Origin of the sequence: Mycobacterium sp. UM_WGJ (assembly GCF_000455125.1) — a bacterium.
Classification (GTDB): domain Bacteria; phylum Actinomycetota; class Actinomycetes; order Mycobacteriales; family Mycobacteriaceae; genus Mycobacterium.
Genome location: NZ_AUWR01000019.1, coordinates 1 through 54,952, shown reverse-complemented (window position 1 = coordinate 54,952; position 54,952 = coordinate 1). Strand labels below are relative to the sequence as shown.

Below are 54,952 nucleotides of genomic sequence, written 5' to 3'. Positions count from 1 at the left end.
TTGCCCTACCTCACTGTTGCATCAAAAACTTCGCGCGACGAGTCTACGTGTCAGTCCTGATCGCGTGCTGGGGGCTGCTCGGGCGGGAAGAATCCCGGCGCCCATCGTTCGATCAGCGCGGCGTACTCGACGTGGGCGTCCAACTGCACGGCGACGCCCAGCAAACCGCCCAGTGTGCGCAGCAACATGACGTAACCAGCGGGGATGGTCAGCCGGCGTGCCATCTTGAAGCGGTCGGCGAACCCCTCCGCCATCGGATCGGTGGTGACCAGCGCAGACTTCTGGAACCACTCGCGGGTGAAGTGGAACTCCCCCGAACGCAGCGGGTCGATGTAGGGCCACAGCGGCTGGATGTACTCCACCAGCTGCTCGGCACTCAAGTCGTAGTCGGCCGGCATGAACCCGAGTTGCTTGAGCAGGCGGATTGCCTCGTCCCATTGCTCGTCACGGGCCCAGCACAGCAGTTCGGCGAATCCCGGCGGGATGCCCTCGGGATGTTCTGCCACCGCACCGAAGTCGATGACGCCCAGCCGGCCGTCGGGCAACATCATGAAGTTGCCCGGGTGCGGGTCGGCATGCACCAGCCCGGCCCGCGCCGGCGAGCTCAAGGTGAACTCCAGCAGCAACGCGCAGGCCGAGTCGCGCTCTTCCTTGGTGCCACTTTTGATGATCTCCGACAGCCGCCGACCGTCGATCCACTCCGAGACGATCACTTTCGGCGCGCTGGCGATCACCGCCGGGACGAAGAACTTCGGGTCGTCGGCATAGGCCTTGGCGAAGGCCCGCTGATTATCGGCCTCCTGGCGGTATTCGAGTTCGGCTTCCAGGGTGTCGTTGATCTCCGAGACCAGCCGGTCCACGTCAGCGCCGGGAACGACTTGCTTGGCGACCCAGTTGAACCGCTGAATCAACTTGAGGTCGGCGCGCAGCGCCTCGTCGGCGCCGGGATATTGGATCTTCACGGCGACCTCACGGCCGTCCTTCCAGACCGCCCGGTGAACCTGCCCGATGCTCGCCGAGGCAGCGGGGGTGTCGTCGAAGGACGCGAAACGCTCGCGCCACTTGGTGCCGAGCTGCGCGTCGAGCACCCGGTGAACCTTGGCGGCCGGCAGCGGCGGTGCTTCGCTCTGGAGCTTGACCAACGCCTCGCGGAACGGCTCGGCGAACTGCGGAGGAATCGCAGCCTCCATCACCGACAGCGCCTGGCCGACCTTCATCGCGCCGCCCTTGAGCTCGCCGAGCACCTTGAACATCTCGTCGGCGGCCTTCTCCAGCAGCTCGGCGTTGACCTCGTCTTTGGTCTTGCCGGTCATCCGTTTGCCCACACCGAGCGCTGCGCGGCCTGCCACTCCGGCCGGGAGGCTCGCCAGTTTTACTGCGCGGCGAAATCCGCCCCGCGCAAGATCTGCCATGCGGACATCATGCCTGGCCGATCCCGACGACGGTACCCCGGTCACCCAACGGACGGCCAGCCACGGGCGCGCTGGTCAGGCCCGCCCCTCGACGATGTCGACGAAGAGCCGGTGAATACGGCGGTCTCCGGTCACCTCCGGGTGAAACGAGGTGGCCAGCACGCGCCCTTGCCGCACCGCAACAGGATGGCCGGCGGCCTCGGCGAGCACCTGAACGCCCTCGCCGATCCGCTCCACCCAGGGTGCCCGGATGAACACCGCGTGCACTGGCTCATCCAAACCGTCGAAGTCGATATCACCCTCGAAAGAATCGACTTGACGACCGAAAGCATTGCGCCGCACAGCCATATCGATGCCTGACAACGGAATTGCGGCGCGCCCCTGCGCGCCGGCATCGAGGATCTCGCTGGCCAGCAGGATCATTCCCGCGCAGGAGCCGTACGCCGGCATCCCCTCTGCCAGCCGGTCTCGCAGCGGGTCCGCCAGCTCCAGCTCGCGCAGCAGGTGACTGATCGTGGTCGACTCCCCGCCGGGAATCAGCAACGCGTCCACCGCGTCCAGCTCGGAGCGGCGGCGTACCGGCACCGGATCGGCACCGACAGCGTTCAGGGCGGCGAGGTGTTCACGGACGTCGCCCTGCAATGCGAGGACACCGATGTGCGAGCCGCTCACTGGCCCGTCGGCTGAAATCCGGACGGATAGCGGGTCAGCCCCTCCTGCATGACCGCGGCCACCATGTCCCCGGATCGGTTGTAGATCTTGCCCTGGGTCAGCGCCCGGCCGGCGCCCGCCGAAGGCGATGACTGGTCATAGAGCAGCCATTCGTCGGCTCGGAAGGGGCGCATGAACCACATCGCGTGATCGAGCGACGCCACCTGCAAGTGGTCCCGCTCACTCGGGTGGATCGCCCAGGAGGTGCCCAGCAGGGTCAGGTCACTCATGTAGGCCAGCGCGCAGATGTGCAGCACCGGATCGTCGGGCAGCCGGTCGCGGTGGCGGAACCAGACCTGCTGCTCGGCAACCTTGCCCGGCATGTGCGGCAACTGCTCACGCGGCACCCGGCGCAGATCCCACTCGGCGAACGCTTTGAAGCCTTCGTCGTCGAAGGCCTTCATCGCAGCGATGTCGGGCAGGTCCTTGGGGTCGGGGGCATCGGGCATCACATCTTGGTGCTCAATGCCCTGTTGCTCGGTCTGGAACGAGGCCGACATGTTGAAGATGGTTTCGCCGTGCTGAACGGCGTTGACACGCCGCGTGCAGAACGAGCCGCCGTCGCGGACCCGCTCCACGGTGAACACCGTGGGCGCCTTGGCATCTCCGGGACGCAGAAAGTATCCGTGCAGCGAATGGACCCGGTAACGCGGATCCACGGTGCGCACCGCGGACACCAATGCCTGGCCGGCGACGTGTCCGCCGAAGGTGCGCTGGTTGTCCGCAGAGAGCGGGCTGAACACACTCCCGCGGTAGATGTTGACCTCGAGTTGTTCCAGATCGAGGATCTCTTCGATCGCCACGAAGAAGCTCTACCAGCCGCGTTCGGCAAGCGGCGCTAAGGAAGAGGTGCCAAGCATTCCGCCAGAATATCGGTGTCGATGTCTGACAAAGGTAGTACACTGGGCGCGTGCCGACAGTTACCAAACGAGAGCTCAATCAGCGGACCGCTGCGGTGCTCGATCAAGTCACAGAAACGGACGACCTCGTGGTGACCGAGCGGGGTAGGCCGCGCTGGCGGGTGAGCGCTGTCCGCGCTCAAGATTCCACGCTGGCGCGCCTGGAGCGCGAGGGTCGCTACACCCCACCCGCCGCCAAACCCGCACCCTGGCCGAGTGCCCCGGGCGGACCGTCCTACAGCGGCGGTCAGGTCGACGCGTTACTCGATGAGATGCGCGGGGATCACTGAATCGTGGCGCCAACCCTGGTCTACCTAGACACCTCGGTGGCGCTGCGCACCATCCTCGCCGTTCCCGAACGCGAGCACCTCCAATCCTGGATGCGGACGCCAGCGACGACGTTTCTGTCCTCCAGACTCCTTCGCACCGAGGTGGTTCGCACGCTGCGCCGCGACGACCGTCCGCTCTCCGACGCGGCACCGCTGCTGGACCGTGTCGGGATGCTGGACATCACCCGGGAGACACACACCGTCGCTGAGTCGATCGAACGCCACATCAGAACCCCCGACGCCCTGCACCTGGCGACCGCCCTACTGATCGGCGAGGTTGTCACCGTGGCGACGCACGACACCACCATGAAAGAGGTTGCCGAGCACCTGGGCTTGCGGGTGACCGATCCCGTCGAACAGCCATAATGAGCCGTGGTGTCAGCGGCTTCTGGTGAGCTTGCCTTCGTGAAGGCGAGACTGCGCGGGTGAGACTCAATCTGAAGGCGGTTGAGGAGCGGGTCGCACCGCTTGGGGGCCGGGAATCCTACGACCGCGAGTTCATCTTCGACCTGCTGCTGGCATACGGGAAGCCGCAGGGCAATGTCACCCGGCTGCGCAACGGCTCGCTCAATGTCGCCGACAATCCGGAAACCGAAGTGGCGCAGAAGAACGTCGTCTACTTCAAAGAGACGACCGGCGATCCGCTGGCGGTGATCGACGCGCTGAGGACCTCACCGACGGTGGTGCGCTACAACACACGGTTCGTTATCGTCACCGACTACACCGAGTTGCTCGCCATCGACACCAAGACCGGCGAGAACCTGATCATCCCGATCCGCGACATCGACCAGCACTTCACCTTCTTCCTGCCCTGGGCCGGGATGGAGAAGGCGCAGTACGTCGCCGAGGCGCACGCCGACGTCAAGGCCGCCGAGCGGATGGGCAAGCTGTTCGACGAGTTGCTCGGCGCGAACCCCGGCCTGCTGCACCAACCGAACGGGCGCCACGCGCTCAATCTCTTCTTCACCCGGCTGTTGTTCTGCTTCTTTGCCGAAGACACCGGCATATTCGCTGAGAACCAGTTCACCAACGCCGTCGGCTCTCACACTCAGGTTGATGGCTCCGATGTGGCGGATTTCCTCACCGATCTCTTCGCCGCACTCGACACCGAAGATCCCGCGCACAAGCCCACGCACCTGGCCGGGTTCCCGTACGTCAACGGCCGGTTGTTCGCCGTCTCGGCCGAGCATGCGGTACCGACGTTCACCAAGAAGGCCCGCGAACTGCTCATCGAATCCGGGACGTTGATCTGGCGGGAGATCAACCCCGACATCTTCGGTTCGATGTTTCAGGCGATCGTCACCCCCGGCGCGCGATCAGACCTGGGCCAGCACTACACCTCGGTGCCCAACATCCTCAAGACCATCGAGCCGCTGTTCCTCGATCGCCTCAAAGAGGAACTCGATGCCGGCTTTGACAGCGAGAAGAAATTGGAGGGGCTGCTGTCGCGGATCGCCGCGATCAAGGTGTTCGACCCGGCCTGTGGCTCGGGCAATTTCCTGGTCATCGCCTACAAAGAGTTGCGCAAGCTCGAGCACGCCATCCTGGAGCGCCTCGCCGAGCTGCGAGGCTCGCACCAGGGCCACCTACTGGGCTCCCGGATCAACATCGAGAACTTCTACGGCATCGAGATCGACGACTTCGCTGTCGAGGTGGCGATCCTCTCGCTGTGGATCGCCAAGCACCAGATGAATGTGGAGTTCAAAGCCAAGTTCGGCGAGGACATCCCGCTGATCCCACTCAAGGAGACCGGGCAGATCCGCCAGGGTAACGCCACCCGGATCGACTGGAATACCGTGTGCCCCAACGACGGTGGTGAGATCTATCTGATTGGGAATCCGCCCTACTATGGCGCCAAGCGGCAGACACCTGAGCAGAAGGAAGATTACGCCTTTGCATTCGGGGCGAGGCCGCACTCGAAAAACCTCAACTACATCGCACTGTGGTTTATCAAGGGGGCCGACTACATCGAAGGAACGCAAGCTGAGCTTGCATTCGTTACCACTAAGACGGTGACTCAAGGTGAACACGTGGGGTTGATGTTCCCCATGATCTTCTCCAAGGAAATCGAAATTGGGTTCGCATACCCCGGATTCCAGTGGGACAACAACGCGAAGAAAAATGCTGACGTGACCGTTGCTGTCATTGGGTTGCGGGTAACGCGATCGAGCCCAAAATATTTATACTCAAACGACCTTCAAATCACGGCAAGCAACATCAACGGCTACCTTGCCGACGGTGCCAATATAATAATCGAGCGACGCAAGACCCCCCTTGGGGCACCGCGCCCAGAGATGGTATTCGGCTCGATGCCTCGCGATGGTGGCTGGCTTACCCTGACGCCGGCCGAGCGCCACCAGATGATTCGGGAGGATCAACGCAGCAGCGAATTCATCAAGCGCTACATGGGATCAGCCGAGGCAATCAATGATGGCGAGCGGTATTGTCTCTGGATACCCGACGACTCCGCAACGCTCGCACGTTCGATTCCCTCGATCTCATCCAGGTTGGATCGAGTAGCTGCCGAACGGGCTATGAGCAAAGCGGAAAGCACAGCGGCGTATGCCGCAGAACCCCACCGGTTTGTCCAAATCAGCTACAAGCCGACGGATTCGATCATCGTCCCGAGCATCTCGTCTGGCCTGCGAAAATACATTCCGATTGACTACCTTGGCCCCGACACCGTGATCTCCAACAAGGGATTCGCGATCTACGGGGCCGATCCCTGGTTATTTTCCCTGCTGACTTCAAATATGCATATGGTGTGGGTCAAAGCAGTTTCTGGACGAATGCGTATCAACTATCAATACTCCAACACGATCGTCTACAACAACTTCCCAGTCCCTCCACTCTCCGACGACACCAAGGAGAAGCTCGCCGTCACCGCGCTGCGGGTGCTGGACGTGCGCGAATACCACTGCGAAAAGACGCTGGCCGAGCTGTACGACCCCGACCTGATGCCCGACGATCTGCGCCGGGCCCACGCGGAAGTGGACGCTCTGGTCGACTCCATCTACTCCAAGCGCGGCTACGAGACCGACGAACAGCGCCTGTCGGACTTGTTCGCCATGTATGAGGCGATGACGGCGGCCGAAGCCAAAGGATGATCCATCTACGGTTCTCCAGCCTCAGCCATCAACGAGGTAAGCACCTCGATCAACCCAGGAACATCCGCGACGGCGGTGTCATAGATGCGCTCGTCAACAATCTCGGCATATCCGTGGATCAGCACGTTCCGCAACCCCACCGCGTTGGCCAGGCCAGGCACGCGCCCGGTTGTCTCCGGATCGATCTGACGCAGCTTTCCGAGCGCTTCACCGACGATCTCGAATCCCCGCTCCACCGCGCGGCGGCGCAGCAAGTCGCTCCGGTACGCGTCCAGCGATATGCCCTCAATGAAGCTGCTTATCGACTTGGCGGCATCGAGCGCGTCCCAGATGAGGGCCGCGGACTCAGGCCGCATACACGTCCACAGCCTCGCCGAACGCACGCCGGGCGAAGAACGGGTTCCGGACGGCATTTGCCTCGACCAGGTCCACGTTGCGGCCGAAGATGCGCCGCAGCTCCTCTTGCAGCGCGAGGAACGGGGCAATTCCCTTCGGCGCATCGGCGGCAAAGTCCACCAGGAAGTCGATATCGCTTGTCTCAGGATCGAATTCACTCGTCACCGCCGAGCCAAACACACGTAGCCGCGCGACACCGCACTGCCGGCACGCACGCACCAGCGCTTCGTGGTCTGCCCCAGCTAAGTCGATCACGACCTCCAGACTACCGGCGACCGCACGTGCGGCAACGAACCTTGGGACGGCTGACCTGGTCGGTCGGTCGCGAACCACCCAACCCGTCGATCTGCCCTGGACACAATGACCCGAGACAGAAACTGGTGTCTGCCCCATCCGGTAGAAATGAGCCACCAGCAGCCACCGACGCCCAGGGGTCCGCAACGTGAACGCCCAACCGAACATCGTCGACGTCACCTACGCCCGCACCGGCGATTCGGTGCACACCGACGCGATGGGCATGCGGGAGATGCAGCGGAGGGTGTTCGCCAAGCGGAATGCCCAGCACCTGCTGGTCAAAGCCCCGCCGGCTTCCGGCAAGTCGCGCGCGCTGATGTTCGTGGCACTCGACAAGCTCTACAACCAGGGCCGCAAGAAGGTGATCGTCGCCGTTCCCGAGCGGTCGATCGGTGCGTCGTTCTCCTCGACGGACCTGACCAAGTTCGGGTTCTTCGCCGACTGGGACGTCAAGCCGGAGCTCAACCTGTGTGATCCCGGCTCTTCGGCGGGCAAGGTCGGCGTTTTCATCGAGTTCCTCAACGGCCCGGACGCGATCCTGATCTGCACGCATGCCACGCTGCGGTTCGCTTTCGAGAGGCTCTCCCCCGATGCGTTCAACGGCACGGCGCTCGCAATCGACGAGTTCCACCACGTCTCCGCCGATACCGAAGCCAGCCGGCTCGGCGCATTGCTCCGCGATGTGATGAACGGCTCTGACGTGCACATCGTTGCCATGACCGGCTCGTACTTCCGGGGCGACTCGGTGCCGGTGCTCTCCGCCGAGGACGAAGCGCGGTTTACCCCGGTCACCTTCAACTATTACGACCAGCTCAACGGCTACGAGCATCTGCGCTCACTCGGCATCGGCCACCACTTCTATCAGGGCCGCTACACCGACGCGATCGGTGAGGTGTTCGACCTGGACAAGAAAACGATCATCCACATCCCGAACGTGAACTCCGGTGAGTCCACCAAAGACAAGATCGAAGAGGTCGGGTTCATCATCGACTCGATCGGTCACGTGGAATCCACCGATCCCGACACCGGAATCATTGGCATCCGCCGTGCCGACACCGGCAAGATCGTCCACGTCGCAGACCTGGTCGATGACACCGACCAGAAGAAACGCGCCGATACCCTGCACTACCTGTCGTCCATCGCCTCGAAAGACCGCGACGCCGTGGATGTGATCATCGCGCTCGGAATGGCCAAGGAGGGCTTCGACTGGCCGTTCGCCGAACACGCGTTGACGGTCGGCTACCGCGCCTCGCTGACCGAGGTCATCCAGATCATCGGCCGCGTCACCCGCGACAGCCCCGACAAGGAGCACGCCCAGTTCACCAACCTGATCGCCGAGCCCGACGCCTCCCAGAGCGAGGTGAAGGTGTCGGTGAACAACATGCTCAAGGCCATCACCGCGTCGCTGCTGATGGAGCAGGTGCTGGCGCAGAACTTCACGTTCAAAACCAAACGCAGCGGCGACGCGGACCCGACCCCTCCGGGTGTCATCAAGATCAAGGGCTTCAAAGAACCGTCGTCGGAGCGGGTCAAGCAGATCGTCGAGACCGATCTCAACGATCTGAAGGCCACCATCTTGCAGGACGACACCTTCGCCAAGGCCGCAGCCGGTTCGGTCGATCCGGAGACCACCAACAAGGTTCTGATCCCAAAAATCATCCGCGAGCGTTACCCCGACCTGGACGAATCTCAGGTCGAGGAACTGCGTCAGCAGGTCGTGGTGGATTCGGTGATCAAGAATGGCGAGGTCCGCGAGGTCGGCGATAAGCGGTTCATCCGGATGTCGGAGAAGTTCGTCAACATCGATGACATCAACATCAATCTGATCGACTCGGTCAACCCGTTCCAGCGCGCCTTCGAGGTGATGTCCAAATCGGTCACGCCGCCGGTGCTGCGGATCATCTCCGACGCGATCACCGCAACCCGCGTCGAGGTCACCGAGGAAGAGGCGCTGGCGGCCTGGCCGAAGATCCAGCAGTGGGCCAAGGTCAACGGACGCAAGCCCGACGTGCGCGCCGATGACCCGACGGAGAAGCGCCACGCCGAGATCCTGCTGTACTTGCAGCGGCAGAAGCAGCAGCGGGCAGTCGCTCAGCGCGCCGCACAACGGGACGACGAATCATGAGCGACGACAACGACAATCAGTCCGCCGGCTTCGCCACTCCAGCCAGTATCGACGCGCTGCTCGCCTCCGATGTCGGTGGCTTGTTGGATGCGCCCGAGAAGCCGGCGCGGGTGACCTCTGCCGATCGGCTGGAGCGGGCGTTCCACGAAATCGTGGAGTTCCGGCGCATCCACGGCCGGGCTCCCAGCTCAACGACCCGCGAGATCGCTGAGCGCAAACTCGGCGCACGTCTGGACGGGATCCTCGCCAACGAGGACAAGACCGCCGCCCTCCGACCACTCGACGAGTTCCGTCTCCTGACGATTCCAGAGGCCCCGATGACGATCGATGACCTCCTTGACGGCGATCAGTTCGAACTCCTGGGCGACGAGTCCGGCCTGCTCGACATATCGGATCTGCCTGCGCGGAAAAACCCGGATGCCGCGGAGTCGGTTGCCAAACGCAAGAAGTGCCACGACTTCGATCAATTCGCGAACCTATTCAAGATGAAGCACGCCGAGCTCGCGGACGGCACAGTCACACTTGCACCGTTCAAGGGCCTGAGCACGGTCGCCGAGGGCCGCTTCTTCGTTCTGGCCGGTGTGATGTTGTTCGTCGCCGAGGTCGGCGAGACGAGGGAGATGATCGTCGGCGGAAAGCCGGAGCAGAAGCAACGCCTGCGGGTGATCTTCGAGAACGGCACCGAGTCGTCGATGTATCGCCAATCGCTCTCGATCCGCCTCTTCGAGCAAGACGGACAGGCCATCGTCCGAACCGGACTCTCCGAGGACGAGGTGCTCGACGCCGATGTCGAGAGCGGATACATCTATGTGCTCCGGTCCCTCAGCGACGACCCGCAGATTGCCGCGATGACGGACCTGCACAAGATCGGCTTCTCCCGCGGACCGGTGGAAAGGCGTATCAACAACGCCGAGAAGTCACCGACGTATCTGATGGCTCCGGTCGAGGTGGTTGCCAGCTACCGCACCTACAACCTCAAAACCTCGGCACTGGAGAATCTGCTGCACCGTGTCTTCGCCGAGGTCCGCCTCGATCTGACCCAAATCGACCGCAAGGGCCACCCCTACGACCCCTCCGAGTGGTTCGTGGTTCCTCGCAACGTCATCAACCAGGCCATCGAGCTGATCGTCTCCGGCGATATCGTCAACTACGCCTATGACACGCATCAGCGGAGGTTCATCGAACGCACGTGAGGTCCATGGACTTGGCCCCGCGGCGTCTACCAACCGCGTTCGGCAAGCCGGTGCGGTTGCGCGATGTCCTCCACATTGATGCCGACCATCGCTTCGCCCAGCCCGCGCGATACCCGGGCCAACACGTCGGGGTCGTCGTAGAATGTGGTGGCCTTGACGATGGCCGCCGCACGCGCGGCGGGGTCACCGGACTTGAAGATGCCGGAACCGACGAACACGCCCTCCGCGCCAAGCTGCATCATCATCGCGGCATCCGCCGGGGTGGCGATGCCGCCCGCGGTGAACAGCGTCACCGGCAGCTTCCCGGCCTTGGCCACCTCTGCGACTAGCTCGTAGGGCGCCTGCAGTTCCTTTGCGGCGACGAACAATTCGTCTTCGGAGAGCGACGTGAGCCGGCGAATCTCGCCACCGATGGACCGCATGTGGGTGGTGGCGTTGGAGACGTCACCGGTGCCGGCCTCACCCTTGGAGCGAATCATGGCCGCACCCTCGGTGATCCGGCGCAGCGCCTCGCCCAGGTTGGTCGCTCCACACACGAATGGCACGGTGTACTGCCACTTGTCGATGTGGTGGGTGTAGTCGGCCGGAGTCAGCACCTCGGACTCGTCGATGTAGTCCACTCCGAGGCTCTGCAGGATCTGCGCCTCGACGAAGTGCCCGATTCGCACTTTGGCCATCACCGGAATGGTGACCGCGGCGATGATGCCCTCGATCATGTCCGGGTCGCTCATTCGCGAAACCCCGCCCTGGGCACGGATGTCGGCGGGCACCCGCTCCAGTGCCATCACCGCGACGGCGCCGGCGGCCTCAGCGATGCGGGCCTGGTCCGGGGTGACGACGTCCATGATGACGCCGCCCTTGAGCATCTCGGCCATGCCTCGCTTTACTCGCGCAGTACCCGTTTGTCCGTCGGGTGCCGAACCGTTCTGCGCCGCGCTGTCCACTGAATGCTTCTCCTTGCTGGCCTGCGATACCCGCTCAGTGTAGTGGGCCGACGCCAACCGTTTTCCCGCTCATTACCGCGACACCGTGAACACCGGCCCCGCCGGCGGCGGATCGGCGAGCAGCGCAGGCAATACGAACACCCGGACATAGCGGCGGACCTGGTCGGCGTCCGGAACGGGAATGACACCGGGGATGAGGCCCAGCAGCAATCCCAGTGCGGTCGACAGCACGAACCGGGCCGCATCGCCCGAATGCAGGCCGGCCCGCAGTTGCGGGCCGGCCTGCCGGAATCCCGCTTCATAGAGCCCGGCCAGCAGCTCACCCAGCGTCGCCGACCGGGCGATCAGCGCTGCGACGTTGCCCTCATCGGTGTGCTCGGAGATCACCCGCAGCAGTGGGTCCTGGGCAACCTCGGTCGCCACGATGACCAGGGACTCCGTCACCAGGTGGCCCGCGTCATGGGGCGGTCCCAGCCGCGCGGTTATCTCGGCGATCTTGCGTGCGGCCACCCGCACCACCAATGCGTCCAGCAGTTCGTCCCGGGTGGCGAAGTGGCGGTAGATCACCGCACGGGTGTATCCGGCTTCCCGCGCTATCACCTGCATGGTCGAGGCCCGATATCCGCGCAGAGCGAAGGATCGCTCTGCGGCGTCCAACAGTAGCTCTCGGGAGTGCTCGGGCGGGTTCCCGCCGCCGCGCGGTCGCCCCCGGCCGCGAAGCGTCACGTCTCGCCCGGCCGAGTTATATGGACATTCCAAGGCATATGTCTATTATTAACCGCACTGCATCACCCCGCGTTTCCGACGGAAGGCTCGTCGTATGGCGGCAACGACTACCGGCGTTCCCGAGCAACGAGACTGGCGGGCCGTGGCCGGCTCCTGGCGCCTGCTGGCCGATCCGGGCCGCAACGGAGGATCCGCCTTCGAGTTGATCGTCGGCTTGGCGGCTCCGATTCTGGCCCGCAGTTATCACCAACTGCGCGCGCATCCCAACGGCCGGCGCCTGTTCGCCGAGAAGCCCGATCTGTTAGCGCTGCTCGGCGACGACGACTATCTGGCCTCGTTGCCGCACGGCTCGCTCGGCCACGCCTACCGCTCGTTTCTGCGCACCAATCGCTTGGACGCCGGGGTGTTCGACGTGGACACGGTGATCCGGCCGATCGCGGAGCGTCGCGGCTGGGACGACGATTTCTTCTACATGATGCGGCGCGGCACCGCCCTACACGACATGTTCCACACCCTGGGCGGCTACGGTCCGGACATGGGCGGCGAGTTCGGCAATCTGGGGTTTCACTGCGGCCAGATGGAACCGTCCGGCGCACTCAAGGCGCTGACCCTCGGGCTGCTCGGACCCCTCATCCCGGCCTCGCCAGTGCGCAAACTCCGTTACTTCCGCGAAGCGGTCCGCCGCGGCCAACGCGCCGACAACCTGATGGCAGCGCCCTATGAGGAGCTGCTGGACCAGCCGATCACCGAGGTTCGCGCGGCGTTGGGCGTGATGCCGACGCCTAGCGCCCACCCGGCCGGTCATATGTTCATCAGCTGGATGCCGCCGGGCATGAGACCGCCGACCCGCTGGGATTACGACGCGACGTTGCCGGCCGCCTGAATCCGGCCGTCGGTCAGACGGTCAAGACCATGCGGTAGCGGGCCCGCCCCTCTGCCATGGCGGCATAGGCTTCGGCGGCCTGGGCCAGCGGACGCTCCTCGACATGGGCCCGAACCCCGGACAGCACCGCGAAGGCCATGGTCTCCTCGATATCGCGGGCGGTGCCCGACGGGTGGCCGGTGACGCTGAGCCCGGGGGTGATCAGCTGTACGGGGGCGATCGGCAGTGGCTCGCCGGTGACCCCGATGATCACCAGTTCCCCGCGCGGCGCCAGCCCGCCGAGAGTGTCGGCCATCGCTCGCGAATTGGCCGCCGTGGCCAGCACCACCGACGCACCGCCCAGCGCGGCCATCGCCGCAGCGACGTCGCCGGCGGTCGAGTCGATGTAGTGGTGGGCACCGAGCGCAAGCGCGTCGGCTTCCTTGGCTGCTCCACGTGCGATCGCGATGGTCTCGAAGCCCATCGCCCGGGCGAACTGCACGCCCAGGTGCCCCAAACCACCCAGGCCGAGCACCGCGACCCGATCCCCCGGACGCGCCCGGGTAGACCGCAGCGCGTGGTAGGTGGTGACACCGGCGCAGCCCATGGGCGCGGCTTCGACGAAGGACAGCTCGTCGGGGATTCGGGCCAACGCGTTGGCCGGAACCGTCACCGATTCGGCGTAACCTCCCGGGTAGTGCCAGCTGGGCACCGAGGCGTTGACGCAGTGAATGAAATCGCCTTTGCGGCAAGGAATGCAGTGGTTGCAGTGTCCGCCGAACCAGCCGACCGCGACCCGTTCGCCGAGCTGCCAATCCGTCACGCCCGACCCCAATTCGACGATCGTGCCGGCGATCTCGTGGCCCAGGGTCAGCGGCCAGGTCATGGCGGGGAAGCCACCGCTGACGAAGGCGTGATCGGTGCCGCAGACACCGCAGGCGGCGACGGCGATACGGACCTGACCGGGCCCGGGCGCGGCGGTCTCGACATCGACAAGCGTCAGCGGCGCATCGACAGCGGCTACGTGAACAGCGCGATGTGTTGGCATGGCGGCTCCCTGGGTAGCGAGGATGACGGGCCAAGGCCAGTTCAGCCTAAGCCGCGTAGGTCAGGAAATCCGCCGAAGATCGGCATCGGCTCCGGCGACGCCGTCGGCCGCGCGAGCCGCCTCGGCCAGACGGTCACCCAGTTGCAGCGGGTAAACCTTTTGACCGCCGGCGGCCAGGGACGCGATCTCTGCGGGATCACACCAGCGGTGACCGTGCAGGTAGCGCTGCTCCAGCCCGGTCCGGCCCACCCCAGACGGCTCGAACCGCGCAGTGCGGTGGACGAAGAAGAACTCCTGGCTGTCGAGGCGCTCGCCGTTGAACTCGAACACCGCGTCGCGCCGCCAGATCGGTCCGACCAGCGCACCGGGTTCGACCCGCAGACCGGTCTCCTCGGCCAGTTCGCGGGCCGCCGCCTCGGCCAGTGACTCGTCCGGCAGCACCTGCCCGCCGACGGTGAACCACCACCGTGGCGCCGGGTTGGCCGCATCATCGGCCAGCGCCGGATCGTGACCGCACAACAACAGCACCGATCCGCCCTCGTCGAGCAGCACCACCCGCGCCGAGACGCGCGGGTCCAGCACTCCGAGACCGCCGTGGGCGACCATGCCTGCGCGCTCCACAATCTCGAAATACGTTGGCATCGGCGCCGTTCCGCCCAAGTGCAGGACCCGAACCAGCGGTCGTTCCCGCAGTGCCACCGTGTCACGGACCGCGTCATTGTGGAACCGGCGGGCCAACAGCACTCGCGCTTCGGCGTCCGCCAATTCGGCGACCATCACATGCGGCAGCGACTGGGCATCGACCATCGCCAACTCGGCCGACAGCGCGTTCTCGGCGGCCTCCCGCGCGTGGCGCGGCGCCCGCTCGGCGACATCGGCAACGGCCGCCAGTCGCCGGCCGGCCACCTGGTCCCCGTAGGCGTCGATCGCGACCGCCCGGGCCACCACCGCGCGGCGCGCCAGCGCCCCGTCCAGCGCCTGCCAGGACAGGTCACAGCGCACATGCAGCCGGTTGAGCCGGTTGGCGGTCTGGTACGCCCAGGCCACCGCGGCGGCCAGCACCGCCACCACGACCAGCACCAGCACGGTTGCCACGATGGTCAGCTCCATCAGTCGCCCACCGTCACCTTGCTGCCGACCCCGGCGACCGTCTCGTAGACCCGGATGATCTGGTCGGCGACCACCGGCCAGTCGAAGCGGCGGACCGCCTCCGCGCCGGCCGCCACATACGACGCCCGCAGCACATCATCGTCGAGCACTTCGATCAGGGCGGCGGCCAACGCCGCGGAGTCGTCAACCGGGACCAACCGACCGGCTTCTCCGTCGCCCAGCACCCGGCGAAAGGCGTCCAGGTCGCTGGCGACCACCGCGGTTCCGGCGGCCATCGCCTCGGCCAGGACGATCCCGAAGCTCTCCCCACCGGTGTTGGGAGCGCAGTACACATCGGCGCTGCGCAGGGCCGAGGCCTTCTCGGCATCGTCGACCTGACCCAAGAAACGCAGGTGGCTCGCCAATTCCCCTGCGTTGCGGCGTAAGTCGTCCTCGTCGCCTCGCCCGACGATCAACACCTGCACGTCGGCGTGTTGCTCGACCAGAGCCGGCAGCGCTCCCAGTAGTACCGACATCCCCTTGCGCGGTTCGTCGTAGCGGCCGAGAAACAGCACCGTGCGGCCCGCCCGCGGATAACCCGGCAGGGGCTGCGCCGTCGCGAACGCAGCCACGTCGACCCCGTTGGGTATCTCGACCGCATCAGAGCCCAGGGCCTCCATCTGCCAGCGCCGGGCCAGATCGGAAACCGCGATGCGGCCGATGATCTTCTCGTGCATCGGCCGCAGCAGGCCCTGCACCACACTCAATGTCAGCGATTTTGTGGTCGAGGTGTGAAACGTCGCCACGATCGGGCCCTCGGCCACGTTCAGCGCCAGCATCGACAGGCTGGGGGCGTTCGGCTCGTGCAGGTGCAGCACATCAAAGTCGCCCTTCATGAGCCACCGTTTGACCTTGCGATAGGCAGCCGGGCTGAACTGAAGTCGGGCCACCGAACCGTTGTACGGGATCGCGACGGCCTTGCCGGCAGACACCACATAGTCGGGCAGCACGACATCGGGCGACGCCGGCGCCAACACGCTGACGTGGTGTCCGCGGGCGCGCAGCACCTCCGCCAGCTGCAACACATGAGCCTGCACCCCGCCCGGCACATCGAACGAGTAGGGGCAGACCATGCCGATCCGCATCAGGTCTCCCCCAAGCGCGCCCGTCGCGATTCGGGAAGGTCGGCGATCCACTGCGGCTGCATCATGTGCCAGTCCTGCGGGTACGTCGCGATGCCCTCGGCGAACTTGTCGGCCAGCGCCTGGGTGATCAGGCCGACCTCCCCGCTGCTGCAGTCCAGCGGGGCCTGGATATCGATGCCCCAGCCCGCTCCGTCGAACCAGCAGTGCACCGGGAGCAGCGGTGCGCCGGTCTCGATCGCGAGTCTCGCCGAACCGGCCGGCATCCGCGTGACGTCGCCGAAGAAGTTGACCGCCACTCCGTTGCGGGTCAGGTCGCGGTCAGCCATAAGACACACCAGGCCGTTGCCGGAGAGTCGCTCGGCGAGAACCTCGAACGGTGGCCGGGGGCCGCCGGACAACGGCAGCACCTCGAAACCCAGGCTCTCCCGAAACGCCAGGAACCTCCGGTAGAGCGATTCGGGTTTGAGGCGCTCGGCGACAGTGGTGAATCCGCCGTGGGTCTGGGCCAGCCATACCCCGGCCATGTCCCAGTTGCCGCTGTGCGGCAACGCCAACACCGCCCCACGTCCGGCCGCCAGCGCCGCGGTGACGTGGTCGCGGCCCCGCACCGTTTCGTGCAGCTGCGCCGCCAGCGCCGCGTGGTCCATGGCGGGCAGGCGGAACGCCTCACGCCAGTAGCGCGCATAGGACGTCAGCGAGGCCCGCATCAGCTCCGCCGAGACCTCCTGCGGCGCCACCCCGACGACGCGGGCCAAGTTCTTGCGCAACTGCTCGGGTCCCCCGCCGCGCGAGGCGAACAGGGCGCCGGCGTCGAATGCGTTGCGAGCGAAGAATTCCGGCATCGCACGCACCAGCATCCAACCCGCCGCGAATCCGGCGTCGGTGGCCCAGGCATCCAGCTGGCTGAGCCCGGGAACTCGCAGGCCGCTCGGAATGAAGGTCACGGTCCCGCGGTTTCCTCACCGTCGGAACTGTCGGACATCTGCGGCAACGGCTCCACCGCGCCCGGCGAGGTCCGCACGGTGTGCAGGCGCTGGGCGCAGGTGATCAGGCTGGCCACTGCCAGCAGCCACATCGCCACCGGCAACGCCCACGGCAGCGGAAATACCGGCAGGCCGGACAATCCGGCGCCCACCAGCACGATGATCAGCCGTTCGGGCCGCTCGATGTAGCCGCCGTCACCGCGCAGTCCGCTGGCCTCCGCGCGGGCCTTGATGTAGGAGATCACCTGCGAGGTGACCAGGCAGATCAAAGTGGCCACCACCAGTGGCGGGTTGTCCAGACCGAACGCCGCCCACCAGGCCAGCCCGCAGAACACCGCGCCGTCACTGATCCGGTCGCAGGTGGCGTCCAGGACCGCACCGAACGCGCTGCCGCCGCCGCTTTGCCGAGCCATCGCTCCGTCGACCATGTCGAAATGCACGAAGAACCAGACGATCAGGGTGCCGGCGAACAGCTGACCGGTCGGGAACAGTGTCAGCGCCGCCAACACCGCGCCGGCGGTGCCCACCATCGTGACGATGTCGGCGGTGAGTCCGGCTCGCAGCAGGACCCGCGCCACCGGCGTGGTGATGCCGGCGAACGTTGCCCGCGACAGAAACGGCAGCCTGCTCATTACTGCTTGGCCCACTCGTCGGCGAGCAATCGGCGGGTGTCGCGCAGCAGTTGCGGGATCACCTTGGAGCCGCCGACGATCGTGATGAAGTTCGCGTCACCGCCCCAGCGCGGCACCACATGCACGTGCAGGTGCTCGGCCAGTGACCCGCCGGCCGACTCGCCGAGGTTCATCCCGACATTGAATCCGTGCGGACGTGACACGGCCTTGATGACGCGGATCGCCTTCTGGATGAACGCCATCAGCTCGCTGCCCTCGTCATCGGTGAGGTCTTCGAACTCCGAGAACCGCCGGTAGGGCACCACCATCAGATGGCCCGGGTTGTACGGATAGAGATTGAGCACCGCATAGACGTGATCACCGCGCGCCACCACCAGCCCGTCCTCATCGGAGAGCGTGGGGATGTCGGTGAACGGTTGGGTGGATCGCGCCGACCCGGAGTCCGCACGCTTCAGCGGCGCCTCGGCCAGATAGTTCATCCGGTAGGGCGTCCACAGTCGCTCCAGTCGGTCGGGATCACCGGCGCCGGTGTCGACGATCGCCTCCTCGCCGGTCTGCTCGCCGCTCACTTCGCCTCACTCGCCTCGGAGCCCGCCTCGAGGCCCACCTTGACCGTCTCCGCGGTCGGCACGGTGTTGGCGCGTGCGGCGATCCAGCCGACGATGGCCGCCACCGCCTCATCGCGCGGCACCCCGTTGATCTGCGTGCGGTCGGCGAACCGGAAGCTGACCGCGCCCGCCTCGACATCGCGGTCGCCGGCCAGCAGCATGAACGGCACCTTCTGGTTGGTGTGGTTGACGATCTTCTTCGGCATCCGGTCGTCGCTGGCGTCGACCTCGACCCGCACCCCGTGGCGACGCAGTTGCCCGGCGAGGTCGTCCAGGTAGGCCACGTGCTGGTCGGCGACCGGGATGCCGACCACCTGGACCGGCGCCAGCCAGGCCGGGAAGGCGCCGGCGTAGTGCTCGGTCAGCACACCGAAGAAGCGCTCGATCGAACCGAACAGCGCCCGGTGGATGAGCACGGGCCGCTGCCGGGTCCCGTCGGAGGCGGTGTACTCCAGCTCGAAGCGGTCGGGCATGTTGAAGTCGAGCTGGATGGTCGACATCTGCCAGCTGCGCCCGAGCGCATCTTTGACCTGCACCGAGATCTTCGGTCCGTAGAAGGCGGCACCGCCCGGGTCCGGTACCAGGGTCAGTCCGGACGCCTCGGCGACCTCACGCAGGGTGTCGGTCGCCTCCTCCCACACCTCGTCGGAGCCGACATATTTCTCCGGGTCCTTGGTGGACAGCTCCAGGAAGTAGTCGTCCAGGCCGTAGTCGGCGAGCAGGTCCAACACGAAGCGCAGCAACGAGGTCAGCTCGTCACGCATGCTTTCGCGGGTGCAGTAGATGTGCGCGTCGTCCTGAGTCATCCCGCGCACCCGGGTCAGCCCGTGCACCACGCCGGAACGCTCGTAGCGGTAGACGCTGCCGAACTCGAAGAGCCGCAACGGAAGTTCCCGGTAGGAGCGTCCCCGCGACCGGAAGATCAGGTGGTGCATCGGGCAGTTCATCGGCTTGAGGTAGTAGTCCTGGCCCGGCTTGCGCAGCGTGCCGTCCTCGGCGAACTCCGCGTCGATGTGCATCGCCGGGTACATGCCCTCGCGGTACCACTCCAGGTGTCCGGAGGTCTCGTAGAGTTCGGACTTGGTGATGTGCGGGGTGTTGACGAACTGGTAACCGGCCTCGATGTGCTTGCGCCGCGAGTATTCCTCCAGCTCCCGACGGATGATTCCGCCCTTGGGGTGGAAAACCGGTAGCCCCGAACCGATTTCGTCGGGAAAGCTGAACAGGTCCAGCTCGACCCCGAGTTTGCGGTGATCGCGGCGCAGCGCCTCCTCGATCAGTTCGAGATGACTGTCCAGTGCCTCCTGCGATTCCCATGCGGTGCCGTAGACGCGCTGCAGGCTGGCGTTGTTCTGGTCACCGCGCCAATAGGCGGCCGAGGATCGGGTGAGCTTGAAAGCCGGGATGAACCGGGTGGTCGGGATGTGCGGGCCGCGGCACAGATCACCCCAAACCCGTTCCCGGGTGCGGGGATTCAAGTTGTCGTAGGCGGTGAGTTCGTCGCCGCCGACTTCCATGATGTCGCTGTCACCAGACTTGTCGTCGACCAGCTCGAGCTTGTAGGGCTCGCCGGCCAATTCAGCGCGTGCGGCATCCTTGGATTCGTAGACGCGCCGAGAGAACAGCTGCCCGTCCTTGATGATGGCGCGCATCCGCTTCTCCAGCTTGGCCAGATCCTCGGGGGTGAACGCCTCGGGTACGTCGAAGTCGTAGTAGAAGCCGTCGGTGATCGGCGGGCCGATGCCGAGTTTGGCGGCCGGAAACAGGTCCTGCACCGCCTGGGCCAGCACGTGGGCGCACGAGTGCCGGATCACGCTGCGGCCGTCGTCGGTGTCGGCGGCCACCGGGGTCACCTCGGCGTCGACCTCGGGAGTCCAGCTCAGGTCGCGCAGTCGGCCCTCGGCGTCGCGCACCACCACAACGGCGTTCGGGGCTCCCCGGTCGGGCAGGCCCGCTGCGCGCACCGCCGCGGCCGCGGTGGTCCCGGCAGCCACCCGGATCGGGCTTGCCGGGGCGGGGATGGCGGGCGCGGTCATGACGTGGTCTCCAAGGGGGTAGCTAGGGGCTAGAAACGTCCGCGACCATGCTATCGGGGCGCTGGTGGCCAGCCGTTCGCGAGTACGCCGGGTTCATGGTTGGCCGGGTTTGAGCACCACGAACAACGCCTCGCCGTCGGTCAGCACGGTGTCGCCGTCGCAGAGTCTGGTCTCGACGAAGATCTTGCGTCCCTCCGTCCGGCTGATCCACGCTTCGACCTGCAACTCCTTGTCGATCGGGACGATCTGGCGGTAGTTGAGGTGCAGGTAGGCGGTGCGTTGATAGGGCCCACCGGTCAGCAGCCAGGACGCGGTTCCCAGCACCGAGTCGAACAGCAACCCGATGGCCCCGCCGTGCGCCGCGCCGTTGCGCCCCAGGTGGAATCGCCGGAACCGGGCCCAGCCGCGCAACCGCCCGTCGTCGCCCTTCTTGAGCTTCATCGGCACTGCCAGCAGGTTGCCGCGCATCGGCAGGTCCAGCCGTCGCCCGGACGGTGAGGACCATTCATCGGTGTCGAACGGCGCCAGCAGCGCGCACACCTCTGCCAGTGCGTCGGCGGCGCGGCTGATCACCTCGGCGGGGGCGTCGGCGGCACGGGCGTGGTCCTGCAGGGCGCGCACGTTCTCCAAGAACCGGCCGTAGTCCGGCCCGCCCTTTTCGGTCGGTTCGGGCGGGTTGAAGCCGCCGCCGGCATGTGGGGCACTCACTCCCCTATTTAACGTTCCGGCAATTGGGGTGCCGGCGGCGCTCCCGCGATGGCAAGGTTGGGCCGTGGACTTGAGCACGCTGCGCGGGTTGCCGCTCACCTACGCCGAAGTGGGCGCTACCGCCGCAACGCTGCCCGACGGGTATCACCACCTCGACCTGAGCGCACCGATCGGCAAGGGTCGCCGGCGTTTCGAGGAGGCCGGCGATGCGGTGCTGCGCTGGGGCATGTTGCGCGGCGCTGGGCTGGGGGTTCGGGTGCACGCCGACAGCGACATCGCCGCGGTGGACGCGGTGGCGCGCGTACGTCTGGGCGTGCTGAGCGCGCCGTGCCGGGTGGTCTACGTCGTCAACGAGCTCAACCGGCGCGGTTTCGCCTACGGCACGCTGGCCGGGCATCCCGAATCCGGTGAGGAACTGTTCTCGGTGCGCTACGACCCGGCCGACGAGACGGTGTACGCGCAGGTGCGGGCGTTCTCCCGGCCCGCCACCTGGTGGACCAGGGCAGCCGGTCCGATCGGGCGGCTGGCGCAGCGCACCATCGCCAAGCGCTATCTGCGGGCGGTGTGACGCTGCCGCGGGTCAGCTCCAGCGCGCCAGCAGGCGCTGCGCCCCGGTGCACAGCTCGTTGAGGACCGTTGCCGCCGGGCGGCTGTCGGTGAGCATGCCCACGCCCTGACCGGCATCGACCGGGGCGATGCGCTGATCGTCGGCGGCAATCCCGGCGGCCAGTTCCGCGCCCGCCTCCCGGTCGCCGGCCAGATCGTCCTCGCGGCCGATCCAGCGGCCGGTGAAGTCATTGCGCAGCACCCGCGACGGAAACCGTGCCGGCCAGTCCAGGCGCTGCCCGACGTCGAAGACGCGGGTGGTGATCGTGTCGGTGCCGGCGGCCGAGATCAGTGTGCGGCGGGCAGCCTCGCCGGTCAGGGCCTCGGGGCACGCCGAGAAGACCGTGCCCAGCCACGCCCCGGCCGCACCGGCGGCCAACACGGCGGCCAGGCTGCGCGGCCCGGAGATGCCGCCCGCGGCCAGCACCGGAACCTCGACGCTGTCCAGGACGGTGTCGAGCAGTGGCAAGGTGGCCAGCCGGATCTCGCCGTGGCCGCCGCCCTCGGCGCCGCGCGCCACCAGCACGTCCAGCCCGGCGTCTTCGGCACGTCGGGCGGTGTCGGTGTCATAGACCTGGGTGGCAGCCAGAATCCCGGCCGCGTGGGCGCGCCGCACCCACGACAGGTCAGCTCCGAAGCTGACCGACAGTAACGCCGGGCCGGCAGCCAGCGCGGCATCCAGCAGGTCCGGCTGATCGCGGATCACCCAGTCCACCAAGCCGATCCCGAACCGCGGTGCGGCCCCGAGCGCGGCCAACTCGGTGGCCAGCGAGGCCGCCGTGGCGGTACTGCCCATTCCGATCATTCCCAGCCCGCCCGCGGCGGTGACGGCGGCGGCCAGCCGCCCACCGGCCACCCCACCCATCGGGGCGTTGAGGATGGGCACCCGCAGACCGGCCCCCTGCGACCAGGGTGTGCTCAGCGGCACGCTCAGTGCGAGGCGCTCTTGGCGACGGTCAGCAGCACCACGGCGTCTTCCAGCGACTCCAGGGCGTGGCGGGTGCGCGGCAGCGTGACGAGGTCGCCGGCCGCCCCCTCCCAGCTGTCGTCACCGGCGGTCAAGCGCACCCGGCCGCGCAGCACCTGCAGGGTCGACTCTCCCGGGCTGTCATGCTCGGCCAGCGACTGGCCGGCCTGCAGTGCGACCAAGGTCTGGCGCAGGTGATGCACCGATCCGCCGTAGACGGTGTGGGCCGCCCGGCCGCTGTGATGTTGGGTGGCCTCGGCGAGCTTCTCGTCGGCCAACACATTCAGCGAGGTCGATTCCATCGGGTTCTCCTTCACACTCGGTGGGACGGTTCAGCGGGACAGCAGCAGGACGCCCAGCGGCACCAGCGCGGCGACCTTGACCAGCTCGAATGCGACGTAGGCGTAGTGCGCCCGCGAGCGGGGCGCCTCCAGCCCGGACAGCACCTGATCAGCGCGTCGACCTAATGCCGGGCGCACCGCGACCACCTGCGCCAGCAGCATCCCCAGGGCAACCGCGTAGGTCACCACGACGCCCATGGTCGGCCGCTCGATCGCGAAGGTGACCGCGATAACGGCGGCCAGCAGGAATTCGGCGGAGTTGAGGGCCCGAAAGACCAACCGGCCGATGCCGAGACAGATCGGGATGGTCGCGTTGGGCGCCCGAAACTTCAGCGGCGCCTCCATGAACGAAATCGCGGTCACCATCCCCAGCCAGATGAATGTCGCAGCGATCGCGACCGAGGCGCCGGCACTCACCCGGTGGGCCCTTCCGCACGTACCGCGGTGGGGGGCGAGAGATCGACCGGGCTTCCGTTGCGGGTGGCCGACTTCAGGTGCGCCACGCACAGATCGGGTTTGGCGAACGGATCGAGTCGGTCGACGGTCACCGGCGAGTCCCAGGCCTCCAGGGCTCCCTGCATCAGCCCGAGATGGATCGGGCAGACCACTTGAGTGGAGGTTTCAGCGAGCTCCAGAAACGGGCAGTGTCGCAGACCGAGTTGCTCGTCTCCCGGGTCATTGGATTCCAGGCGTTCGGGTTCGAAGCCCAGCTCGTCGAGCATCTCGAGCAGGTGGTCGGTGGATTCTTCGGCGTCGACGGGACCGGATGGCTGGTGCAGCGGCCGCAGCCGATGCCCCCACGCCCGGCCGGCAGCCAGTGCTTTGCCGCTGGGGTCGGCGTCGGCGGCCAGCCCGATGGTGAGGATCTCGGCGAGCAGCCGGAACCGGCGGGTTCCGCCCCGGTCCATCTGGCGGATGGCCTGGAACATCAGCGCGGGGCGTCCGCGTCCTTTGTGATCGGGCTCGGTGTGCTCGACGCGACCTTCTTCAACCAGGGTGTCCAGGTGAAAACGCACCGTGTTGGGGTGCACCCCCAGCTCGTCGGCGATCTGGGCGATGCTCAGCGGTTCGTCGGCGGCCTGTACCAGCCGCAGAACGTCGAGGCGACGTCCTCCAGGTGGTACAGGCGGCTTGGCGATGTCGCTCACTCCCCCTGGGGTGGGTAACTGGCCACCAGCGGGGTGTCGATGCCCAGCGGGCCGATCTTGGCGGCGCCGCCGGGCGAGCCGAGCGCCTCATCGCGCCCGGGCAGCGCCTCGGTGAAGAACTCCGCGTTGTCGGCCAGGTGCGGCTGGAGCTCGTCCGGGAGGTCATCTTCGTAGTAGATGGCCTCGACCGGGCACACCGGCTCGCAGGCTCCGCAGTCCACACACTCGTCCGGGTGGATGTAAAGGGCTCGTCCGCCTTCGTAGATGCAGTCAACCGGGCACTCCTCCACGCAGGCCCGGTCCATCACGTCAACGCACGGCTTCCCGATCACATATGCCATGGGCAGAGAGTTTACACAAGGGATTTTGTAGAAACTAGAAAGGCAGACCTAAATCTCGGGAGGCCGAATGCGGGGTCTCGGCACTCCCCCGCGGCGGCCACCCGACTGACCCGAGAACGCTTGTGCTCGTTGCGGATTCACTCAGAACAGCAGTCCACTGCGGGGCGGTTTCACGGACGTGCCAGTGGGAGGCCGCAGTGTCGCGGCGTGGGGCCGTCGAGTAGAAACGAATGATGACTGACGCCCCGCGTTACCGTGCCTCCGCCGACTTCCCCAGCCTTCGGTTGGAGCCCGGCGACAACGGCGTGCTGGAGCTGGTGCTGGACGCGCCGGGATTGAACTCGGTGGGCCCGCAGATGCACCGTGATCTCGCCGACGTGTGGCCGGCTCTCGACCGCGATGACGACGTGCGGGCGGTGCTGGTGCGAGGTGAGGGCAGGGCCTTCTCTGCCGGCGGCAGCTTCGAGCTGATCGAAAAGATCGTCGGTGATCACGCCGGACGGATGCAGGTGCTGCGCGAGGCCCGCGATCTGGTGCTGAACATGGTCAACTTCTCCAAGCCGGTGATCTCGGCGATCAATGGCCCGGCCGTCGGCGCAGGACTGGTGGTGGCACTCCTCGCGGACATCTCGGTGGCGGGGCGCACCGCCCGACTGATCGACGGCCACACCAAGCTCGGGGTGGCCGCGGGGGATCACGCGGCGATCTGCTGGCCGCTGCTGGTAGGCATGGCCAAGGCCAAGTACTACCTGCTGACCTGCGAAACGCTGCACGGCGAGGAGGCCGAGCGAATCGGACTGGTCTCCAAGTGCGTCGACGACGACGAGGTGCTGGCCACCGCGACCCGCATCGCCGACGACCTGGCGCACGGCGCCCAAGACGCGATCCGCTTCACCAAGCACAGCCTCAACTACTGGTATCGGCAGTTCGCGCCGGCCTTCGAGACCGCGTTGGGGCTGGAGTTCCTCGGTTTCTCCGGTCCCGACGTGCACGAGGGGTTGGCCGCCATCCGGGAGAAGCGCAAGCCGCAGTTCGGCTGAGCCGGCGGCCGCTCAGACCCGTTGCGCGCCGAGCGCCTGTTCCTTGGCCCAGCGGTAGTCGGCCTTGCCCGACGGTGAACGCTGCAGCTGGGCGCAGAACACCACGTCCTTGGGCAGCTTGTAACGCGCGATGTAGTTGGCGGCCTCGGTGACGATGTCCTGCGCCCCGGCGTCGGCGCCCGGCGCCAGCTGAACCACCGCGACCACCTCGTTGCCCCACCGCTCGCTGGGCCGGCCCACCACCACAACGTCGTAGACCGCGGGATGATGCGCGATCGCGGCTTCGACCTCCTCGGCGAAGATCTTCTCGCCGCCGGAGTTGATCGTCACCGAGTCTCGGCCCAGCAGCTCGATGCCACCGTCGGCGTCCCAGCGGGCCCGGTCGCCGGGGACCGAATGCCGGATCCCCTCGATGACCGGGAAGGTGCGCGCGGACTTCTCCGGGTCGCCGAGATAACCCAGCGGCACATATCCCTGCTGTGCCAGCCAGCCGATCTCGTCGTCGCCGGGCCGCAGAATGCGGGCCATGTCCTCGCTGACCACGACCGCGCCCGGGTTCGGGGTGAAGCGGCCGGTGGAGGCCTGAGCCCGGCTGGTGGTCTGCCCCATCTGCGCCCCGGTCTCCGAGGAGCCGCCGGCGTCGAGGATCGACAGCTGCGGCAGCAGATCCAAGAGGCGTTGCTTGATCGGCACGGTGAGCGGCGCTCCGCCGCTGGCCAGCACCAACAGTCCCGACAGATCGTCCGCCAGCGCGGCGCCTCCGGCTTCCAGTGCGTCGGCGAGCGGGCGCGCGAAGGCATCGCCGACGATCGAGAGCGATATGACCCGCTCTTTGGCCGCCAGTTCCCAGGCCCCGACCGGGTCGAACCGGTCGGTGGTCGCCGACATCACGAAGGGCCGCCCGCCCAGCAGGGTGATGAAGGCGGCCCACTGGGCTGCGCCGTGCATCAACGGCGCCACCGTCATCGAGCCGGCGGCCGCTGCCGTTCGGGCGCGTTCGACGATCTCTTCCACGGTGGTGGGCACGGCGCCGGTGCCGAACTGACGGCCGCCCATGGCGCCAACGAAGATGTCGTGCTGACGCCACAACACGCCTTTGGGCATGCCGGTGGTGCCACCGGTGTAAAGCAGGTATAGATCGTCCGGGGACAGCGCCAGGCCCAACGGTTCGGCGGAGGTGGTGGCCAGCAGCTCCTCGTAGCGCACCGCACCGGGCAGCGGCGCATTCCCCGAGGCGTCATCGACGTGGATCAGCGGCATCGCGGGCAGCAGGTCACCGGCCTGCTGCAGCGCTTCGGCCAAGGTGGGGGCGTACCGGGCGTGGTACATGATCGCCTCGGTGGAGGCGTTGGCCAGCAGGTAGACCAATTCGTCCGCGACGTAGCGGTAGTTGACGTTGAACGGCGCGACCCGGGCGTTGTAGGCACCGAGCATGCCTTCCAGATATTCGTTGCCGTTGGCCAGGTACAGCGCGAGGTGACTCTGACCGGATTCATCGGGGGCCAGCTCGGACCGCTCGCGGCGTGCGCCCAAGCCGCGCTCATGCAGCGCCCGCGCCAACCGGCGGGATCGGTCCTCGATCAGCTGATAGCTGAATCGCCGGTCGCCGAAGACGATGCAGTCCCGATCGCCGATGGCCGCCGCAACTGCTGAGAACACTTGGGCGAGGTTGAATTCCACTACCCCTCCTCGATCGATCGCAACGCCTGGGCAACGCTACTAGGTGACACATCTCCGGGCCGCCGACGGTCGTGACGGGCTTTCCTGGGCAACGTCAGGCATGCTTGGCCGCATGTCGGTGGATGTCCTTCTGTACTCGATCCCGCCCGTCTTGATCTATCTGCTCGTCGGCGCGGTCATCGGGGTAGAGAGCCTGGGCGTCCCGTTGCCGGGCGAACTCATGCTGGTCGGCGCCGCGCTGTTGTCATCGCGGCACGAGTTGGGGGTCGATCCGGTCGGTGTCGCGGTGGCGGCGGTGATCGGTGCGGTGATCGGTGACTCAATCGGCTATTCGATCGGCCGGCGATTCGGTATGCCGCTCTTCGACCGCCTGGGCCGTCGATTTCCGAATCACTTCGGCCCCGGCCATGTCGCCTTCGCCGAACGGTCCTTCGGCCGTTGGGGCGCCAGCGCGGTGTTCTTCGGTCGATTCGTGGCACTGCTGCGTATCCTGGCCGGCCCGCTGGCCGGGGCTCTGAAGATGCACTACCCGCACTTTCTGATAGCGAACGTGACCGGCGCGATTTTCTGGGCCGGCGGGACTACCGCCCTGGTGTATTACGCCGGCGTCGCAGCCGAACACTGGCTGTCCCGGTTCTCCTGGGTGGCGCTGCTGATCGCGCTGCTCGCCGGGCTGATCGCTGCCCTCGCACTGAAGGGCCGCGTCGGTGCCCAGATCGCGGAGCTAGATGCCCAACATCGAGCCCAGCGGGACCCCGTCACCGAATAGCCAGCGAATTGGTGGGCGAATAAGGGTTGTCCCCGCACCCAAGCGAGAGCATGGTGGAAGGGACCGGCGGCGCCGCCGGGGCGTCGCCCGATCACCCGGAGGCCCTTATGTTCGCGCGCGCAACCACCATTCACGCCCATCCGTCCTTCCTTGATGAGGGGATCACCCACGTCCGCGGCGTAGTGATGCCGACCCTGGCCGACATGGACGGCTGTGCGGGGATGTCAATGCTGGTCGACCGCGACGCCGGCCGGTGCATCGTCACCTCGTCCTGGCTGGATGAGGACACCTTGCGAGCAAGCGAGGCCGGCGCTCAGCAGATGTGCGACCGTGCCGCGGAGATCTTCCACGCCACTGCCGAGATCACCCGCTGGGAGATCGCCGCGGTGCGCCGTGATCACCGGTCTCGGCGGCACGCGGGTGTGCGCGTCACCTGGCTGCGGACCGACCCGGCGGGCTGCGAGCGGATGATCGACACCTACAAGCTGGCGCTGATCCCTGAGTTGGAGGATCTGCACGGTTTCTGCAGCACCACCTTGCTGGTGGATCGGCACTCGGGACGCGCGGTGTCGTCGGTCAGCTTCGACGACCGAGCGGCGCTGGTGGCCAGTCGCGCCAGCGAGCAGGCGATCTGGGCCCGCGCCGTCAATGACGCGGGTGCCGAGGTGCTCGAAGTCGCGGAATTCGATCTGGCGATAGCCCATCTCAACGTGCCCGAGATGGCCTGAGCTCCCGGCGGAGTTTGCTCTGGCCTAGCCGGGGCTGAAATTGCCGTGAAACCCCTGCGGGATGTGGTGGGTCAGCTGGGCGGTGGCAACGGGGCCGCGGTCGAGATCGCGCGCGTCGAAGATCACCAATCGTGACCTGTGCTGCGCGGCATGGTATTCCACGGTGAGCAGCCAACCGTCGTCCTCCGCGGTGGCGTTGGGCCGCGGGGTGAAGACGGGCTCGCAGAAGCTGTCGCCGGTCCCCTGGGCGGTGTAGGTGGTTTCGGTGCGCTCGATCAAGTCGAGCTTGGTGATCGAGTCGTAGAACGAGCCCAGTCGCCTGCGGCTGCTGACATAGGCGTATCGGTGCGGCCGTCCCTCGTAGCCGCCGTGGTGGCGGGGAAACTCGCAAGGCGTGTCACTCAACGGTTCACGGGTGACACGACCCGATGCGGTGATGCGGAATCGGGTGAACTCCGACCGGGCATCCACCAGGGTGCTGGTGTGAAATCGTGCGATGCGCTCCAGCAGCCGGCCGTCGGCGTAGGTGATCGAGTCGACGACCACATCGCTGCCGTCGTCGTAGGCATTGCTCAGATGGAACTGGAGCACGGGGTCGCACCCGACCTGGCGGATGTCACCGCCGTCGCGCGGGACCAGGATGAACGCGCTGCCACGCTCGGGTCGATAGTGCATGGCGTCGCCGAGCGGCTTGAGCCCTAAGGCGATCGGCACCGCGTCGGGAATGATCGGCGACACCAGGAACACCAGGTAGCGCTCCGTGAGCGCGAAATCGTGCACCATGGCGACGTAAGGCAGCCCCGCCGAGCGAAAGTGCGTCAGGCGTCCACGCACATCGGTGCGGTAGATGCGCAGGTGCGGCCGCGGGATGAATTCGACCCCGAAGTTGAACATCTCCCCGCTGCGAGGGCAGAAGCTCGGGTGCGCCGAGTAGGAACCCATCCATCGCAGCCGCCCGCCGAATCGGCGAACGCCCCGCGTCTCCAAGGTGACGGGGTCGATCTCGTGTGGCGGACCGCCCTCCCACAGTGCATAAAGGTGGCCGGCATGCTCAACAATGTTGGTGTTGGCCAGATTTGGCGGGATCCTGCCGATGTTGGTCCGCCAGCCGCCGGCCGCGGCGGTGCCCAAGTGTCGGGTTCCCGTTTTGCCGAGGTAGTGGCGCGTGCGGACGTAGCGATTGCGGTAGTGCACGTTCCCGTCGCCGATGGTGAACGCCGAGACCATGCCGTCGCCGTCGAAGAGGTGATGCAGCGGCCGCCCGGTGTGGTCCTCCCACCGTCCGGGGCCATTGCGATAGAGCGTCCCAGCTAAGTCGGCGGGCAGCGATCCCTCGATCTCGGTGACGCGGTAGTCGTACTCGACGGGTTGCGGTTCACTGACTCCGAGGCTGCAGTGGTCGGCGTCGGCGAGGCCGGCGAGCCGTGCTGCCGCACAGTGCCGCTCGCCGGTCGTCAACGTCGCCAGATATCGCTCCAGGCCCGGGTGCGCGGCGGAGGCTGCATTCGGCGTCGGACTGTAGGACGTCACGGGAACTCCTCACCTAGCGGCGCTCGCCAACGAACCAAACTGAAGACGCAGCTGCAGATTAGTCTCAGTTTGAGCGCCGGAGCATCGACACCGTCGTTGACACGGTCTGGCTTGCCACAGAACGAGAAAAGCCACCTGTCACCAGGTGGCTTTCTTGTGGTCCCGGCTGGGATCGAACCAGCGACCTTCCGCGTGTGAGGCGGACGCTCTCCCCCTGAGCTACGAGACCGGATGAACGAGGACGAACACTAGCACGCCGAACCCGCTAAGCATCAATGCGCAGGCCGCCTTTCGGGCGACTCGCCGCTCTGACATGCAAAGTTGTGTTGTCTCACATCAGTCGGCTAATGTTCTGCATCGCACCGGGCGACGATCTCGCCCGAGGCACGCGGATGTAGCGCAGTTGGTAGCGCATCACCTTGCCAAGGTGAGGGTCGCGGGTTCGAATCCCGTCATCCGCTCGAGGGTGTCAAGTGGCATCAACCCCTTGCGGTGGAGTGGCCGAGTGGTGAGGCAACGGCCTGCAAAGCCGTGCACACGGGTTCGATTCCCGTCTCCACCTCCGTCCCAAGGCTCTAAGCGCGGTTAGCTCAGCGGGAGAGCGCTTCCCTGACACGGAAGAGGTCGCTGGTTCAATCCCAGTACCGCGCACCAGACTCAACACTGTGAAGACCCCTGCCGCCACCGCGTGACGACAGGGGTTTTTCCGTTTCGAACAACTAGGCCTTGTTCGCCTTTGAGCGCCATGCCGACGAGCGCGGTCACGATGGTGCCCAACACGCTGCCACCGACCAGCCCCCCGAGGCCGCAACCGAGCAGACTCCCAATCCCGCCCGGACGCGGACCTTTGCCGAGGTGTCGATTCTGTTGCTCCCGTGCGGGCCGCCGGTAGCACCTGCGAGCAGCGATTCGACCATCGCCCGGTCCATCGCGGACGTTGCGCGGCTTTGTTAGCTGCATCCACAGACCGGATCACGCTGCACAAAGTCGCATTAGCGGAGATCGAGCGGAATCCCGGGCCGGGACGAAGCCACCGGCTGGTAAGCACCACAATCGTTAGCAATGCACGAAGCGGGAATTGCGAAACGTGGCCCCATGAATCGACCCATCGTCGCCCTGTCGGTATTGGCCCTGGCCGCCGCCATGTCAGCGGCGTGTTCGAGCCACACCGACTCGACGAGTGCGCCACCCGCGGCCGGCACCCTCAGCGGATCGAGCCCGGCCACCCCGAAACCTGCGGGGCACACCGGCGACACTCTGTCCCTGACCCGAGTCGATGGCAGCACCGTCACCGTCACCTTGGACAAGGTGTTCGACCCCGCGACCATCACGCCCGGCCCCGGCGACCCGGGCATCAGTTACATCGCAACGCAGTTCACGATCGCCAACCCGGGAACCGCAACCATGAACGGCGACGTCAACACCAACGTCTGGGCGTTCGGTTCCGACGGGCAGCGCTACGCGCCGAATCTCAAAGATGTCGGCGAGTGCACGAACTTCGACGCCGGCATGTTCCACATCGCCCCCGGCGAGTCCGCGACCGGCTGCGTGGTGTTCGCCTTGCCTGCGGGTGTCAGCCCGGCGAAAGTCAGGTATGCCCCGTCATCCGGGTTCGCCGACGGCTTCGGGGAATGGCTGTTGCCCTCCCCCAGCCGTGCCGTCCCGTCCCCGGTCGTCAACTAACCGTTGACGATTCTCTAGCGTCAACCTAACGTTGACGGCATGGCCGATCCGACGCCGCTCGTGCCCTCCGTCCGCCTCGACGACCTGATCAACGCCATCACCGGCGTGCACGACGACGCCCTGAAGCGGTTGACCGATGCCGTACTGGCCGCCGAGCACCTCGGCGAAGTCGCCGACCATCTGATCGGGCACTTCGTCGACCAGGCGCGCCGATCAGGGGCTTCGTGGACCGATATCGGAAAGTGCATGGGCGTCACCAAGCAGGCGGCGCAGCAGAAGTTCGTCCCGCGTCCCGAGGTCGCCACGCTCGATCCCGAACAGGGCTTCGCCCGCTTCACCCCGCGGGCGCGCAGTGCTGTGGTTGCGGCCCAGAACGCCGCCCACCGAGCACGCAACACCGAGATCACCCCCGATCATCTGGTCTTGGGACTCCTGCACGATCCCGGCGCGCTGGCCACCGCATTGCTCACCGCGCAGCAGATCGACCCGCAATCCCTTGCCGCCGCCGTCACCCTTGAGCCCGGCGACACCGAACCGCCCGCACTGATCCCGTTCAACGGCCCGGCCCGCAAGGCACTGGAGCTGACCTTCCGCACCGCACTGCGCCTCGGTCACAACTACATCGGGACCGAACACCTGCTGCTGGCGCTGCTGGAAGCCGAGGATGGCACCGGCCCCTTACACCGTGCCGGCGTCGACCGGGGCCGGGCCGAAGCCGATCTGGCTCGAGCACTGGAGGCGATCACCGTGAACCCGGCCTCCCCCGGTCCTGAAACCGCGAACTGACCCGTCAAACCCCAAGGCCGCTGCACCCGCGATCTCGATGTGCCATCATGCCCAGATGCACCGCTGGATTCTGGCCCTGGTCACTTCCGTCGTCACCGCGTTGACTGCCCTGATAGCGCCGGCCGCCGGGTACGCCACGCCGACCACCACCCCGGAAGCGCCGATCGGTCGCCTCGGCGACACCCTGCGCATCTCCTACCACGATGAGGCATTCGGCCCGATCGTCGCCGACGTCACGGTGCATGACGTGGTGCCCAGCGAGATCCCCCCGGGCTGGGGCGCGAACGGCTCGCCGCGCTGGCGCAACCAGGGCGGGCCGTGGCGGGCGAACGTGACCGTGCACCCGATCTCGGTACCCAACCCCTACATCATGGCGGCCTCAGTCACCTTCGACGGTGTCACGCCCGGCGGCGACGCATACGTGGCCAAGCACACCGATGACCCGACCACCCTGGACGCGGTGCTTACCAACGCTCCCGCGGGCTCCACCGTCGACGGTGGCGTGTACTGGGACGTCTACCGCGGCTTGGTCACCCACGTGGTGATGCTGTCGCGCAATACCGGCCTGCGCCTGGCGCAGTGGAATCTGTGAGTCCAGCGTCGCCTCTCCTACGTCGAGGCTCGCTAACCCCCGCTGCTGAGCGCAAGCAGCCGGGAGGTGGCCCGCAGGTACTTCTTGCGATAACCGCCCGCCAGCATCTCGGCGCTGAAGATCTGGTCGAGTTTGGCCCCGGACGCCACCACCGGAATGCCCGCGTCGTACAGACGGTCGGTGAGAGCGACCAACCGCAGTGCCACATTCTGATCGTCAATGGGGTGCGCACCGGTGAGAAACACCGCGGTGACCCCCTCGATCAGAGTCAGGTAGCGCGACGGATGCATGGTGGCCAGGTGGACACACAGCCCGTCGAAGTCGTCCAGTGTCGCCCCGGGGCTCGCCGCTGCGCGCTGCGTGACCTGTTCCGCTGAGGGCGGTTCGGGCGCCGGCGGCAGATCCCGGTGCCGATAGTCCGGACCGTCCACGCGTACCGGGGTGAAAATACTTGCCAGCGCACTGATCTCGCGTAAAAAGTCCTGCACCGCGAAACGACCTTCGCCGAGCTGCTCAGGCAACGTATTCGAGGTCGCGGCAATCGAGACCCCGCGCGCCACCAGCTCCGACAACAACCGGGACACCAGGGTGGTGTTGCCCGGATCGTCGAGTTCGAACTCGTCGATGCACACCACGGTATAGCCGCCGAGCAACTCGATGCACTCGGTGAAACCGAACACCCCGGCCAACTGGGTCAGCTCCATAAACGTCGCAAATGCCGTGCCAGGCGCCTGCCCAGCGCCATCCCCGGCGCCGGTGATCGTGTGATAGATCGAGGCCAGCAGGTGCGTCTTGCCGACACCGAAACCGCCGTCGAGGTAGATACCCACGCCCGGCAACACCTCACGCTTGCCCAGCAGCTTGCGCCGTCCGGCGCGCCGGGTCACGGCCTGCGCGCAGAACGCGGTGCACGCGGTCACCGCGGCCGCCTGGCTGGGTTGCGCCGGGTCTGGCCGGTAGCTGGCGAAGCTGGCACCCGCGAACGTCGGCGGCGGCTTGAGCTGCGCGATCAACCGTTCTGGGGATACCGCCGGATGCCGGTCCACCAGATGGTCTATCGACTCGGCGGCTGGATTGGGCACGCACGAACTGTAGTCACATGGTGCAATCGAGGCCATGTCCGACCTCACCGCAGACCCCGGATTCACCCTGCTGGGCTCCACGGCGCCCGTCGACGACGCCGAACTGGGCCGGCTGTACGCCTATCCCGAAACCGACGCGCCACGCGTGTGGCTGCGCGCCAATTTCATCGGCAGCATCGACGGCGGCGCAACGGTGGCCGGCACCTCCGGCGGGCTGGCCGGAGCCGGTGATCGATCCCTGTTCATGCTGCTGCGGGCGCTGGCCGACATCGTGCTGGTCGGCGCGGGCACGGTCCGAGTCGAGAACTACGGCGGAGCGCGGCTCGGTGTTGCCCAACGCCAGGGCCGCCGTGACCGCGGACAGTCCGAGCTACCCCGGCTGGCGATCGTCACCCAGTCCGGGCAACTGGACCGAGACCTGCGGGTGTTCAACGACACTGAGCTGGCACCGCTGGTGTTGACCTGTTCCGCGGTCGCCGACGACACCCGGCGGCGGTTGGCCGGCTACGCCGAAGTACTGGACTGTTCGGGCGATGACCCCGGACGGGTCGATGAAGCCGTAGTGCTGGCCGAGCTGGCGCAGCGCGAGCAGTTCCGGGTCCTCACCGAAGGCGGCCCGACCCTGCTGGGATCGTTCATCGAGCGAGAGCTGCTCGACGAGCTGTGCCTGACCATGGCCCCCTATCTGGTCGGTGGCCTGGCCCGCCGGATCGCCACCGGCCCGGGTGAGCTGACGACGCCGATGCGATGTGCGCATCTGCTCTCCGACGAATCCGGCTACCTCTACGGCCGCTACGTCAAAAGCGCGCGCCTATAAGGTGAACGGCATGACCAGCTCTTCGAGGTTCGCCCGGATCGCGGTGGTGACGGCTGCCGTCGTGCTGGCCGGGTCCGCGCCCCTGCTGGCCGGTTGCGCGCCCGGGCTGGCCGCCGACCCGCGTTTCGCAACCAACTCCGGCGCGGGACCCCAGGGGCAACCGGAATCCACCTCGGATCACGCCGGGCCGCCGCCGGTGGAGGTGCCCAAGAACGACCTGCCGTGGCATGACTGCACCGCCCGGGTCTTCGGCGACGCCGCGGTTCCAGCCACACCCGGGGTGCGGCTGGACTGCGCCAGTTACGACGCCGACGTCGACCCACTCGGCGGCGGCTCCGGGTCGATCGGCATCGGGGTGGTGCGGGCGCGCTCCGTGCAGACCCCGGGCGATGCCGGTCCCGTCGTGTTCACCACCGGCTGGGACCTGCCGTCGTCGCTGCAGCTGCCGATCTGGCTGGCGCGGGCCGGCGCGGACGTGCTCAAGAGCCACCCGATCGTCGCCGTGGACCGGCGCGGCATCGGGATGTCCAGCCCGGTGGATTGCCGTGATCGCAGCCAGCGCGACGAAATGTGGAATCAGGCGCAATTCGCCCCGGGCGACGACCCGGTGGCCAGTCTCGGCACGGTCACCATGGAAGCCACCACCGACTGCACCGACTCCATCTCGCCGGGTGAATCCTCCTACGACAACACCCACGCCGCCACCGATCTCGAACGGCTACGCAGCATTTGGGACATCCCCGCGCTCGCGCTGGTCGGCATCGGCAACGGCGCTCAGATCGCCCTGGCCTACGCCGGTTCGCATCCCGGGAAGGTGGCCCGGCTGGCACTGGACTCCCCCATCCCGCTCGGAGTCGCCGCCGAGGCCGCGGCCGAGGAACGGGTCAAGGGCCAGCAGGCGGCCTTCGAGGCGTTCGCCGCGCAGTGCGTCGCGGTGAGCTGTGCACTGGGTCCGGATCCGAAGGGTGCGGTCAACGCGGTGCTGGACTCCGCCCGCTCCGGGCAGGGTCCCGGCGGCGCCTCGGTGGCCGCGGTGACCAATGCGATCGTGACGGCCCTGGGTTATCCCACCGGCGATCGCGTCAACACCACCAACGAGTTGGCCAAGGCGCTGGCCTCGGCCAATTCCGGCGACGCCAACCTGTTGAACAACCTGATCAACCGGGCCCAAGGCACCACCGGCAGTGACGGCCACTTCATCAACTCATGCGCCGACGCGCTCAACCGGCCTACGCCAGACCGGGTCCGGGAACTGGTGGTCGCCTGGGGCAAGGAATACCCGCAGTTCGGCACGGTCGGCGCGCTGGACATGGCGCAATGCCTGAGCTGGCCCAGCAGCAGCACCCCGGACCTGCCCAAGGAACTCAAAATCGATGTGCTGCTGCTGGGAGTGCAGAACGATCCGATCGTCGGGGAGGAAGGTGTGGCGGCCACCGCCGCGGCCGTCATCAACGCCGGATCGGCCAGCAAGCGGGTGATGTGGCAGGGCATCGGCCATGGCGCCGCGGTGTATTCGGCGTGCACGCTGCCGCCCCTGATCGGCTACCTCGACAGCGGCAAGTTGCCCGACACCGACGTCTACTGCCCGGCCTGACCCGGACTCCCGGGACCGGTCCGGGGTACGGTTCGCTGGTGACGGCAGCCGACTCCTTGACACACCGGGCGGGCAGCGCCCTACAGGCCGCGTTCCGGCCCCCCACGTCCCCGCCGAGCACCGCCACCGTACTGCGTTCGGTGCTGTGGCCGGTGGCCATCATGTCGTTGATCCATCGGGCCATCATCCTGCCGCTGAACGGCAACATCACCGATGACTTCAAACCGGTGTACCGGGCCGTGCTGAACTTCCGGCACGGCCTGGACATCTACAACGAGCACTTCGACTACGTCGATCCGCACTACCTGTACTCCCCCGGCGGCACCCTGCTGATGTCACCGTTCGGGTATCTGCCGGAGACCCTGTCGCGCTACACGTTCATCGCCACCAACACGATTGCGATCGTGCTCGCCGCCTACCTGCTGTTGCGGATGTTCGGATTCGGATTGAGCTCGGTGGCCGCGCCGGCCCTGCTGGCCGCGATGTTCCTCACCGAAAGCGTGAGCAGCACACTGGTGTTCACCAACATCAACGGCGTGATTCTGCTGGCCGAAGTGTTGTTCCTGCGTTGGCTGCTGGACGGCCGGGAGAGCCGCCAGTGGTGGGCCGGTGTCGCCATCGGGCTGACCATCGTGGTCAAACCGGTGCTGATACCGCTGCTGCTACTGCCGCTGCTGAGCCGGCAGTGGCGGCCGTTCGTCGGGGCGATAGCGGTGCCGGTGTTGTTCAACGTGGTGGCGTTCCCGCTGGCCAGCGATCCGAAAAGCTACTTCACCCAGACGGTGCCCTACATCATGGGCACCCGCGACTACTTCAACTCCTCGATCCTGGGTAACGGCGTGTTCTTCGGGCTGCCGTCGGGTCTGATCCTGTTCCTGCGGGTGCTGTTCACTGTGTTGGCCGCCGTCAGCCTGTGGTTGCTCTACCGCTACTACCGCACCCGCGACCCCCGGTTCTGGATGCTGACCTCGTCGGGTGTGCTGCTGACCGCGTCGTTCCTGGTGCTGTCACTGGGGCAGGGCTACTACTCGATCGTGCTGTTCCCGTTCCTGATGACCGTGGTGCTGCCGAACTCTGTGCTGCGCAACTGGCCGGCGTGGCTGGGGGTCTACGGCTTCATGACCCTGGACAAGTGGCTGATCTTCCGGTGGATGAACGTCGGACGACCGCTGGACTACCTCAAGATCACCTACGGCTGGTCACTGCTGCTGATCGTGATCTGCACGGTGCTGTGTTACCGCTACCTGGACGCCAAGGAGCAGGGCCGCCTGGATGACGGGATCGATCCGGCGTGGCTGACGGCGGAGCCGGGCGCAGCGGGTCACCGCGAACGCTAACGTGGAGGCATGACCTCTCCCAAGGTGTCGCTCACCGACGACGAGTGGCGCGCGAAACTGACCCCCGAAGAGTTCGCGGTGCTGCGCCGCGCCGGTACCGAACCGCCCAACACCGGCGAATACACCGACACCACCGCCGAAGGCGTCTATGAATGCCGGGCGTGCGGTGCCGAACTGTTCCGCAGCACAGAGAAATTCCCTTCTCACTGCGGTTGGCCCTCGTTCTTCGACCCGGCCGATTCCGACGCGGTGATACTTCGCTCTGATGACTCACTGGGGATGCGGCGCACCGAGGTGCTGTGCGCGTCCTGCCACAGCCATTTGGGCCACGTGTTCACCGGCGAGGGTTACCCCACCCCCACCGACCAGCGCTACTGCATCAACTCGATTTGTCTGCGGTTGGTGCCGCCGTCCTGACGAACGCGTCGCGTCCTGAACACCGAGCCTGTTGTTACCGTGGCCACCACCTAGCACTTTCCCGCGCTAACTACAGCTTCGAGGGCCGCTACGGCAGCGACGCCACCAGTTGGTCTACCTCGACCCGGGGGCCGGTGAAGAACGGGGTTTCCTCCCGGGCATGCAACCGGGCCTCGGTGTTGCGCAGATCGCGCATCAGGTCGACGATCCGGTCGAGTTCGGGCGCCTCGAACGCCAGAATCCACTCGTAGTCCCCCAGGGCGAACGCGGGCACGGTGTTGGCCCGCACATCCTTGTACTCCCGGGCCGCCATGCCGTGCTCGGCCAGCATCCTGCGGCGGTCCTCTTCGGGCAGGACGTACCACTCGAGCGACCGCACGAAGGGGTACACGCAAACGTACGCACCTGCCGGTTCACCGGCGATGAAGGCCGGGACATGACTGCGGTTGAACTCGGCCGGCCGGTGCAACGCCACGCTGCTCCACACCGGCGCGCAGGCCCGGCCCAGTGCGGTGCGGCGGAACCCGGCGTAGGTGGCCTGCAGATCCTCGATGCGCTCGGCGTGCGTCCAGATCATGAAGTCGGCGTCGGCGCGCAGACCGGCGACGTCATACACCCCACGGACCACCACGCCGCGCTCTTCCTGCTGCTTCAAGAAGGTGGCGACCTGGTCGGCGATCGCCTCTCGGGTCTGCGAACCCGCGTCGAGTCCACTCGGATTCACCGAGAACACCGAGAACATCACGTAGCGGAGAGTGGAGTTCAGCTTGTCGTAGTCGAGGTGCGCCATGGCCCATATGCTGCCACGATGCGCTGTGAAGTTCGCTAGGGCGCCGGGGTGGCGCTGATCACGGCCGCTACGGCCCGGTCGGCCGCGGCGATGCAAGCCGGCACCCCGATGCCGTCGAGGTAGTTGCCGGCCACTGCCACGGTCGGTGGCAGCGCGGCGCGCAGTCCGGTGACCAAAGCGGCATGGCCGGATCGATATTGCGGCATCGCCGCAGGCCAGCGTTGCACGCGCACGTCGATAGGGTCCACCGTGAGGCCGAAGACGGCTTCCAGGTCCTGCACCGACCACGCCACCAGTTCCGCATCCGAGGCGCTGGTGCGGGGGTCGCCGAACCGACCGAAGGACAACCGCAGCACCTCGACCCTGCCGCCGTATCCCCGGTCGCCCCATTTGCGCGATGTCAGAGTGATCGCCTTGGCGTGCAGTCGTTCCCCGGTGGCAACCAGCACTCCGGAGTTGTTCGGGAACGCCGCACCGGCGGGTACCGCCATCGCCACCACCACCGAGGACGCGTTGCCGATCCGGCTGGCCGCTGCCGATGCACGCGGCGCGAAGCCGGTGGCCAACCGGGCCAGCACGGGGGCGGGCACCGCGACCACCACCCGGTCGGCGCGATGATGCCCGCCGCTGGCGTCTCGTAACAGCCAGCCATCGCCGGTCGGGTCGATCTGGGTCACCGCCGACTGCACCCAGCGCGGCCTGGCGCTGCGCACCAGCGCGTTGACCAGCACTTGATACCCGCCGGTGATCGCCCCGAACACCGGCCCACCCGTGGTCGTGGGCAGTGCTCGCCGCACGGCCTCGGTCAGGCTGGACGCACCCTCATCGAGCAGGGTGGCCAGGCCCGGAACCGCCGAGCGCAGCCCGATGGTCGCCGCCGAACCCGCATACACCCCGCCGATCAGCGGATCCACCGAGCAGGCGACCACCTGTGCCCCGAACCGGTCGGCCACCAGCGCTCCCAGAGCCGGATCACTGCCCGGTTCGAACGCCAACGGCCGGGTGGGCTCGCTTGCGATCCGGGCGAGAGTTCCGTTGTCGACCAGCCCAGCCATCGACTCCGGCGACGACGGAATCCCGCTCAGGGTGTCCGGCGGCAACCGATGCAGCAGCCGGCGGCTGTAGAGCAACGGCCGCACTCCGGTGGTACTGCGCTGCCGATCGGCCAAACCCAGCTCGGCCAGCAGTACCGGTACTTCGGGCCGGCGGGCGATGAATGCCTCGGCACCCACGTCCACGGCCATCCCGCCCAGGGTCTCGGTGCGCAACAGCCCCCCGAGCCGGTCGGCCGGATCGAAAATGGTGATGTCGACTGCGTCGCCGAGTGTCGCCCGCAGGCGGTGGGCGGCGGCCAGACCGGAGATTCCGCCCCCGACGACGCAGTACGACGTGGTCACAATGAATGAACCAGCGAGACCAAGTCGGTCAGCACCCCCGGGTCGATCTCCGGCAGCACGCCGTGGCCGAGGTTGAACACGTGCCCCGACGCCCCGGCCGCGACAGCGGCACGCCCGTCGGCGACGACGGCCTTGGCGGCACGCTCCACGGCGGGCCAGCCCGCCAGCAGCACCGCCGGATCCAGGTTGCCCTGCAAAGCCCGACCGGCGCCCACTCGGGCGGCGGCGTCGGTCAGCGAAGTACGCCAGTCCACACCGACGACCGTGGCGCCGGCGGCGGCCATCTCACCCAAGAGCTCACCGGTCTGCACGCCGAAGTGCGTCATCGGCACCTCCCGGTCGGCGAGGGTGGCGAACACCCGGGCACTGTGTGGCGCCACGAAGCGCCGGTAGTCGGCCAGGCACAGCGTTCCGGCCCAAGAGTCGAACAACTGGATGGCGTCCACGCCGTGGTCGAGCTGCACCGTCAGAAACGCGATAGTCAAGTCCGTGAGCCGGGTCATCAACTCATGCCAGGTGTCCGGATCGGCCAGCATCATCGCCTTGGTGCGGGCATGGGTGCGGCTGGGGCCGCCCTCGACCAGATAGGAGGCCATGGTGAACGGCGCGCCGGCGAAGCCGATCAGCGGCACCGTTCCGAGCGCGTCCACCAGCAGCGATACCGCCGCCGCGACGGCTGTCACCTGCTGTGGTTCCAACGGCCGCAGGGCGGCGACGTCGGCCGCGGTGCGCACCGGGTTGGCGATCACCGGGCCGACATTGGGCACGATGTCCAGATCCACCCCGGCGCCGCGCAGCGGCACCACGATGTCGGAGAACAGAATCGCCGCATCGACGTCGTGGCGACGGACCGGCTGCAGCGTGATCTCGCAGACCAGTTCGGGGTCAAAACAGGCCGCCAGCATGCTGTGCTGGGCGCGCAGCTGACGATATTCCGGCAGGGATCGGCCGGCCTGGCGCATGAACCAGACCGGTATCCGGTCGGGTTGCCGGCCGGTAGCGGCGGCCAGGTACGGGGAATCAGGCAGTTCACGACGGGCACTCATCGAGCTCAATGCTGCCACGCCGGGTTGCCGCAGGCCGAACCGTGCCGTTTCCTGCGGCGGTCCCGGCTTCCCCTCGCCTCCGCCGAGCCTCGCCGAACCGTACCGTTTCCTGCGACGGTCCCGGCTTCGCCTCGTGCCGTTTCGGCGCGCCTGTCTGCGCCGATCGGCGACGGGGGTTAGCGTGAGATTCGGTGACCCGCGTCGCGGCGGTGCGCAACAGAGTCCTGTGTGCCGGCCGCCGGCGGCGTGGCGCACGGCAATCAGTTAAGGAGCGGCACCAGTGACATCAGCCGAGCCTGCACCCTTTCGGGAAGCGGTGGCAACGATGCACGCCGCGACCGTTCGGTCGGAAATCGAGCTGGGCCCGATCCGGCCGCCGCAGCGCCTGGCACCCTACAGCTACGCGCTGGGTGCCGAGGTCAAACATCCCGAGACCGACTTCGTCCCGGAAGACTCCGACGGCGACGCCTTCGGCCGGTTGATCCTGCTGTACGACCCCGACGGCACCGACGCTTGGGACGGCACCATGCGGATGGTGGCCTTCATCCAGGCTGACCTGGACCCGCACGAGGCAATCGACCCGTTACTGCCCGAGGTCGCCTGGAGTTGGCTGGTCGAGGCGCTGGGCGCCCGCACCGAGCACGTGACCGCATTGGGTGGCACCGTGACCGCCACTACGTCGGTTCGGTACGGCGACATCTCCGGCCCGCCGCGGGGTCATCAGTTGGAGCTGCGCGCGTCGTGGACCGCCACCACCCCGGAGCTGGGCACCCATGTCCAGGCGTTCTGTGAGGTGCTGGAACACGCCGCGGGGCTACCGCCGGTCGGGATCACCGATCTGAGCTCGCGAACCCGCGTCTGAGATGTCCGACCAGACCACCGAACCGGCCGTCACCGAAGAGCCCGAGCTGACACCACTGCCGCATCCTGCCGATGGGGTGCCGGAGGTGTCGGTCACCCGCAGGCAGATCGATGCCGCCGCCGGCCTGCTGGCAGGCGGCCACGGTCCGTTCGCCGTGGACGCCGAGCGGGCGTCGGGTTTCCGCTATTCCAACCGGGCCTACCTCATCCAGATACGCCGAGCGGGAGCCGGAACGGTGCTGATCGATCCGGTCGGCGCCGGCGAGGACCCCGCTGCCCTGCTGCGGCCGGTGGCCGAGGTGCTCGACGACGACGAGTGGATTCTGCACGCCGCCGACCAGGACCTGGCCTGCCTGGCGGAGGTCGGCATGTGGCCCAAGGCGCTCTACGACACCGAACTGGCGGGACGGCTGGCCGGCTTCGACCGGGTCAACCTGGCCGCGATGGTGCAGCGACTGTTGGGACTGGGCCTGGCCAAGGGCCACGGCGCCGCCGACTGGTCGAAACGACCGCTGCCGGCCGATTGGCTCAACTATGCGGCTCTCGACGTCGAGGTGCTCATCGAACTGCGCCAGGCGGTCGCGGAGGTACTGTCCGAGCAGGGCAAAACCGATTGGGCGGCACAGGAATTCAATCACGTCCGGGTAACCGACTTCACCACGACCACGCGCCGGGACCGCTGGCGGCGGACGTCGGGTATCCACAAGGTGCGCGATCGGCGCGGCTTGGCCGCCGTCCGAGAGCTCTGGACGGTCCGCGACCAGATCGCAGCGCGCCGTGACATCGCGCCCGGACGCATCCTGCCCGACTCGGCGATCATCGCCGCTGCCGTCGCCAACCCCACCACCGTCGAAGAGCTGCTCGCCCTGCCGGTCTTCGGCGGACCCAAACAGCGGCGCAGCGCATCGACCTGGCTGGCAGCGCTGGCCGCGGCGCGTGACAACCCCGAGCCGCCGGAAGCCGGCGAGTCCACCAGCGGCCCACCGCCGCCAACGCGCTGGGCGCGACGCAAGCCCGAGGCCGCCGCACGACTGGAGGCCGTCCGCGCCGCGCTGGGTGCGCTATCCGAGCAGGTGCACGTGCCGACCGAGAACCTGCTCACCCCGGACCTGGTGCGCCGGTTGTGCTGGGATTGGAAACCGGCGGCGCCGAACGCGGCAGCGGTGATCGAGGAGTTCTTGGCCGCTGGCGGCGCGCGCCCCTGGCAGCGCGAGCTGACGGTGCCGGTGCTGGCACAGGCTCTCGGCACCTAGCCGGGCCGAACTCTCGGCAGCCGTGGCCCGGCGCAGCGGTTGCTAGACTTGTCTGTGGAGCAAGCCGTATTCACGTTTCGGCCAGTGCTTCTCACGTCACGCTGACCGTGGACGCGAACCGTCAAGGACTTCCCATGGTTGATTTTCCTGGGAGGACCTCGTGTCACCAATTTTTCGTCGCATCGTCTACGTCAGCAGCTACGAGCTTGTCGCTGTTGCGCTGACCACCTTGGGATTGACCCTGCTGGGGTTCGGCAGCGGCGGTTCAGGTGCCGTCGCGGTGGCGGCATCAACAGTCGCGGTGGTGTGGAACTACGTCTGGACCACCCTCTTCGAGGCATGGGAGCGCCGGCAGGACTCCGCGACCCGCACGGTGGGCCGCCGGATCGTGCACGCCATCGGCTTCGAAGGTGGCCTGGTGGTGCTGTTGTTGCCGATCGTGGCCGCGCTGTTGAAGGTCTCGCTGGCGCAGGCGTTCGGTCTTGAGATCGGCCTGCTGGTGTTCTTCCTGGCCTACACGTTCGTGTTCGCCTGGTTGTTCGACGCGGTGTGGCCGCCGGTCAGGGCAGCTAGTCCAGCCGCTCGCTGACCTCGGCGACGCAGTTGGTGGCGCCCATCGCCGCCACCCAACCGGTGATCTGGCGGGCCACATCCTGAGCGGTCAGGCCGACCTCGGCCAGCAGCTCACCGCGCGAGGCGTGCTCGTAGAAACGCTGCGGCAGCCCTACGTCACGGCAGGGCACGTCGATGTCGGCACGCCGCAGGGCCGCCGAGACCGCCGAGCCGATACCACCGGCCACGCCATTGTCCTCGCAGGTCACCACCAGCTTGTGTGCGCCGGCCAGCTCGACGAGCACCTCCGGCACCGGAAGCACCCAACGCGGGTCGATCACCGTCACCCCGATGCCCTGGTTGTGCAGCCGGTCGGCCACCGCCAACGCCATGGGCGCGAACGCGCCGACCGCGACCAGCAGGACGTCTTGGGGCAATCCGTCGGCCGGCAGCGCTAGGACGTCCACCCCCGAGCGTCGCTCGATGGCGGGAATGTCTTCGCCCACATCGCCCTTCGGGAATCGCAAGGCAGTGGGCCCGTCATTGACGTCGAGCGCTTCGCCGAGGGCTTCGCGCAGCCGGATGCCGTCGCGGGGTGCGGCCACTCGGATACCGGGCACGATCCCCAAGATCGACAGATCCCACATGCCGTTGTGACTGGCACCGTCTGGCCCGGTGATCCCGGACCGGTCCAACACCAGCGTGACCGGCAGCTGGTGCAGTGCGACATCCATCACAAGCTGGTCGAAGGCACGGTTGAGGAACGTCGAATACACCGCCACCACCGGGTGCAAGCCGCCCATTGCCAGCCCGGCCGCGGACGTCATCGCGTGTTGCTCGGCGATCCCGACGTCGAACATCCGGTCCGGAAAGCGCTGTCCGAACGGCGCGAGCCCGGTGGGACCCGGCATCGCGGCGGTGATGGCGACGACGTCGCGGCGCTTGGTGCCGTACTCGATCAGCGCGTCGGAGAACACCGCCGTCCAGCCGCGCCCCGCGGTTTCAGTTGCGTAACCGGTCAGCGGATCGATCACCCCGCAGGCGTGCATCTGCTCGGCCTCGTCGTTCTCGGCCGGGCCGTAGCCCTTGCCCTTTTGCGTGACCACGTGAACGATCACCGGCCCGCCGAACCCCCGCGCGCGGCGTAGCGCGGATTCCACCGCGGCCTCGTCATGACCGTCGATCGGCCCCAGGTATTTCAGGCCCAGATCGGTGAAGAGTGCCTGCGGCGCCAGCGCATCTTTGAGACCCGCTTTGAAGCTGTGGATCACCTGGTAGCCGAGTTCTCCGACGACCGGCACCCCGCGGATCGCGGTGCGGCCCCGCTCCAGTAGTCGCTCGTAGGCGGGCTGCAACCGCAGCGCGGCCAGATGGTCGGCGAAGCCACCAATGGTGGGCGCGTAGCTCCGACCGTTGTCGTTGACCACGACCACCACCGGTCGGTTGCCTGCGGCGATGTTGTTGAGCGCCTCCCAGCACATCCCGCCGGTCAGGGCGCCGTCACCGACAACGGCCACCACATGCCGGTTGCGGTGCCCGGTCAGCTCGAAGGCTTTGGCCAGGCCGTCGGCGTAGGACAGCGCCGAGCTGGCGTGACTGGACTCCACCCAGTCGTGCTCGCTCTCGGCACGCGACGGGTAGCCCGACAGCCCGCCCCTTTTGCGCAGGGTGTCGAAGTCGCGGCTACGCCCGGTCAGCATCTTGTGCACGTAGGACTGATGCCCGGTGTCGAAGATGATCGGGTCATGTGGGGAGTCGAACACCCGGTGCAGCGCCAAGGTCAGCTCCACCACACCCAGGTTGGGGCCCAGATGCCCACCGGTCGCGGCGACCTTGTGGATCAGGAACTCACGGATCTCCGCCGCCAGATCGGTCAGTTGAGCCTGCGAGAGGTGCTGCAGATCGGCGGGGCCGCGGATCCCTTCAAGCATCCGGCCAGTCTACGCATGGCTGCGGGCACCCCCCGTATGGTCGTCGTATGCGCGCCCAGGAGATCACCGAAGACTTCCCAGTGGTGACCATCGACTCCAATGCGTTGGAGGCCGCCAAATTATTGGCCGAGCACCGGCTACCCGGGATCGTCGTCACCGACTCGGCCGGCAAACCGTATGCGGTGCTGCCGGCCTCTCAGGTGGTGCGCTTTATCGTGCCGGGCTACATCCAAGATGACCCATCTCTGGCGGGAGTCCTCAGCGAGACCATGGCCGACCGTGCCGCCGAGAAGCTACGCGGCAAGACCGTGCGCGACGTGCTCCCCGAGCACCTCCATGACTTCCCGACCGCCGATGCCAACGAAACCATCATCGAAGTCGCCACTACGATGGCCAGAATGCGCAGTCCACTAATTGCCGTCGTCAAGGGCGGCGAATTGCACGGGGTGATTACCGCGTCGCGGCTGCTGGCCGCGGCGCTGAAGGTCTGATCCCGCGGATGGCCTTTATCGCGGTAGCGGTGTTTCTGACCGCCTACGCGTTCATCGCCGCCGATCGGATCAACAAAACGGTGGTAGCGCTGACCGGCGCGGCGGCAGTCGTCATCTTGCCGGTCATTTCCTCCGATGACATCTTCTATTCCCGCGAGACCGGCATCGACTGGGATGTCATCTTCCTGCTGCTGGGCATGATGATCATCGTCAGCGTGTTGCGCCAGACCGGCGTCTTCGAGTACATCGCCATCTGGGCGGCCAAGCGCGCCAAGGGTTCTCCGCTGCGGATCATGATCCTGCTGGTGCTGGTGACCGCGGTGGCCTCAGCGCTGTTGGACAACGTCACCACGGTGTTGTTGATCGCCCCGGTGACGCTGCTGGTCTGCGACCGGCTCGAAATCAGCCCCGCGCCTTTCCTCATGGCCGAGGTGTTCGCATCCAATATCGGCGGCGCCGCAACCCTGGTCGGTGATCCACCCAACATCATCATCGCCAGCCGAGCGGGATTGTCGTTCAACTCCTTTCTGCTTCACCTGGCACCGATCGTCGCGATTGTCATGGTGGTGTTCATCGCCATGCTGCCCCGGCTGTTTCCCGGATCGTTTTCCGTCGAGGCCGAACGGGTCGCCGACGTGATGGCCTTGGAAGAAGGTGAGGCGATCCGAGACCGCGGCCTGTTGATCAAATGCGGTCTGGTGCTCGCCGCGGTGTTTTCCGCGTTCATCGGGCATTCGGCGATGCATCTGGAGCCCTCGGTGGTGGCGCTGCTGGGTGCCGGCGTGCTGATCGTGATCTCTCGCTTGGAGCGCTCGGAGTACCTGTCCGGAGTCGAGTGGGAGACGCTGTTGTTCTTCGCCGGGCTGTTCGTGATGGTCGGCGCCCTGGTAGACACCGGCGCGATCGCCGCCCTGGCCAAGGCCGCCACCGAGGTGACCGGCGGTAATGCGCTGCTGACCACGATGGGGATCCTCGGAGTGTCCGCACCGGTGTCCGGAATCATCGACAACATCCCCTATGTCGCGACCATGACGCCGATCGTGGCGGAGCTGAGCACCACCCTCCCGAACGATCTGCATCCCGATTCCCTGTGGTGGGCCCTGGCGCTGGGCGCCGACTTCGGGGGCAACCTGACCGCAGTCGGCGCGAGCGCCAATGTGGTGATGCTCGGAATCGCCCGTCGGGCAGGAAGTCCCATCTCGTTCTGGGAGTTCACCCGCAAGGGAATTGTGGTCACACTGGTGTCGGTGACGTTGTCGGCGCTGTACCTGTGGTTGCGCTACTTCGTATTCGGCTGACAGCGGCCGCCCCCGGATCGCGACCCCAGACCCACCCGCGCTACGCGGCCGCTGGCACCGGGAGTCAGCGGGTTAGCAGCGCCACGCACTCCACGTGATGGGTCAACGGGAACGCATCAAACACCCGGATCTGCTCCACGGCATACCCCTGGGCACGGTACAGACCGATATCCCGAGCGAAAGACGCTGCCTCACAACCGATGTGCACAATTCGCGGTACACCCGCGGCGGCCAGCGCCTCGATCACCTCCCGCCCGGCACCAGCGCGCGGCGGGTCCAGCACCGCGACGTCGGCGCCGGAGTGCGCATCACTCAACACCCTGCGCACCGAATCGGTACGCACCGAAACCTGCGGCAGGTCGGCCAACGCGGCCCGCGCGGCCCCGGTCGCGGCCCGCGACGTGTCGGCACTGATCACCCGGCCCGACTCCCCCACCGTCTCGGCCAGCGCCGCGGCGAAGATCCCGGCGCCGCCGTAAAGATCCCAGGCCGTCATCCCGGTGTCGGCCTGCGCCCACTGGCCGACCAGCGCGCTGTAGAGCGCGGCCGCCCGGCGATGCGCCTGCCAGAACGAGGTCACCGGAATCTGCCAACGCCGCCGGCCCACCCACTGAGTGGCGTGGTAGTCACCCTCCAGGACCTGCGGACGGTGACCGCGCCCGGTGCTGACCACATGCCGGACACCGTCGTCGTCGGCCACCACGTGCAGGTGATCGCCGGGCCGCCAGCTCTGCTCGGCCAGTCCTTTGATCATTCCGGCTGGAAGCTGCCCACACCGCAGGTCGGTGACCAGCTCATCACTGTGATACCGGTGAAATCCGGCCCGGCCGTCGGCACCGACGTCCAACCGGACCCGGGTGCGCCAGCCGGTCGGACCGTCCTCACCGACGGGTTCGACAGATCCCTCCCAGTCGTAGCCGCCCAGCCTCGCCAGTTGGTTGGCCACCACCTCCCCCTTGAGGGAACGCACCGTGGCCGGCTCGGCGAACGCCAGATCACAGCAGCCGGCACCGTCCACCCCCGCGATCGGGCACAGCGAGTCGATCCGGCCCGCCGCGGGTTCGAGCACCTCGACACATTCACCGTGCCAATACGATCCCCGCTCAGCGGTGATCCGAACCCGAACCTGCTCACCGGGCAACGCGTAGCGCACGAAAACAACTCGGCCGTCGTAGCGGGCCACACAACTGCCGCCGTTCGCCGGTGCGCCGGTCGTCAAAACCAACTGCTGGTCGATCACTCCAAGAAGCCTCTCCGGGTGTCGCCGGGCGCGTGATGCGGCTCCAAGACGTTGCGCCGCTCCGAAGAGTTCAGCTGCCAGGGCACCGAGGTGACCATGACCTGCGGCATGAACAACAGCCGGGTCTTGAGCCGCAGCGCACTCTGGTTGTGGAGCAACTGCTCCCACCAGTGGCCCACCACGTATTCGGGGATGTAGACGGTCACCACGGTGCGCGGCGACTCCTTGCTGATGCGTTTGACGTAATCGAGCACCGGCCGGGTGACCTCGCGGTACGGCGATGCGATCACCTTGAGCGGGACGGTGACCTCGCTATCCTCCCACTCGCGCACCAGCGCGCGGGTTTCGGTGTCATCGACATTGACCGTGATCGCCTCCAGTGCGTCGGGTCGCGTCGCGCGCGCGTAGGCCAGCGCGCGGCGAGTCGGCAGATGCAGCTTGGACACCAGGACCAGAGCGTGGTTGCGACTGGGCAGCACCGCCTGGTCGTCCAGGGCGGCCGACTGCTCGGCCAACTCCTGACTGACGGTGTCGTAGTGCCGGCGGATCATTTTCATCAAGAGGAACAGCACCGACATCGCGACGATCGCGATCCACGCACCGGCCACGAACTTAGTGGCGATCACCACGATCAATACCACCCCGGTAGCGAGGAATCCGATCGTGTTCACCACCCGGGAACGCATCATCTTGACTCGGGCGGCATGGTCGGTTTCATTGCGCAACAACCTGTTCCAGTGCCGAACCATACCGATCTGACTCAGCGTGAAGGAGACGAAGACCCCGACGATGTAGAGCTGGATCAGCGCGGTCACCTCCGCCCCGAACGCCACGATGAAGGCGACGGCCACCACCGCGAGGAACACGATGCCGTTGGAGAACGCCAGCCGGTCGCCGCGGGTGTGCAGCTGGCGGGGCAGGTAGCGGTCCTGCGCCAAGATCGAACCCAGAACCGGGAAGCCGTTGAACGCGGTGTTGGCGGCCAGCGCCAGGATCAGCGCCGTGACTCCGGCGATGATCCACAAACCGGGCGGAAAGCCCCGGAACACCGTTTCGGCCAGCTGAGCCAGCAAGGTCTTCTGGTCATAGTCCGCCGGCGCCCCGATCAGCTGTTCGTGCGGGCGCGCGGCGATCTTCACCCCGGTCTCGCGGGCCAGCACGATGATGCCCATCATCAGTGTCACCGCGATCACCCCCAGCATCAGCAGCGTGGTGGCGGCGTTGCGCGACTTCGGCTTGCGGAAGGCCGGCACACCGTTGCTGATCGCCTCCACCCCGGTCAGTGCGGCACACCCCGACGAGAACGATTTCGCCACCAGGAACACCAGGGCAACCCCGACCATTTCGCCCTGGGTGGAGTGGATCTTGAACTCGGCCGACTCGGCCTGCAATGGGTTGTCCATCACGAAGATCTGGAACAGCCCCCACCCCAGCATGGCGAAGACCCCGATCATGAACGCGTACGTCGGGATGGCGAACGCGGTGCCCGATTCTCGAATGCCCCGCAGATTGGCCGCCGCCACCACGATCACGGTCCCGACCGCGAACGCCACCTTGTGGTCGGCGATGAACGGTATCGCCGAGCCGATGTTGGCGATCCCCGATGAGATCGAGACCGCAACCGTCAGAACGTAATCCACCATCAACGCGCTGGCCACGGTGAGGCCAGCGGTAGCACCCAGATTGGTGGTGACCACCTCGTAGTCGCCGCCACCGGAGGGGTAGGCGTGCACATTCTGGCGGTAGGAGGCCACCACGGTAATGAACACGAAGGCGACAGCCAGGCCCACCCACAGCGTCATCCGATAGGCGGCCAGGCCCGCCACCGACAACACCAGAAAGACTTCTTCGGGTCCGTAGGCCACCGAAGACAGCGCGTCGGAGGCGAATACCGGCAGGGCGATGCGCTTGGGCAGCAGCGTGTGACTCAGCCGATCGCTACGAAAGGGCCGACCCAGAACCAGGCGCCGTGCAGCGGTGGAAATCTTCGACACGAGAGCCAAGGGTAAGCCAGGCGGGCACTGGCGGTAGCGTTCACCGAATACAGGCACTATCGCAGTCGATAACCAGCCGAAAGTCGGCCCAGAGAACCTGAAAGGACACAGCACGTGCGGGTAGTTGTGATGGGTTGCGGCCGGGTGGGAGCCTCGCTCGCCGACGGACTGTCCCGGATCGGCCACGAGGTCGCCATCATCGACCGAGACAGCACCGCGTTCAACCGGCTCAGCCCGGAGTTCAACGGTGAGCGAGTGCTCGGCATGGGCTTCGACCGCGATGTGCTGCTGCGAGCCGGCATCGAAGAAGCCGCTGCGTTCGCCGCGGTGTCCTCGGGTGACAACTCCAACATCATCGCGGCGCGGCTGGCCCGAGAGACGTTCGGCGTTTCGCGGGTGGTCGCCCGTATCTACGACGCCAAGCGGGCCGCGGTATACGAGCGCCTGGGCATTCCGACCATCGCCACCGTGCCGTGGACCACCGACCGGCTCCTCGACGCACTCACCCGGGAAAGTGAGACCACCAAGTGGCGTGACCCCACCGGCACCGTCGCCGTGGCCGAGGTCGTCCTGCACGAGGACTGGATCGGCCGCCCCGTCACCGACCTGGAGGCGGCAACCAACGCCCGTGTGGCGTTCTTGATCCGGTTCGGCACCGGAATCCTGCCCGAGCCCAAGACGGTGATTCAGGCCAGCGACCAGGTGTACATCGTGGCGGTGTCCGGCCGGGTCGCCGAGGCGATCGCGATCGCCGCGTTGCCCCCGAGCGAGGACCTGGACAAATGAAGCGCGCCGTCGATGAAGGCGCGGACGGAGCCCGGGTAGCCAGGGTTGAGGAGCGGCGCAAATGAAAGTAGTCGTAGCCGGCGCCGGCGCGGTCGGACGATCGATTGCGCGCGAGCTGCTCGACAGCGATCACCAGGTGACGCTGATCGAGCGCAACCCGGACCACGTCGACACCGAGGACATCGCCGACGCGGAGTGGCATCTGGGCGATGCCTGCGAGCTCAGCCTGCTGGAGTCGGTGCACCTGGAATCCTTCGACGTGGTGATCGCCGCCACCGGCGACGACAAGGCCAACGTGGTGCTGTCCTTGCTCGCCAAGACCGAATTCGCGGTACCGCGGGTGGTGGCCCGGGTCAACGATCCCCGCAACGAGTGGCTGTTCACCGACGCATGGGGGGTAGACGTTGCGGTCTCCACGCCGCGCATGCTGGCCTCACTGGTCGAGGAGGCGGTCGCGGTCGGAGACCTGGTCCGGCTCATGGAGTTCCGCAAGGGTCAGGCCAACCTGCTGGAGATCACACTTCCCGACGACACCCCTTGGGGCGGAAAGCCGGTGCGCAAACTCGCCCTACCGCGCGATGCCGCGCTGGTGACGATCCTGCGTGGGACACGGGTGATCGTGCCGCAGGACGACGAGCCGCTCGAAGGCGGCGACGAGCTGTTGTTCGTCGCATCCAGTGGCGTCGAGACCGAACTGCGCGCGCTGCTGCTACCGGCCCACTGAGCGCGGTTCGGGCTCGGCCTCGCCGACGGCCTGGCGCTCATCCAGCGCGCGCTGCACGTATTTGACCGCCAGGTAGGTGACCACCGCTGCCACCGCGGTCAACGGCCAGCCCATGGCGATGCGCGCCACTCCCAGCCAGCCGGTCTGATCGGCGTTGTAGAGCAGTCGCTGGACCACGAAGCGGGAGCCGAACACCAGCGCCCAGGTCAACGTCGCGAGATCATAGGCGTAAATGGCCGACCGCAGCTCGCGCCAGGTCTGGGGCTGGCCGCTGGCCCATGACCAGATGTAGCCGACCGCTGGACGGCGGATCAGGATCGATGCGGCGAACACGACCGCCCACACCAGCGATGTCCAGATTCCGAGCAGGAAATAGCCCTTGGAGTCGCCCATCAGATAGGCGATCAGGGTGCAGACGGCGACCCCGAAGAACCCGGAGATGGCCGGTTGGCTGGATTGCTTGCGGATCAGGCGCCAGACCAGCACCGCCGCGGCCACACCCAACGCCGCCAGGACGGCGGCGCGCAGTCCGAAGAGATTGGAGGTCGGCACGAACACCACGATCGGTAACGAGGAGTAGATCACCCCGGCCAGGCCGCCGATCTGTTCCAGCAGCCGCTGCGGTCCCTGGGCGCCCTCGGCGCCGTATTCCTCGCTCATCGCTGCACCGGCCCGAAGGAAGGCGCGATCACTGCTGGATTTCGTAGTGGGGGTTGTAGATGGCCTTGCAGCCGCTTTCGAGTTTGCCCAGCCGGCCGTGCACCCGCAAAGTGCGGCCGGAGTCGATTCCCGGGATGCGTCGCTGCCCCAGCCAAACCAGCGTCACCGTGTCGGTGCCGTCGAAAAGCTCGGCACGGACGCCGCCCACGCAGCCCTTGGCGTTGGCTTCGACGCTGCGCAGTACCCCGACCATGGTGACCTCTTGGCCGCGTTGGCAGTCGATCGCACGCTGTGCGCCGGTATTGAGCGCCTCATCCGACAGCTCTTCGACGTCACGCAGCTCGGGATCTTCCGTCAATCGCCGAGTCAGCCGGCGCAGGTACCCTTTCGGAGCAGCCATTGCCCTCTCCCTCAATCGTGTGCGCACGCTACGGTAGACCTGTTGAATATCGAATGCCACATGACCTGCCCACGGGGTGGCTGACAACACCCAAACACGATCAAGGGGTGGCATGGTTCTGCGCGGCGTGACGGCCGTCCTGCTGCCGGGGACCGGATCCGACGACGACTACATCCGCCGAGCGTTCTCGTCTCCGTTGCAGCAGGTGGGTGCCGAATTGGTCACTCCTCGCCCGCAGCCCGACCGTCTTGTCGAGGGCTACCTCGAGGCGCTGGATGCGGCGGCCACACACTGTGGCCCGATCCTCGCCGGCGGGGTCTCGATCGGCGCGGCGGTGGCCACCACGTGGGCCCTGCGCCATCCCGAACGAGTGGTCGGGGTGCTGGCTGCGCTGCCCGCTTGGAGCGGCACCCCCGAGGACGCCCCGGCAGCCCAGGCCGCGCGCTATAGCGCCGGGCAGTTGCGCAGCGACGGCCTGGCCGCCGTGCTGGCCCAGATGCGGGCATCGAGCCCGACGTGGCTCGGCGACGAATTGACCCGCTCATGGACTGCTCAGTGGCCGCAGCTGCCCGACGCGCTGGAGGAGGCCGCGAGCTACGTCGCGCCGACGCACGCCGAGCTGGCGGGCCTGACCGTGCCGATGGGTCTGACCGCGGCGGTTGACGACGCGGTTCATCCGCTGCAGACCGCCGCCGAATGGGCCGCCGCCGCCCCGCGCGCGGCGCTGCGCACCGTCACCCTGGACCAGATCGGTGCCGATCCGGCCGCCTTGGGCGCCGCCTGCGTCACCGCGCTGGCCATCGCGGCCGGCTGATCGGCGGCCC

General features: G+C 67.0%; 56 protein-coding genes and 4 tRNA genes. 28 read left to right on the top strand and 32 right to left on the bottom strand.

Annotated features, from left to right (window positions below):
• Window positions 1-50: 50 nt before the first annotated feature.
• From N416_RS0108140 to tesB, 3 genes are all read right to left on the bottom strand, one after another.
• Window positions 51-1,412: an AarF/ABC1/UbiB kinase family protein gene (locus N416_RS0108140; protein WP_024441619.1), complete on the bottom strand. Its 1,362-nt coding sequence runs from the start codon at window positions 1,410-1,412 to the stop codon at window positions 51-53.
• A 75-nt stretch (window positions 1,413-1,487) separates the two neighbouring features.
• On the bottom strand, window positions 1,488-2,084 hold the full coding sequence (pdxT, locus tag N416_RS0108135; RefSeq protein ID WP_024441618.1) for a pyridoxal 5'-phosphate synthase glutaminase subunit PdxT: 597 nt from the start codon (window positions 2,082-2,084) through the stop codon (window positions 1,488-1,490).
• Window positions 2,081-2,926, bottom strand: a complete 846-nt coding sequence (gene tesB, locus N416_RS0108130) for an acyl-CoA thioesterase II (RefSeq protein ID WP_024441617.1) — start codon at window positions 2,924-2,926, stop codon at window positions 2,081-2,083. Before tesB ends, pdxT begins: the two co-directional genes overlap by 4 nt.
• A 107-nt stretch (window positions 2,927-3,033) precedes the next feature.
• Here tesB and N416_RS22510 point away from each other — a divergent pair, with 107 nt between their 5' ends.
• From N416_RS22510 to N416_RS0108120, 3 genes are read left to right on the top strand one after another with little or no spacing between them, the layout of a single operon-like run.
• The gene (locus tag N416_RS22510; protein ID WP_081654501.1) at window positions 3,034-3,312 is read left to right on the top strand and encodes a type II toxin-antitoxin system Phd/YefM family antitoxin; all 279 of its coding nucleotides are present in this window, start codon (window positions 3,034-3,036) and stop codon (window positions 3,310-3,312) included.
• Between the two features lie 3 nt (window positions 3,313-3,315).
• Window positions 3,316-3,717 (top strand): type II toxin-antitoxin system VapC family toxin, encoded by a 402-nt coding sequence (locus N416_RS0108125; RefSeq protein ID WP_024441616.1) that lies wholly within the window; start codon window positions 3,316-3,318, stop codon window positions 3,715-3,717.
• A 59-nt stretch (window positions 3,718-3,776) separates the two neighbouring features.
• On the top strand, window positions 3,777-6,458 hold the full coding sequence (locus N416_RS0108120) for a DNA methyltransferase (protein WP_024441615.1): 2,682 nt from the start codon (window positions 3,777-3,779) through the stop codon (window positions 6,456-6,458).
• 5 nt (window positions 6,459-6,463) lie between these two features.
• Here the strand turns inward: N416_RS0108120 and N416_RS0108115 are convergent, their stop codons facing one another.
• Both N416_RS0108115 and N416_RS0108110 read right to left on the bottom strand, forming a co-directional pair.
• On the bottom strand, window positions 6,464-6,814 hold the full coding sequence (locus N416_RS0108115; RefSeq protein ID WP_024441614.1) for a DUF86 domain-containing protein: 351 nt from the start codon (window positions 6,812-6,814) through the stop codon (window positions 6,464-6,466).
• Entirely contained in the window at window positions 6,804-7,109 is a 306-nt protein-coding gene (locus N416_RS0108110) for a nucleotidyltransferase family protein (protein WP_024441613.1), read from the bottom strand. Before N416_RS0108110 ends, N416_RS0108115 begins: the two co-directional genes overlap by 11 nt.
• A gap of 256 nt (window positions 7,110-7,365) precedes the next feature.
• On the opposite strand from N416_RS0108110, the gene N416_RS0108105 reads away from it, so the two are divergent.
• Complete coding sequence (locus N416_RS0108105) at window positions 7,366-9,273, top strand: DEAD/DEAH box helicase (RefSeq protein WP_231384013.1); 1,908 nt, start codon at window positions 7,366-7,368, stop codon at window positions 9,271-9,273.
• Window positions 9,270-10,466, top strand: coding sequence for a GIY-YIG nuclease family protein (locus N416_RS0108100; RefSeq protein WP_024441611.1), 1,197 nt, complete (start codon window positions 9,270-9,272; stop codon window positions 10,464-10,466). The genes N416_RS0108105 and N416_RS0108100 overlap by 4 nt, the downstream gene beginning before the upstream one ends.
• A 26-nt stretch (window positions 10,467-10,492) precedes the next feature.
• On the opposite strand, the gene pdxS is transcribed toward N416_RS0108100, so the two are convergent.
• On the bottom strand, window positions 10,493-11,410 hold the full coding sequence (gene pdxS / locus N416_RS0108095; RefSeq protein WP_024441610.1) for a pyridoxal 5'-phosphate synthase lyase subunit PdxS: 918 nt from the start codon (window positions 11,408-11,410) through the stop codon (window positions 10,493-10,495).
• A gap of 72 nt (window positions 11,411-11,482) precedes the next feature.
• On the bottom strand, window positions 11,483-12,169 hold the full coding sequence (locus tag N416_RS0108090; protein WP_155943336.1) for a TetR/AcrR family transcriptional regulator: 687 nt from the start codon (window positions 12,167-12,169) through the stop codon (window positions 11,483-11,485).
• A gap of 61 nt (window positions 12,170-12,230) precedes the next feature.
• Between N416_RS0108090 and N416_RS0108085 the strand changes: the two genes are divergently transcribed.
• On the top strand, window positions 12,231-13,019 hold the full coding sequence (locus N416_RS0108085; RefSeq protein ID WP_024441608.1) for a Coq4 family protein: 789 nt from the start codon (window positions 12,231-12,233) through the stop codon (window positions 13,017-13,019).
• Window positions 13,020-13,032: 13 nt separating this feature from the next.
• On the opposite strand, the gene N416_RS0108080 is transcribed toward N416_RS0108085, so the two are convergent.
• The 8 genes from N416_RS0108080 to N416_RS0108045 form a co-directional block, all read right to left on the bottom strand.
• Complete coding sequence (locus N416_RS0108080) at window positions 13,033-14,046, bottom strand: alcohol dehydrogenase catalytic domain-containing protein (RefSeq protein ID WP_024441607.1); 1,014 nt, start codon at window positions 14,044-14,046, stop codon at window positions 13,033-13,035.
• Between the two features lie 60 nt (window positions 14,047-14,106).
• Window positions 14,107-15,156 carry an NUDIX hydrolase gene (locus N416_RS0108075; protein ID WP_024441606.1) on the bottom strand — a complete coding sequence of 350 codons (1,050 nt, stop codon included), beginning with the start codon at window positions 15,154-15,156 and terminating at the stop codon, window positions 14,107-14,109.
• Window positions 15,156-16,280: a glycosyltransferase family 4 protein gene (locus N416_RS0108070; protein WP_024441605.1), complete on the bottom strand. Its 1,125-nt coding sequence runs from the start codon at window positions 16,278-16,280 to the stop codon at window positions 15,156-15,158. The genes N416_RS0108075 and N416_RS0108070 overlap by 1 nt, the downstream gene beginning before the upstream one ends.
• A complete protein-coding gene (locus N416_RS0108065) occupies window positions 16,280-17,224 on the bottom strand; it encodes a phosphatidylinositol mannoside acyltransferase (RefSeq protein ID WP_024441604.1) in 945 nt (314 codons plus the stop codon). Before N416_RS0108065 ends, N416_RS0108070 begins: the two co-directional genes overlap by 1 nt.
• On the bottom strand, window positions 17,221-17,895 hold the full coding sequence (pgsA, locus tag N416_RS0108060) for a phosphatidylinositol phosphate synthase (protein ID WP_024441603.1): 675 nt from the start codon (window positions 17,893-17,895) through the stop codon (window positions 17,221-17,223). Before pgsA ends, N416_RS0108065 begins: the two co-directional genes overlap by 4 nt.
• Window positions 17,895-18,464 (bottom strand): HIT domain-containing protein, encoded by a 570-nt coding sequence (locus tag N416_RS0108055; protein WP_024441602.1) that lies wholly within the window; start codon window positions 18,462-18,464, stop codon window positions 17,895-17,897. The genes pgsA and N416_RS0108055 overlap by 1 nt, the downstream gene beginning before the upstream one ends.
• Window positions 18,461-20,539, bottom strand: a complete 2,079-nt coding sequence (gene thrS, locus N416_RS0108050; RefSeq protein WP_024441601.1) for a threonine--tRNA ligase — start codon at window positions 20,537-20,539, stop codon at window positions 18,461-18,463. The genes N416_RS0108055 and thrS overlap by 4 nt, the downstream gene beginning before the upstream one ends.
• 93 nt (window positions 20,540-20,632) lie before the next feature.
• Entirely contained in the window at window positions 20,633-21,247 is a 615-nt protein-coding gene (locus tag N416_RS0108045) for a PaaI family thioesterase (RefSeq protein ID WP_024441600.1), read from the bottom strand.
• 64 nt (window positions 21,248-21,311) lie between these two features.
• Here N416_RS0108045 and N416_RS0108040 point away from each other — a divergent pair, with 64 nt between their 5' ends.
• A complete protein-coding gene (locus N416_RS0108040) occupies window positions 21,312-21,815 on the top strand; it encodes a DUF1990 domain-containing protein (RefSeq protein WP_024441599.1) in 504 nt (167 codons plus the stop codon).
• Between the two features lie 12 nt (window positions 21,816-21,827).
• Here N416_RS0108040 and N416_RS0108035 read toward each other — a convergent pair whose 3' ends face one another.
• The 5 genes from N416_RS0108035 to fdxA form a co-directional block, all read right to left on the bottom strand.
• Window positions 21,828-22,718, bottom strand: a complete 891-nt coding sequence (locus N416_RS0108035; protein WP_196805117.1) for a nitronate monooxygenase family protein — start codon at window positions 22,716-22,718, stop codon at window positions 21,828-21,830.
• 65 nt (window positions 22,719-22,783) lie between these two features.
• Window positions 22,784-23,122, bottom strand: coding sequence for a cupin domain-containing protein (locus N416_RS0108030; protein ID WP_024441597.1), 339 nt, complete (start codon window positions 23,120-23,122; stop codon window positions 22,784-22,786).
• A 30-nt stretch (window positions 23,123-23,152) separates the two neighbouring features.
• A complete protein-coding gene (locus N416_RS0108025; RefSeq protein WP_024441596.1) occupies window positions 23,153-23,578 on the bottom strand; it encodes a hypothetical protein in 426 nt (141 codons plus the stop codon).
• The gene (locus tag N416_RS0108020; RefSeq protein WP_024441595.1) at window positions 23,575-24,309 is read right to left on the bottom strand and encodes a metalloregulator ArsR/SmtB family transcription factor; all 735 of its coding nucleotides are present in this window, start codon (window positions 24,307-24,309) and stop codon (window positions 23,575-23,577) included. The genes N416_RS0108025 and N416_RS0108020 overlap by 4 nt, the downstream gene beginning before the upstream one ends.
• Window positions 24,306-24,650: a ferredoxin gene (fdxA, locus tag N416_RS0108015; RefSeq protein ID WP_024441594.1), complete on the bottom strand. Its 345-nt coding sequence runs from the start codon at window positions 24,648-24,650 to the stop codon at window positions 24,306-24,308. The genes N416_RS0108020 and fdxA overlap by 4 nt, the downstream gene beginning before the upstream one ends.
• A 233-nt stretch (window positions 24,651-24,883) precedes the next feature.
• Between fdxA and N416_RS0108010 the strand changes: the two genes are divergently transcribed.
• Window positions 24,884-25,690 (top strand): enoyl-CoA hydratase/isomerase family protein, encoded by an 807-nt coding sequence (locus N416_RS0108010; RefSeq protein ID WP_024441593.1) that lies wholly within the window; start codon window positions 24,884-24,886, stop codon window positions 25,688-25,690.
• Window positions 25,691-25,702: 12 nt separating this feature from the next.
• Here N416_RS0108010 and N416_RS0108005 read toward each other — a convergent pair whose 3' ends face one another.
• Window positions 25,703-27,370, bottom strand: coding sequence for an acyl-CoA synthetase (locus N416_RS0108005; RefSeq protein ID WP_024441592.1), 1,668 nt, complete (start codon window positions 27,368-27,370; stop codon window positions 25,703-25,705).
• Between the two features lie 112 nt (window positions 27,371-27,482).
• Between N416_RS0108005 and N416_RS0108000 the strand changes: the two genes are divergently transcribed.
• A complete protein-coding gene (locus N416_RS0108000; protein WP_024441591.1) occupies window positions 27,483-28,139 on the top strand; it encodes a DedA family protein in 657 nt (218 codons plus the stop codon).
• 107 nt (window positions 28,140-28,246) lie between these two features.
• Entirely contained in the window at window positions 28,247-28,867 is a 621-nt protein-coding gene (locus tag N416_RS0107995; protein ID WP_024441590.1) for an antibiotic biosynthesis monooxygenase, read from the top strand.
• Window positions 28,868-28,891: 24 nt separating this feature from the next.
• Here N416_RS0107995 and N416_RS0107990 read toward each other — a convergent pair whose 3' ends face one another.
• The gene (locus N416_RS0107990) at window positions 28,892-30,397 is read right to left on the bottom strand and encodes a carotenoid oxygenase family protein (RefSeq protein WP_024441589.1); all 1,506 of its coding nucleotides are present in this window, start codon (window positions 30,395-30,397) and stop codon (window positions 28,892-28,894) included.
• 157 nt (window positions 30,398-30,554) lie between these two features.
• Window positions 30,555-30,626 (bottom strand) — tRNA-Val (locus N416_RS0107985).
• Window positions 30,627-30,785: 159 nt separating this feature from the next.
• Between N416_RS0107985 and N416_RS0107980 the strand changes: the two genes are divergently transcribed.
• From N416_RS0107980 to N416_RS0107955, 6 genes are all read left to right on the top strand, one after another.
• Window positions 30,786-30,858 (top strand) — tRNA-Gly (locus N416_RS0107980).
• A gap of 30 nt (window positions 30,859-30,888) precedes the next feature.
• Window positions 30,889-30,959: transfer RNA gene (locus tag N416_RS0107975), tRNA-Cys, on the top strand.
• A gap of 17 nt (window positions 30,960-30,976) precedes the next feature.
• Window positions 30,977-31,051, top strand: a tRNA-Val gene (locus N416_RS0107970).
• A 441-nt stretch (window positions 31,052-31,492) separates the two neighbouring features.
• Window positions 31,493-32,080 (top strand): hypothetical protein, encoded by a 588-nt coding sequence (locus N416_RS0107965; RefSeq protein WP_024441588.1) that lies wholly within the window; start codon window positions 31,493-31,495, stop codon window positions 32,078-32,080.
• A 39-nt stretch (window positions 32,081-32,119) separates the two neighbouring features.
• A complete protein-coding gene (locus N416_RS0107960; protein WP_024441587.1) occupies window positions 32,120-32,866 on the top strand; it encodes a Clp protease N-terminal domain-containing protein in 747 nt (248 codons plus the stop codon).
• Window positions 32,867-32,921: 55 nt separating this feature from the next.
• On the top strand, window positions 32,922-33,458 hold the full coding sequence (locus N416_RS0107955) for a hypothetical protein (protein ID WP_024441586.1): 537 nt from the start codon (window positions 32,922-32,924) through the stop codon (window positions 33,456-33,458).
• Between the two features lie 32 nt (window positions 33,459-33,490).
• Here the strand turns inward: N416_RS0107955 and zapE are convergent, their stop codons facing one another.
• Window positions 33,491-34,576, bottom strand: coding sequence for a cell division protein ZapE (gene zapE, locus N416_RS21440; RefSeq protein WP_046300303.1), 1,086 nt, complete (start codon window positions 34,574-34,576; stop codon window positions 33,491-33,493).
• Between zapE and N416_RS0107945 the strand changes: the two genes are divergently transcribed.
• From N416_RS0107945 to msrB, 4 genes are read left to right on the top strand one after another with little or no spacing between them, the layout of a single operon-like run.
• Window positions 34,575-35,357 carry a pyrimidine reductase family protein gene (locus tag N416_RS0107945; protein ID WP_024441585.1) on the top strand — a complete coding sequence of 261 codons (783 nt, stop codon included), beginning with the start codon at window positions 34,575-34,577 and terminating at the stop codon, window positions 35,355-35,357. The two genes, zapE and N416_RS0107945, sit on opposite strands and share 2 nt — an antisense overlap.
• A 10-nt stretch (window positions 35,358-35,367) precedes the next feature.
• Window positions 35,368-36,951: an alpha/beta hydrolase gene (locus N416_RS0107940; RefSeq protein WP_024441584.1), complete on the top strand. Its 1,584-nt coding sequence runs from the start codon at window positions 35,368-35,370 to the stop codon at window positions 36,949-36,951.
• On the top strand, window positions 36,948-38,288 hold the full coding sequence (aftC, locus tag N416_RS0107935; RefSeq protein ID WP_036457541.1) for an arabinofuranan 3-O-arabinosyltransferase: 1,341 nt from the start codon (window positions 36,948-36,950) through the stop codon (window positions 38,286-38,288). The genes N416_RS0107940 and aftC overlap by 4 nt, the downstream gene beginning before the upstream one ends.
• 9 nt (window positions 38,289-38,297) lie before the next feature.
• Entirely contained in the window at window positions 38,298-38,705 is a 408-nt protein-coding gene (gene msrB / locus N416_RS0107930; RefSeq protein WP_024441582.1) for a peptide-methionine (R)-S-oxide reductase MsrB, read from the top strand.
• Window positions 38,706-38,793: 88 nt separating this feature from the next.
• Here the strand turns inward: msrB and hemQ are convergent, their stop codons facing one another.
• The 3 genes from hemQ to hemE are packed head-to-tail and all read right to left on the bottom strand — an operon-like array spanning window position 38,794 to window position 41,938.
• Window positions 38,794-39,495 (bottom strand): hydrogen peroxide-dependent heme synthase, encoded by a 702-nt coding sequence (hemQ, locus tag N416_RS0107925; protein WP_024441581.1) that lies wholly within the window; start codon window positions 39,493-39,495, stop codon window positions 38,794-38,796.
• A gap of 35 nt (window positions 39,496-39,530) precedes the next feature.
• Window positions 39,531-40,895, bottom strand: a complete 1,365-nt coding sequence (locus tag N416_RS0107920; RefSeq protein WP_024441580.1) for a protoporphyrinogen oxidase — start codon at window positions 40,893-40,895, stop codon at window positions 39,531-39,533.
• Window positions 40,889-41,938, bottom strand: a complete 1,050-nt coding sequence (gene hemE / locus N416_RS0107915; protein WP_024441579.1) for a uroporphyrinogen decarboxylase — start codon at window positions 41,936-41,938, stop codon at window positions 40,889-40,891. The genes N416_RS0107920 and hemE overlap by 7 nt, the downstream gene beginning before the upstream one ends.
• A 280-nt stretch (window positions 41,939-42,218) precedes the next feature.
• Between hemE and N416_RS0107910 the strand changes: the two genes are divergently transcribed.
• The 3 genes from N416_RS0107910 to N416_RS0107900 all read left to right on the top strand — a co-directional run bounded on the left by N416_RS0107910 (window position 42,219) and on the right by N416_RS0107900 (window position 44,641).
• The gene (locus N416_RS0107910; RefSeq protein ID WP_024441578.1) at window positions 42,219-42,800 is read left to right on the top strand and encodes a DUF3000 domain-containing protein; all 582 of its coding nucleotides are present in this window, start codon (window positions 42,219-42,221) and stop codon (window positions 42,798-42,800) included.
• Between the two features lies 1 nt (window position 42,801).
• The gene (locus tag N416_RS0107905) at window positions 42,802-44,052 is read left to right on the top strand and encodes a ribonuclease D (protein WP_024441577.1); all 1,251 of its coding nucleotides are present in this window, start codon (window positions 42,802-42,804) and stop codon (window positions 44,050-44,052) included.
• A gap of 160 nt (window positions 44,053-44,212) precedes the next feature.
• A complete protein-coding gene (locus N416_RS0107900) occupies window positions 44,213-44,641 on the top strand; it encodes a PACE efflux transporter (protein ID WP_024441576.1) in 429 nt (142 codons plus the stop codon).
• Here the strand turns inward: N416_RS0107900 and dxs are convergent.
• On the bottom strand, window positions 44,622-46,535 hold the full coding sequence (gene dxs / locus N416_RS0107895; protein ID WP_024441575.1) for a 1-deoxy-D-xylulose-5-phosphate synthase: 1,914 nt from the start codon (window positions 46,533-46,535) through the stop codon (window positions 44,622-44,624). The two genes, N416_RS0107900 and dxs, sit on opposite strands and share 20 nt — an antisense overlap.
• Before the next feature lie 47 nt (window positions 46,536-46,582).
• Between dxs and N416_RS0107890 the strand changes: the two genes are divergently transcribed.
• Both N416_RS0107890 and N416_RS0107885 read left to right on the top strand, forming a co-directional pair.
• On the top strand, window positions 46,583-47,026 hold the full coding sequence (locus N416_RS0107890; protein WP_024441574.1) for a CBS domain-containing protein: 444 nt from the start codon (window positions 46,583-46,585) through the stop codon (window positions 47,024-47,026).
• Between the two features lie 8 nt (window positions 47,027-47,034).
• Window positions 47,035-48,324, top strand: coding sequence for an SLC13 family permease (locus N416_RS0107885; protein WP_024441573.1), 1,290 nt, complete (start codon window positions 47,035-47,037; stop codon window positions 48,322-48,324).
• A gap of 64 nt (window positions 48,325-48,388) precedes the next feature.
• Here N416_RS0107885 and N416_RS0107880 read toward each other — a convergent pair whose 3' ends face one another.
• Window positions 48,389-49,564, bottom strand: coding sequence for a class I SAM-dependent RNA methyltransferase (locus N416_RS0107880; protein WP_024441572.1), 1,176 nt, complete (start codon window positions 49,562-49,564; stop codon window positions 48,389-48,391).
• Entirely contained in the window at window positions 49,561-51,558 is a 1,998-nt protein-coding gene (locus tag N416_RS0107875; protein ID WP_024441571.1) for an APC family permease, read from the bottom strand. Before N416_RS0107875 ends, N416_RS0107880 begins: the two co-directional genes overlap by 4 nt.
• A gap of 114 nt (window positions 51,559-51,672) precedes the next feature.
• Between N416_RS0107875 and N416_RS0107870 the strand changes: the two genes are divergently transcribed.
• Window positions 51,673-52,344, top strand: coding sequence for a TrkA family potassium uptake protein (locus tag N416_RS0107870; protein ID WP_024441570.1), 672 nt, complete (start codon window positions 51,673-51,675; stop codon window positions 52,342-52,344).
• A 61-nt stretch (window positions 52,345-52,405) separates the two neighbouring features.
• Window positions 52,406-53,068, top strand: coding sequence for a TrkA family potassium uptake protein (locus tag N416_RS0107865; protein ID WP_024441569.1), 663 nt, complete (start codon window positions 52,406-52,408; stop codon window positions 53,066-53,068).
• Here the strand turns inward: N416_RS0107865 and N416_RS0107860 are convergent.
• Entirely contained in the window at window positions 53,054-53,728 is a 675-nt protein-coding gene (locus N416_RS0107860; RefSeq protein WP_024441568.1) for a DUF3159 domain-containing protein, read from the bottom strand. The genes N416_RS0107865 and N416_RS0107860 overlap by 15 nt on opposite strands.
• Window positions 53,729-53,756: 28 nt before the next feature.
• Window positions 53,757-54,128 carry an OB-fold nucleic acid binding domain-containing protein gene (locus N416_RS0107855; RefSeq protein WP_024441567.1) on the bottom strand — a complete coding sequence of 124 codons (372 nt, stop codon included), beginning with the start codon at window positions 54,126-54,128 and terminating at the stop codon, window positions 53,757-53,759.
• Window positions 54,129-54,240: 112 nt separating this feature from the next.
• Here N416_RS0107855 and N416_RS0107850 point away from each other — a divergent pair, with 112 nt between their 5' ends.
• Window positions 54,241-54,942, top strand: a complete 702-nt coding sequence (locus tag N416_RS0107850) for an alpha/beta fold hydrolase (protein WP_024441566.1) — start codon at window positions 54,241-54,243, stop codon at window positions 54,940-54,942.
• Window positions 54,943-54,952 lie beyond the last annotated feature (10 nt).

What these genes read in the sequence shown, in the direction of transcription:
- N416_RS0108140 (WP_024441619.1), bottom strand. Translation starts at nt 1,412, where the DNA reads ATGGCAGATCTTGCGCGGGGCGGATTTCGCCGCGCAGTAAAACTGGCG.
- N416_RS0108115 (WP_024441614.1), bottom strand. Translation starts at nt 6,814, where the DNA reads ATGCGGCCTGAGTCCGCGGCCCTCATCTGGGACGCGCTCGATGCCGCC.
- N416_RS0108105 (WP_231384013.1), top strand. Translation starts at nt 7,366, where the DNA reads ATGGGCATGCGGGAGATGCAGCGGAGGGTGTTCGCCAAGCGGAATGCC.
- N416_RS0108100 (WP_024441611.1), top strand. Translation starts at nt 9,270, where the DNA reads ATGAGCGACGACAACGACAATCAGTCCGCCGGCTTCGCCACTCCAGCC.
- N416_RS0108085 (WP_024441608.1), top strand. Translation starts at nt 12,231, where the DNA reads ATGGCGGCAACGACTACCGGCGTTCCCGAGCAACGAGACTGGCGGGCC.
- N416_RS0108080 (WP_024441607.1), bottom strand. Translation starts at nt 14,046, where the DNA reads ATGCCAACACATCGCGCTGTTCACGTAGCCGCTGTCGATGCGCCGCTG.
- N416_RS0108075 (WP_024441606.1), bottom strand. Translation starts at nt 15,156, where the DNA reads ATGGAGCTGACCATCGTGGCAACCGTGCTGGTGCTGGTCGTGGTGGCG.
- N416_RS0108070 (WP_024441605.1), bottom strand. Translation starts at nt 16,280, where the DNA reads ATGCGGATCGGCATGGTCTGCCCCTACTCGTTCGATGTGCCGGGCGGG.
- pgsA (WP_024441603.1), bottom strand. Translation starts at nt 17,895, where the DNA reads ATGAGCAGGCTGCCGTTTCTGTCGCGGGCAACGTTCGCCGGCATCACC.
- thrS (WP_024441601.1), bottom strand. Translation starts at nt 20,539, where the DNA reads ATGACCGCGCCCGCCATCCCCGCCCCGGCAAGCCCGATCCGGGTGGCT.
- N416_RS0108035 (WP_196805117.1), bottom strand. Translation starts at nt 22,718, where the DNA reads ATGGGTGGGGTGGCCGGTGGGCGGCTGGCCGCCGCCGTCACCGCCGCG.
- N416_RS0108030 (WP_024441597.1), bottom strand. Translation starts at nt 23,122, where the DNA reads ATGGAATCGACCTCGCTGAATGTGTTGGCCGACGAGAAGCTCGCCGAG.
- fdxA (WP_024441594.1), bottom strand. Translation starts at nt 24,650, where the DNA reads ATGGCATATGTGATCGGGAAGCCGTGCGTTGACGTGATGGACCGGGCC.
- N416_RS0108010 (WP_024441593.1), top strand. Translation starts at nt 24,884, where the DNA reads ATGACTGACGCCCCGCGTTACCGTGCCTCCGCCGACTTCCCCAGCCTT.
- N416_RS0108000 (WP_024441591.1), top strand. Translation starts at nt 27,483, where the DNA reads ATGTCGGTGGATGTCCTTCTGTACTCGATCCCGCCCGTCTTGATCTAT.
- N416_RS0107995 (WP_024441590.1), top strand. Translation starts at nt 28,247, where the DNA reads ATGTTCGCGCGCGCAACCACCATTCACGCCCATCCGTCCTTCCTTGAT.
- N416_RS0107965 (WP_024441588.1), top strand. Translation starts at nt 31,493, where the DNA reads ATGAATCGACCCATCGTCGCCCTGTCGGTATTGGCCCTGGCCGCCGCC.
- N416_RS0107960 (WP_024441587.1), top strand. Translation starts at nt 32,120, where the DNA reads ATGGCCGATCCGACGCCGCTCGTGCCCTCCGTCCGCCTCGACGACCTG.
- N416_RS0107955 (WP_024441586.1), top strand. Translation starts at nt 32,922, where the DNA reads ATGCACCGCTGGATTCTGGCCCTGGTCACTTCCGTCGTCACCGCGTTG.
- N416_RS0107945 (WP_024441585.1), top strand. Translation starts at nt 34,575, where the DNA reads ATGTCCGACCTCACCGCAGACCCCGGATTCACCCTGCTGGGCTCCACG.
- zapE (WP_046300303.1), bottom strand. Translation starts at nt 34,576, where the DNA reads ATGGCCTCGATTGCACCATGTGACTACAGTTCGTGCGTGCCCAATCCA.
- N416_RS0107940 (WP_024441584.1), top strand. Translation starts at nt 35,368, where the DNA reads ATGACCAGCTCTTCGAGGTTCGCCCGGATCGCGGTGGTGACGGCTGCC.
- msrB (WP_024441582.1), top strand. Translation starts at nt 38,298, where the DNA reads ATGACCTCTCCCAAGGTGTCGCTCACCGACGACGAGTGGCGCGCGAAA.
- hemQ (WP_024441581.1), bottom strand. Translation starts at nt 39,495, where the DNA reads ATGGCGCACCTCGACTACGACAAGCTGAACTCCACTCTCCGCTACGTG.
- hemE (WP_024441579.1), bottom strand. Translation starts at nt 41,938, where the DNA reads ATGAGTGCCCGTCGTGAACTGCCTGATTCCCCGTACCTGGCCGCCGCT.
- N416_RS0107905 (WP_024441577.1), top strand. Translation starts at nt 42,802, where the DNA reads ATGTCCGACCAGACCACCGAACCGGCCGTCACCGAAGAGCCCGAGCTG.
- dxs (WP_024441575.1), bottom strand. Translation starts at nt 46,535, where the DNA reads ATGCTTGAAGGGATCCGCGGCCCCGCCGATCTGCAGCACCTCTCGCAG.
- N416_RS0107890 (WP_024441574.1), top strand. Translation starts at nt 46,583, where the DNA reads ATGCGCGCCCAGGAGATCACCGAAGACTTCCCAGTGGTGACCATCGAC.
- N416_RS0107885 (WP_024441573.1), top strand. Translation starts at nt 47,035, where the DNA reads ATGGCCTTTATCGCGGTAGCGGTGTTTCTGACCGCCTACGCGTTCATC.
- N416_RS0107865 (WP_024441569.1), top strand. Translation starts at nt 52,406, where the DNA reads ATGAAAGTAGTCGTAGCCGGCGCCGGCGCGGTCGGACGATCGATTGCG.
- N416_RS0107860 (WP_024441568.1), bottom strand. Translation starts at nt 53,728, where the DNA reads ATGAGCGAGGAATACGGCGCCGAGGGCGCCCAGGGACCGCAGCGGCTG.
- N416_RS0107855 (WP_024441567.1), bottom strand. Translation starts at nt 54,128, where the DNA reads ATGGCTGCTCCGAAAGGGTACCTGCGCCGGCTGACTCGGCGATTGACG.
- N416_RS0107850 (WP_024441566.1), top strand. Translation starts at nt 54,241, where the DNA reads ATGGTTCTGCGCGGCGTGACGGCCGTCCTGCTGCCGGGGACCGGATCC.